The organism is Ureaplasma rhincodontis (assembly GCF_057537535.1).
On the sequence record NZ_BAAKAX010000002.1, the window covers coordinates 1 to 57,671 of the forward strand.

Annotated in this window: 46 protein-coding genes and 6 tRNA genes (1 of these 52 running past the window's edge); 36 read left to right on the forward strand and 16 right to left on the reverse strand. The window is 26.6% G+C overall.

Annotated elements, in window-relative coordinates; genetic code table 4:
• Positions 1 to 152: 152 nt before the first annotated feature.
• From AC27EK_RS01905 to AC27EK_RS01915, 3 genes are all read right to left on the reverse strand, one after another.
• Positions 153 to 1,721: a hypothetical protein gene (locus AC27EK_RS01905; RefSeq protein WP_487231670.1), complete on the reverse strand. Its 1,569-nt coding sequence runs from the start codon at positions 1,719 to 1,721 to the stop codon at positions 153 to 155.
• 53 nt (positions 1,722 to 1,774) lie between these two features.
• Positions 1,775 to 3,493, reverse strand: a complete 1,719-nt coding sequence (locus AC27EK_RS01910; protein WP_487231671.1) for a hypothetical protein — start codon at positions 3,491 to 3,493, stop codon at positions 1,775 to 1,777.
• Between the two features lie 67 nt (positions 3,494 to 3,560).
• The gene (locus tag AC27EK_RS01915) at positions 3,561 to 4,886 is read right to left on the reverse strand and encodes a DnaA ATPase domain-containing protein (protein WP_487231672.1); all 1,326 of its coding nucleotides are present in this window, start codon (positions 4,884 to 4,886) and stop codon (positions 3,561 to 3,563) included.
• A gap of 150 nt (positions 4,887 to 5,036) precedes the next feature.
• Here AC27EK_RS01915 and rpmH point away from each other — a divergent pair, with 150 nt between their 5' ends.
• From rpmH to AC27EK_RS01970, 11 genes are all read left to right on the forward strand, one after another.
• Positions 5,037 to 5,186: a 50S ribosomal protein L34 gene (gene rpmH, locus AC27EK_RS01920; protein ID WP_487231673.1), complete on the forward strand. Its 150-nt coding sequence runs from the start codon at positions 5,037 to 5,039 to the stop codon at positions 5,184 to 5,186.
• A gap of 5 nt (positions 5,187 to 5,191) precedes the next feature.
• A complete protein-coding gene (rnpA, locus tag AC27EK_RS01925; RefSeq protein ID WP_487231674.1) occupies positions 5,192 to 5,521 on the forward strand; it encodes a ribonuclease P protein component in 330 nt (109 codons plus the stop codon).
• A gap of 26 nt (positions 5,522 to 5,547) precedes the next feature.
• A complete protein-coding gene (gene yidC / locus AC27EK_RS01930; protein WP_487231675.1) occupies positions 5,548 to 6,678 on the forward strand; it encodes a membrane protein insertase YidC in 1,131 nt (376 codons plus the stop codon).
• Positions 6,679 to 6,682: 4 nt separating this feature from the next.
• Entirely contained in the window at positions 6,683 to 7,501 is an 819-nt protein-coding gene (gene rsmA / locus AC27EK_RS01935) for a 16S rRNA (adenine(1518)-N(6)/adenine(1519)-N(6))-dimethyltransferase RsmA (protein ID WP_487231676.1), read from the forward strand.
• A 758-nt stretch (positions 7,502 to 8,259) separates the two neighbouring features.
• Positions 8,260 to 9,747 (forward strand): glutamate--tRNA ligase, encoded by a 1,488-nt coding sequence (gltX, locus tag AC27EK_RS01940; RefSeq protein ID WP_487231846.1) that lies wholly within the window; start codon positions 8,260 to 8,262, stop codon positions 9,745 to 9,747.
• A 24-nt stretch (positions 9,748 to 9,771) separates the two neighbouring features.
• A complete protein-coding gene (gene rpoE, locus AC27EK_RS01945) occupies positions 9,772 to 10,227 on the forward strand; it encodes a DNA-directed RNA polymerase subunit delta (RefSeq protein WP_487231677.1) in 456 nt (151 codons plus the stop codon).
• Positions 10,227 to 11,105, forward strand: coding sequence for a ketose-bisphosphate aldolase (locus tag AC27EK_RS01950; RefSeq protein ID WP_487231678.1), 879 nt, complete (start codon positions 10,227 to 10,229; stop codon positions 11,103 to 11,105). Before rpoE ends, AC27EK_RS01950 begins: the two co-directional genes overlap by 1 nt.
• A 2-nt stretch (positions 11,106 to 11,107) precedes the next feature.
• A complete protein-coding gene (gene ychF / locus AC27EK_RS01955; protein ID WP_487231679.1) occupies positions 11,108 to 12,208 on the forward strand; it encodes a redox-regulated ATPase YchF in 1,101 nt (366 codons plus the stop codon).
• Positions 12,209 to 12,213: 5 nt separating this feature from the next.
• Positions 12,214 to 12,849: a thymidine kinase gene (locus AC27EK_RS01960; protein WP_487231680.1), complete on the forward strand. Its 636-nt coding sequence runs from the start codon at positions 12,214 to 12,216 to the stop codon at positions 12,847 to 12,849.
• 175 nt (positions 12,850 to 13,024) lie between these two features.
• Positions 13,025 to 13,666, forward strand: coding sequence for a uracil phosphoribosyltransferase (gene upp, locus AC27EK_RS01965; RefSeq protein WP_487231681.1), 642 nt, complete (start codon positions 13,025 to 13,027; stop codon positions 13,664 to 13,666).
• Positions 13,667 to 13,678: 12 nt separating this feature from the next.
• On the forward strand, positions 13,679 to 14,164 hold the full coding sequence (locus tag AC27EK_RS01970) for a hypothetical protein (RefSeq protein ID WP_487231682.1): 486 nt from the start codon (positions 13,679 to 13,681) through the stop codon (positions 14,162 to 14,164).
• Between the two features lie 726 nt (positions 14,165 to 14,890).
• Here AC27EK_RS01970 and AC27EK_RS01975 read toward each other — a convergent pair.
• The 12 genes from AC27EK_RS01975 to AC27EK_RS02030 form a co-directional block, all read right to left on the reverse strand.
• A complete protein-coding gene (locus AC27EK_RS01975) occupies positions 14,891 to 15,541 on the reverse strand; it encodes a uracil-DNA glycosylase (protein ID WP_487231683.1) in 651 nt (216 codons plus the stop codon).
• 14 nt (positions 15,542 to 15,555) lie between these two features.
• On the reverse strand, positions 15,556 to 17,634 hold the full coding sequence (locus AC27EK_RS01980) for an ABC transporter ATP-binding protein (protein WP_487231684.1): 2,079 nt from the start codon (positions 17,632 to 17,634) through the stop codon (positions 15,556 to 15,558).
• Positions 17,615 to 19,492, reverse strand: coding sequence for an ABC transporter ATP-binding protein (locus AC27EK_RS01985; protein WP_487231685.1), 1,878 nt, complete (start codon positions 19,490 to 19,492; stop codon positions 17,615 to 17,617). Before AC27EK_RS01985 ends, AC27EK_RS01980 begins: the two co-directional genes overlap by 20 nt.
• 18 nt (positions 19,493 to 19,510) lie before the next feature.
• On the reverse strand, positions 19,511 to 19,948 hold the full coding sequence (gene smpB / locus AC27EK_RS01990) for an SsrA-binding protein SmpB (RefSeq protein WP_487231686.1): 438 nt from the start codon (positions 19,946 to 19,948) through the stop codon (positions 19,511 to 19,513).
• 8 nt (positions 19,949 to 19,956) lie between these two features.
• Positions 19,957 to 22,125 (reverse strand): ribonuclease R, encoded by a 2,169-nt coding sequence (gene rnr, locus AC27EK_RS01995; protein ID WP_487231687.1) that lies wholly within the window; start codon positions 22,123 to 22,125, stop codon positions 19,957 to 19,959.
• 2 nt (positions 22,126 to 22,127) lie between these two features.
• On the reverse strand, positions 22,128 to 22,358 hold the full coding sequence (gene secG / locus AC27EK_RS02000; protein ID WP_487231688.1) for a preprotein translocase subunit SecG: 231 nt from the start codon (positions 22,356 to 22,358) through the stop codon (positions 22,128 to 22,130).
• A 116-nt stretch (positions 22,359 to 22,474) separates the two neighbouring features.
• Positions 22,475 to 22,559 (reverse strand) — tRNA-Leu (locus AC27EK_RS02005).
• Position 22,560: 1 nt separating this feature from the next.
• Positions 22,561 to 22,636, reverse strand: a tRNA-Lys gene (locus AC27EK_RS02010).
• Positions 22,637 to 22,668: 32 nt separating this feature from the next.
• Positions 22,669 to 22,744: transfer RNA gene (locus AC27EK_RS02015), tRNA-Thr, on the reverse strand.
• A 4-nt stretch (positions 22,745 to 22,748) separates the two neighbouring features.
• Positions 22,749 to 22,824: transfer RNA gene (locus tag AC27EK_RS02020), tRNA-Val, on the reverse strand.
• A 44-nt stretch (positions 22,825 to 22,868) separates the two neighbouring features.
• A tRNA-Glu gene (locus AC27EK_RS02025) sits at positions 22,869 to 22,944 on the reverse strand.
• A 3-nt stretch (positions 22,945 to 22,947) separates the two neighbouring features.
• Positions 22,948 to 23,022 (reverse strand) — tRNA-Asn (locus AC27EK_RS02030).
• Between the two features lie 318 nt (positions 23,023 to 23,340).
• Here AC27EK_RS02030 and AC27EK_RS02035 point away from each other — a divergent pair.
• The 24 genes from AC27EK_RS02035 (at position 23,341) to AC27EK_RS02150 (ending at position 55,540) form a co-directional block, all read left to right on the forward strand.
• On the forward strand, positions 23,341 to 24,939 hold the full coding sequence (locus AC27EK_RS02035) for a hypothetical protein (RefSeq protein ID WP_487231689.1): 1,599 nt from the start codon (positions 23,341 to 23,343) through the stop codon (positions 24,937 to 24,939).
• A 3-nt stretch (positions 24,940 to 24,942) separates the two neighbouring features.
• Positions 24,943 to 25,983, forward strand: coding sequence for an iron chelate uptake ABC transporter family permease subunit (locus tag AC27EK_RS02040; protein ID WP_487231690.1), 1,041 nt, complete (start codon positions 24,943 to 24,945; stop codon positions 25,981 to 25,983).
• Positions 25,976 to 27,028, forward strand: a complete 1,053-nt coding sequence (locus AC27EK_RS02045) for an iron ABC transporter permease (RefSeq protein WP_487231691.1) — start codon at positions 25,976 to 25,978, stop codon at positions 27,026 to 27,028. Before AC27EK_RS02040 ends, AC27EK_RS02045 begins: the two co-directional genes overlap by 8 nt.
• Before the next feature lie 16 nt (positions 27,029 to 27,044).
• Complete coding sequence (locus AC27EK_RS02050) at positions 27,045 to 27,878, forward strand: ABC transporter ATP-binding protein (RefSeq protein ID WP_487231692.1); 834 nt, start codon at positions 27,045 to 27,047, stop codon at positions 27,876 to 27,878.
• 109 nt (positions 27,879 to 27,987) lie between these two features.
• A complete protein-coding gene (locus AC27EK_RS02055) occupies positions 27,988 to 29,199 on the forward strand; it encodes a P-loop NTPase fold protein (protein ID WP_487231693.1) in 1,212 nt (403 codons plus the stop codon).
• Positions 29,200 to 29,294: 95 nt separating this feature from the next.
• Entirely contained in the window at positions 29,295 to 29,495 is a 201-nt protein-coding gene (locus AC27EK_RS02060; protein WP_487231694.1) for a hypothetical protein, read from the forward strand.
• Between the two features lie 126 nt (positions 29,496 to 29,621).
• Entirely contained in the window at positions 29,622 to 33,212 is a 3,591-nt protein-coding gene (locus AC27EK_RS02065) for a hypothetical protein (protein ID WP_487231695.1), read from the forward strand.
• 40 nt (positions 33,213 to 33,252) lie between these two features.
• Positions 33,253 to 34,608, forward strand: coding sequence for a hypothetical protein (locus AC27EK_RS02070; protein ID WP_487231696.1), 1,356 nt, complete (start codon positions 33,253 to 33,255; stop codon positions 34,606 to 34,608).
• 1 nt (position 34,609) lies between these two features.
• Positions 34,610 to 37,690, forward strand: coding sequence for a hypothetical protein (locus AC27EK_RS02075; protein ID WP_487231697.1), 3,081 nt, complete (start codon positions 34,610 to 34,612; stop codon positions 37,688 to 37,690).
• A 2-nt stretch (positions 37,691 to 37,692) separates the two neighbouring features.
• On the forward strand, positions 37,693 to 38,355 hold the full coding sequence (locus AC27EK_RS02080; protein ID WP_487231698.1) for a hypothetical protein: 663 nt from the start codon (positions 37,693 to 37,695) through the stop codon (positions 38,353 to 38,355).
• Positions 38,356 to 38,423: 68 nt separating this feature from the next.
• Positions 38,424 to 39,332 (forward strand): translation elongation factor Ts, encoded by a 909-nt coding sequence (gene tsf, locus AC27EK_RS02085; RefSeq protein WP_487231699.1) that lies wholly within the window; start codon positions 38,424 to 38,426, stop codon positions 39,330 to 39,332.
• A 12-nt stretch (positions 39,333 to 39,344) separates the two neighbouring features.
• Positions 39,345 to 40,055, forward strand: a complete 711-nt coding sequence (gene pyrH, locus AC27EK_RS02090; RefSeq protein ID WP_487231700.1) for a UMP kinase — start codon at positions 39,345 to 39,347, stop codon at positions 40,053 to 40,055.
• Between the two features lies 1 nt (position 40,056).
• On the forward strand, positions 40,057 to 40,611 hold the full coding sequence (locus tag AC27EK_RS02095) for a ribosome-recycling factor (protein WP_487231701.1): 555 nt from the start codon (positions 40,057 to 40,059) through the stop codon (positions 40,609 to 40,611).
• Between the two features lie 14 nt (positions 40,612 to 40,625).
• Positions 40,626 to 41,720: a phosphatidate cytidylyltransferase gene (locus tag AC27EK_RS02100; RefSeq protein WP_487231702.1), complete on the forward strand. Its 1,095-nt coding sequence runs from the start codon at positions 40,626 to 40,628 to the stop codon at positions 41,718 to 41,720.
• Between the two features lie 13 nt (positions 41,721 to 41,733).
• A complete protein-coding gene (locus tag AC27EK_RS02105; protein WP_487231703.1) occupies positions 41,734 to 45,963 on the forward strand; it encodes a PolC-type DNA polymerase III in 4,230 nt (1,409 codons plus the stop codon).
• 82 nt (positions 45,964 to 46,045) lie between these two features.
• The gene (locus tag AC27EK_RS02110) at positions 46,046 to 47,356 is read left to right on the forward strand and encodes a NusA N-terminal domain-containing protein (RefSeq protein WP_487231704.1); all 1,311 of its coding nucleotides are present in this window, start codon (positions 46,046 to 46,048) and stop codon (positions 47,354 to 47,356) included.
• A 33-nt stretch (positions 47,357 to 47,389) separates the two neighbouring features.
• Positions 47,390 to 49,267 (forward strand): translation initiation factor IF-2, encoded by a 1,878-nt coding sequence (gene infB / locus AC27EK_RS02115; protein WP_487231705.1) that lies wholly within the window; start codon positions 47,390 to 47,392, stop codon positions 49,265 to 49,267.
• Entirely contained in the window at positions 49,242 to 49,595 is a 354-nt protein-coding gene (gene rbfA / locus AC27EK_RS02120) for a 30S ribosome-binding factor RbfA (RefSeq protein WP_487231706.1), read from the forward strand. Before infB ends, rbfA begins: the two co-directional genes overlap by 26 nt.
• 1 nt (position 49,596) lies before the next feature.
• Positions 49,597 to 49,995 carry a hypothetical protein gene (locus AC27EK_RS02125; protein WP_487231707.1) on the forward strand — a complete coding sequence of 133 codons (399 nt, stop codon included), beginning with the start codon at positions 49,597 to 49,599 and terminating at the stop codon, positions 49,993 to 49,995.
• 23 nt (positions 49,996 to 50,018) lie between these two features.
• Positions 50,019 to 52,982, forward strand: a complete 2,964-nt coding sequence (locus tag AC27EK_RS02130) for an SMC hinge domain-related protein (protein ID WP_487231708.1) — start codon at positions 50,019 to 50,021, stop codon at positions 52,980 to 52,982.
• A gap of 11 nt (positions 52,983 to 52,993) precedes the next feature.
• Positions 52,994 to 54,028: a signal recognition particle-docking protein FtsY gene (ftsY, locus tag AC27EK_RS02135; RefSeq protein ID WP_487231709.1), complete on the forward strand. Its 1,035-nt coding sequence runs from the start codon at positions 52,994 to 52,996 to the stop codon at positions 54,026 to 54,028.
• On the forward strand, positions 54,000 to 54,326 hold the full coding sequence (locus AC27EK_RS02140) for a putative DNA-binding protein (protein ID WP_487231710.1): 327 nt from the start codon (positions 54,000 to 54,002) through the stop codon (positions 54,324 to 54,326). Before ftsY ends, AC27EK_RS02140 begins: the two co-directional genes overlap by 29 nt.
• A 20-nt stretch (positions 54,327 to 54,346) precedes the next feature.
• Complete coding sequence (locus AC27EK_RS02145; RefSeq protein ID WP_487231711.1) at positions 54,347 to 54,958, forward strand: trigger factor; 612 nt, start codon at positions 54,347 to 54,349, stop codon at positions 54,956 to 54,958.
• A gap of 6 nt (positions 54,959 to 54,964) precedes the next feature.
• The gene (locus tag AC27EK_RS02150; protein ID WP_487231712.1) at positions 54,965 to 55,540 is read left to right on the forward strand and encodes a GntR family transcriptional regulator; all 576 of its coding nucleotides are present in this window, start codon (positions 54,965 to 54,967) and stop codon (positions 55,538 to 55,540) included.
• A gap of 36 nt (positions 55,541 to 55,576) precedes the next feature.
• Here AC27EK_RS02150 and AC27EK_RS02155 read toward each other — a convergent pair whose 3' ends face one another.
• Positions 55,577 to 56,464: a DegV family protein gene (locus AC27EK_RS02155; RefSeq protein ID WP_487231713.1), complete on the reverse strand. Its 888-nt coding sequence runs from the start codon at positions 56,462 to 56,464 to the stop codon at positions 55,577 to 55,579.
• Positions 56,465 to 56,566: 102 nt separating this feature from the next.
• On the opposite strand from AC27EK_RS02155, the gene thrS reads away from it, so the two are divergent.
• A protein-coding gene (gene thrS, locus AC27EK_RS02160) for a threonine--tRNA ligase (protein ID WP_487231714.1) crosses the window boundary here: on the forward strand, positions 56,567 to 57,671 show its 5' portion. Its footprint extends 620 nt past the window's final position; only the first 1,105 of its 1,725 coding nucleotides appear in the window; the start codon lies at positions 56,567 to 56,569; the stop codon falls past the right edge of the window.

The window sequence follows — 57,671 nt, forward strand, 5'->3', positions numbered from 1 at the left end:
ATCCCGAACACAGAAGTTAAGCACAATGAGGCCGACGGTAGCGCAAGTGAGAATAGGAAATTGCCACGCAAAAAAAAGCACCATTATTGGTGTTTTTTTTATACATTAAATAATATAAAAAAATAAGTATTCTTTAAATAGAATGCTTATTTTTATTTTTTACCAAATGGAGATAACATAACAGATGCAAGTAATAATATCATAATTCCCATTATACAAGCAGAAACTAGAGTCATTATAAATCCCATCGACATTTTATCAGAAGTACTTAAATAGTTATCTTTTGTAGGATCTTTTGAGTTGTCTGTTGAAGGGTCATTTCCAGATTCTGGTTTTGTTGTATCACTAGGATTATCATTAGGAGCATTGGGATCTGGTTTATTACCTTCTTGTGGATCAGAAGGACTATCTGGATTTGGTTTATTATCATTAGGTATGTTTTCACCATCTGGTGGAGTAACAATTGGAGGATTATCTGGATTCGTAGTTGAATTATCTTGATTTGGTGGTAATGGATCGTTATTATCTGGTCTATTACTTTCTTCGTCAGGACTTGGCGCTCCGCCGTCAGGACCTAAACCGTTATCATCACCATTATTAGGCGGCGGTGTTCCATCTGGATTAAAATCAGGACTTGGTGGTGGATTTTGATCTGGATTTGTATTACCATCATCAGGTGCTGGTGTGTTATCATTCGGATTGCTGTCTGGATTCCCGTTAGGTGGAGTGATGTCTGGAGCATTAGGATCTGGAGTATCATTTGGATTGTTATTTGTATCTCCAGAGTTTCCGTTGTTATCTGTTGGTTTATCAGAAGGTTGTGAATTATCAGGAGTTATAGGTGGTTCTGGTTTTTCTACTATAGGCGGCATATCTCTTGGATCAAATACAACAGTAATATGAGCTATTTTTTCAGATGGAATTAATTGAAAAAAATTAATATTCAAATCTTTTAAATATGGAGCTTCGGTTAATCCCGCTTTTCCATCATATTCTCATGTTTCACCACGTCAATCAAAGTCAACAACAGTTTTCTTTGAATTAACTTTGAAATTAACTGCTCTTGTTCGAAGTCTATTGTTTGGTCTTCTAGTTTCTTGATAATTTCCAAAAACGACGTCTCTTGCAAAATATCTATAAGCGCTTTCTGCATATCACAAAGACGGATCAACGTAGCCATCGATATTATTAATCATGCTATCGCCAGGTTGTATTGCTAAATTTCAAACAACATCTTTTCTTGTGGGAACACCAATTGCGCCTTTGGTTGGTTTAAGATTTTTAAATCTAAAAGTATTTAAAGAGTCAGATCCAACAAATGGATCGTCGTTTAATTTTAATTCAAAACTAATAGAACTAAAAGTGGAACTATCACTATATCAAATACTAGTTTCATAAATGCTTATTTTTCTTTTAATTTTGAATTCAAAGTGATTAAAAATTGGAGTGTCTATTGAATTAATTAATGTTGGTGTCGGTTCTTTATTTTTTATATATACAAATTCTTTCGATATTTGTCTCATAATAGTTGCAGCAGTATATGCTTGATTAGCATCTATAGTTGTTTGAACATTATAGCTTGCATATTTACCATCTCTTATAGGACCTCTATAGATTTCTTTGTTATTTTTTGTATTTAAGTTTATAAGAAAAAAAGTAGTTCCGATAACAGAACTAAATGTCAATAATAAAAATATTTTTTTAATAATTTTCTTTTTCATTTTCAGTTTTTAATTCTTGTATATTATACATAATAAAAAAATAAGCACGTTGCTTATTTTTTACCAAATGGAGATAACATAACAGATGCAAGTAATAATATCATAATTCCCATTATACAAGCAGAAACTAGAGTCATTATAAATCCCATCGACATTTTATCAGAAGTACTTAAATAATTTTCTTCAGTAGGGTCTTTTGAATTGTCTATTGAAGGGTCATTTCCAGATTCTGGTTTTGTTGTATCACTAGGGTTATCATTAGGAACATTAGGATCTGGTTTATTACCTTCTTGTGGATCAGAAGGACTATCTGGATTTGGTTTATTGTCATTGGGAAGATTGTCACTTGGTGGCGGATTAACTATAGGAGGATCTTCTGGACTCGAACCATTGTTATCTTGATTAGGAGGTTTGTTTTCATTGTTCTCAGGTTTATTATTAGGATTATTAGGATCAGTAGCACCACCATCAGGACCAACACCATTATTATCTCCATTATCAGGATTTGGATCTCCAGGGTTTGGATTATATTCTGGTTCTAATGGAGCATCTGGATTTGGTTTTTGATTACCACTGTCATCAGGTGCTGGAGCGTTATCGTTCGGATTGCTATCTGGATTTCCGTTTGGTGGAGTCGTGTCAGGAGCATTGGGGTCTGGACTTTCACCTGGGTTGTTGTTTGTATCTCCAGAGTTTCCGTTGTTATCTGTTGGTTTATCAGAAGGTTGTGAATTATCAGTATTTGGAGGAATTGGTGGAGGTGGAATGTCTTCTGGAGGAAGACCTCTTGGATTGAAAATAATTGTAACTTTTGCAATCGGTGAAGTTTTTTCAAAGTGGATACCATCAATATGTAAATTCATAGTTTCAGGAACTGTATATAAAGGATAATTTAATGCAGCATAATAATCAGCAGAATAATAAAATGTAACAGCCGATCTATCTTTGTTTGGTCGTCATGAACTTTTATCTATAGTTGTAAATAATTTATTTTTTCCTCTATATGAACCAAGTGCTGGTGTGTTATCAGCGTTGTATCCTCATCTTGGAATATAATCTGGGAATATGTAATCTTCAACAAGTTCTTTATAACGAGAAGCAGTTAAATAATCATCATTAATGTCTATATAACCAATTTGATTATTTATATATTGAGTTCCTGGACTCAGACTAAGATCATAGGTTGCGTGAGGACGAGTTTCAATAGGTTTTAGATTTGGAGGTTTTTTAAGATTAACAAATCTAAAAGTACCAGTTGCATTAGGTTCACCGGCTGCACCATTTGGATCATTCATTGGAGGACCTGGATGATAAAAATATGGATTAACAACTAATGATGTAAATTCATTAGGATCATTTATTCAAATATATGTTTTGAAATGAGTAAAAATAGAACTTGGTCTAAGTGTCCCATTGTATTCTTTGATTTGGAAAGTAAACTTAAAATCAAAATATTTCATCAGTGGTAACTGATTATTAGCAATTTGACGATCATTTTCTGCTGTTGATTTTCCAACAGTAAGACCTATTTCTTTATTAATTTGTTTAAGAGCATCTACTATTGTATATTGTCCTTTAGCATCAATAATTTTATCTCTATTGTATCTAACATAGCTATTCTGTGTCATTGGGTCTGCATGACCATAAGTAACTTTCTGTTTTGTTTCTTTAAACGCAGTAGAAATAGCAACAACACTACCAACAAATGCTAGGGATGTTATTGCAGTTAATATTTTTAATATTTTGTTTTTCTTGAATATATTTTTGATCATGGTTTTTGTAATCTCTTATTGTTATAGTATTATAAACAATATTGTTAATAATATATCCAAAATACCATTAGATTTTTTTGATAATAGAGTTTATCATATTCTTTAAATCTTCGTCTCTTTCGCATCTAGATTTTACATTCTCTACAGCGCTTATCATTGTTGAATGATTTCTGTTAGACATGAATGAACCAATGTCTCCAAAACTCATTCCGACATGAGTTCTTAAAATGTATGCAGCAACATGTCTTGCATTTACAACTTCTTTTTTTCTTGATTTTCCAATTACGTCTTGAGACTTGATTCCATATATTTTAGAAACAGTATTTATTATTGTTTGAGGATTAATGTGTAATTCGAATTGATTATTCTTTTTAGCTATATGTTGCAAATCAAGAATTTCCATAACATCTTCTTCACTAACTATGGTTTTTCCTGAATGAAGAACATATATCATTATGTTATTAATGATTCCTAAAAGCTTTCTAATATCTTTGTAAAAGAAATTAGTAATTTTATTAATTGCTCCAGAACTTAATTCAATATTAGATTTTTTTAATTTATTTTCTAAAATATTTTTTAATATTTCAGTTTCAGGATCTGAAATCTTAACAATGATTCCAGAAGAAAATCTTGAAATCATTCTATCTTGAAAACCATCTAATTTTTCAGGTGTTCTATCTGAAGTCATAATTATAATTTTGTTTTGAACGATTAAGTTGTTATATATTGTGAAAAATATTTCATTCATTTTTGTTTTATCTGATAAAAATTGAATATCTTCTATAATTAATATATCAACATTTGAAAATGTATTTTTGAATATTTCTAAAAAATTACTGGGTTTTTTCTTGGAGAAAATTTCTGATAGTTTTTTTATGAATTGTTGAGAATCAATATACATGATTGATTTGTTTTCATATTTTTCAACATATTTTCTAGCGAATGCAGATAATAAGTGTGTTTTTCCAAGTCCTGTATGACTATAAAGAAAAATCGGATTAAATTGAGCAGTGTCGGTATCTAATATAGTTTTAAATAAAGTAAAAGCAACTTTGTTAAATTCGCCAACTTGATAATCTTCAAAATCAAGATTTTGAATCCTTCCAATAAGTCCATTTTCTTTTTTTTGTTTTGGGATCTTATCAACATTAGATCTTTTAACAAATTCAACACTTATTTTCTTTTCATAAATTTCTTCTAATATTTCTTTAGAAGTAATTGAAAAATTATTTTTGTAAAAATCTAAATATTCTTCATCCTCAACTATTATGTAAAAAGTATCATTGACTAATTCAAAAAAACTAGTTTTTTCCTTGAAGGCATTGACAACTTGATCGTTATTAATTCTCTTTTCAAATCTGTCTAAAAATATTGTTCATTTGTTATCAATCATTTTCTTATTTGCCTCTTTAATATTAGTAGTAAAAAATTCTCGAATATGTTATACTTTATTAGTATAATATTATTTATATCAATATTTAAATCATATTGAAAATTATAAATAATTACATTCTTAAAAAAATCAATCAAGGAAGTCAAATTTATGAAAAGAACTTTTCAACCAAATAAAAGAAAAAGAGTTAAAGTTCATGGTTTTCGTGCAAAAATGCAAACACCCGAAGGCCGTAATCAATTAGCTCGTAGACGTTTAAAAGGACGTCACAAATTAACTGTTTCAGACGAACACAGATAAAATTTATGCAGAACAACATTTCTACAATCAAAAAAAATGAAGAAATTCTTAGAGTATTAAAGTCAAAAAACAGAATATATTCAAAAGAATTTACAATTTTTTATAAAAAAAATGAGAACAAGAAAAGAGTAGCTTTTATTGTTTCAAAAAAAATATCTAAGAAAGCCGTTGTTAGAAATAAAATAAAAAGACAATTAAGAAATATTGTTTATAAAAATTTAAAGAATTCGACATTAACTGTTGATATTGTAATTATGGTAAAACCCGAATACCTAAATAAGGATTTCAATTTTATTGAAAACTCATTTAGTTATTTAATTAGAAAAATAAAATAATAGGAGCGGAAATGTTTTTTGATTTCATGAAAAATAATAATTCTTCCAATTCAAAAAACTTGATAATTCCAAGTTTTATTTCTAATACACCAAAAGATAAGAAGAAAATAACTCAGAAAAAATATATTAAGATCGCATTAAGAGTAATAAAGGTCTTAGTCTATTTATTTTTCTTTGTTATGGGTCTTTATGGTTGTTTTCAATCATATAGTGAATGATGAACAATATCAGCGCCTACACCAGGTAATGGATTAGAAATTGGTTTCTCACCATTTCTGGGAATTGACGACCCAAGATTTGTTTTAACTTATTCTGGAACGGGTTCTTATTTTCCATTTAGTGATTTCACAATGGCTTATGGTCCATTTTATGGATTGTTTGTTTGACCTTTTGCTCAAATTTTATTAAACTTCATGTGAGCAACTAGAGATTGACCCGTTGGTATTAATGCCTTAGTAGGAATATTTATTGTTTTATTATTAATTAGAATAATAACCATAGCTGTTTCTGCCAGATCTATGATTCATTCCGAGCGGATGACGGAAGTACAAGGAAAAGTTGCTGAAATTAATGCAAAATATAAAGATGCAAAAGATCAGCAATCAAGGCAAAAAAAACAATCTGAAATTCAAGAAATTTATAGAAAACACAATATTAAGGCATTTGCCCCATTTGAGCAGATATTTGTAACACTTCCCATCTTCTTAATTATTTATAGAGTCGTTACAGTTTTAAGACCATTGAAATTTATAGTTATTTTCAATGCTTGGAATATGACTATGACTCCAATGAACGAAATATTTAATCACTTTACAACCACGGGATGACCATACATATTCTTCTTAATGTTGGTTATACCTACTCAATTCTTATCTCAATGAATTCCAAGAAACCTTGCCAAGAAAAGATCAAGAGGAGCAGTAACTATTGGAGATAAAAATAATAAAGCAATGAAGAGAACAAAACAAATAAATCTTGTCATGACCATTGTTTTAGCTGTTGTCTCATTTGTATCTGCGGCTGGTATTGGTACTTACTGATTCTTTAATGCTTTATTCACCATTGCTCAATCCTATATTCTTCATAAATTGATTCTGCGCAATAGAGAGAAAAATATAACCATAGAATCTAAATTATCAAAACTAGGAATTTCTTAATTTCATGAATTCAAAAGAAACCAAAAGTTATTTGATTAAAGAAAATTTTGTTCCTTCCAAAAAAATGGGGCAAAATTTTTTAATTGATAACAATATCAAAAACAAAATAGTAGATGTTTCTGATGTGAAAGATAATGATTTGGTTTTAGAAATTGGACCAGGACTTGGAGCAATTACTAAAATCATATTAGATAGGGGTTTTAATCTCCTATGTATTGAATTAGATAAAAGGTTAGCAGAACACTTAATTAACAACTTTTCAACAAACAAGAACTTTGAACTTATTAATGATGATGTTTTGAAATTTGATATTAATAAAAAATTAAACAAAAAAGAAACTCATGTAATAGCGAATTTGCCTTATTCAATATCTTCGAAAATCATTTTTAATTTAATAAAAATTAAAAATATTAAAAGTATTGTAATAATGGTGCAAAAAGAGCTAGCTTTAAGAGTTATAGCTAAAGTTGGAAGCAAAGATTATGGTTCATTAGCCGTTGTGTCTTCGTTGTTCTTTGAATCATCATTAGAATTTGATGTTTCTCCAAAGAACTTTATACCAGAACCTGCTGTCAATTCTTCGATATTAAAATTGAAAAGAAAAAATGTTGATTTCAATATAGAATATGAAGATTTTTATAAATTTTTAAAAATATTATTTGCCAAAAAAAGAAAAACTTTAGTTAACAATCTTATTTCTAATTATAAAAAAGAAACTATTTTAGAAAATCTTGATAAATTAGATATAAACAATAATATTAGAGCAGAAAAATTAAGTCCAAAAACCATATACAATTTATTCTTATTATTTAAGGAGTCATAATGTTTCATAAAGCGTACGGAAAAGTAGATTTATCTTTTGAAATTAAATCTGTTGATGAAAGAAAGAATTTTCAATTTAAAGCAATTTCATTATTAACAAAAGATTATTTTAATGAAGTTGAAATTACAAAAAACAATTCTAATAAAATAGAATTACGTTTTTTGGAAATAGATCAATCAGGAAAAAAATCTTATAATCTTAGCAAAGATAAATATGAAGATAAAATTTTCTCATACTTAAAAAAAGAGCACAATATTAATAATGGTTATCTTATAAAAATAAAAACCGACAATAACGGCTCTAAAAATTTCTATTGTTTATCTTCTACAATTGCTTTAATAATAAGAGAGATATTTAAAATTGAAAACTTAGATATTAATGATTTAGATCTTAGAACAATAGCTGAAGATTATTTTAGATTTATCCCTTTCTTCTTATCAGAGTATGAATGTGCTTATTTAACTAATTATGGTGAAGAAGTTGAAGAAATAAACATTGATATTAACAACTATAAAATGAGAATAATTGATTCTAAAATTTCATTTAATGCTAAGCAATTGTATAATGCTATTTATAAAATGAATTTCAAGAAAACAAATAATCTCGAATTTTCTAAAATAATAGAAAGTTTAGAAAGTGGAAATTTTGATTTTTCAATTCATAACAATCTAACAAATGTATTATTTAATCTTAATGATGATTTTAGAAAACTATTTTATGAAGAACTTCATAAAACAAGATTTGCTGTCATTAGTGGTATGAGCAGCATAATAATTGCTTTTGATAAATTAAATAAAATAGATGAAACAAAAATCAGAACTAGATATGCTCCTTCTCCAACAGGTTATTTACATATGGGAGGAGCAAGAACTGCTTTGTTTAATTATCTATTTGCAAAACATCATAATGGTGATTTTGTTATAAGAATAGAGGACACAGATACAGAAAGAAATGTTGAAAACGGTATAGAGTCTCAAATCAACAATCTTAATTTATTAAAAATAATAGAAGATGAATCAATATTCAAAAATAATTTATTAGGTCCGTATGTTCAAACAGAAAAATTAAACAGATATAATTTATTAGCAGACATGCTAATATTTCAGAAGAAGGCATATTTTTGCTTTTGTACTAAAGAAGAATTAGAAGCCGATAGAGAAAAGGCAATTAAAAATCATAAAACACCTAGATACAACAAGAAATGTCTAAAATTAACAAAAGAACAAATAAGAAGAAATTTAATTAAAGAAATACCATTTGTTTATAGATTAATTATTGAGGATGATGAAACTTTTGAATGAAAAGATTTAATTAGAGACAAAATTTCAATTCCAGGCAGTGCATTAACAGATCCTGTTATTATGAAATCCAATGGAATACCAACTTACAATTTTGCTGTAGTAATTGATGACAATGATATGAGAATAACTCATATATTGAGAGGTGAAGAACACATATCTAATACTCCATATCAATTAGCTATTAAAAAAGCATTGAATTTCAAGAGCGAATTTGTTTATGGTCATTTATCAATTATTGTTGATGAAACTGGTAAAAAGCTTTCAAAAAGAAATTTATCGATAAAACAATTTGTTTCTGAATATATAGAAGATGGATATGTTCCGAATGCAATCTCTAATTTCTTATTATTATTGGGTTGAAGTTCAGATAGTAATCAAGAAATATTTTCAATAGAAGAAATGGCAAAAGAGTTCAATACCAAAAATATTTCTAAATCTCCAGCTTCATTCGATATAAATAAACTTAAATGAATATCAAATGAATATTTCAAAAAAATATCAAATGAGGATTATTTATTACTTGCCAAGAAATGTATTCAAAAAGAAATAAGTGTCTTTATACAAGGAAATAATTTAGATGATATATTATTATTGTTCAAAAAACAAATACATTCAGCTCTCGAACTTAATAATTTAATAACAACTACATTCATTGATCAAAACAAAAAATTAACAGTTGAACAATGAAGAATAGTGGATGACAATATTGATGTTATTAGAACTTTTTATGATCTTATTCTAAAATCTGAAACTTTTGATGAAGATACAATTAAAAAGATAATTAAAGAAGTGCAAAAAATCACAAACAAAAAATCAAAAGATTTATATATGCCAATAAGAATTTCTACCACAAAATTAGAACACGGACCAGAACTTGCAAAGAATATATATCTTTTAGGAAAACAACAAATAATTTTAAACTTAAAAAATTGTTTAAAATTATAAAGTAAAACTCATAAGGAAAAATAAATGAAGAATATAGATATTATTGATACAGCTTATACTTTAGCTAATACCAATTTCAAAAACAAAGAATTTACATTTGATAAACTTACAAGTTTATTATTAAAAGAATTAGAAATAAAAAAAGAAGAATTTACAGAACAATTAGGTTCTCTGTATGTTGATTTAATGCAAGATTCTAGATTTATATTAATGGGAGAAAATAAGTGAAATTTAAAAGAAAACTTATCTTCTTCAGAATATAAAAAACAATTAAATGCTCTTTATGATTTTTCAACAGAAATTCATGAAGATCATATAGATGTTGAAGAATTTGGAAAACCAGAATCTCATGAAGAAGTTCATGATGTTGAACATGCTTTTGGACATGACATTGATGACAAAAAATTAAGCAACGATAGCCTAACTTACTCTTCAGATTCTGATAATCTTGATGAAATATTAGACGAAGATAAAAAATAATGTTTTCTAATAAATTAGTTTCAATGCATAAAATGATAGAAGATGCATATAAAAATAAATACGCTATTGCTCAAATAAATATAAACAATCTTGAATGAATACAATCTGTTTTATTAGCTTCTCAAAAAAACAATACACCAATTATATTGGGCGTTTCTATGGGGGCTGCTAAATATATGGGTTCATACAAATTAATACACGATATGGTGATTAATTTAATTGGCGATTTAAATATTACAATTCCTGTATGTTTACATTTAGATCATGGTAATTATGATGCTGTTTATGAGGCGATTGAAGCTGGCTTTAGCTCAATAATGTTTGATGGGTCTTCATTAGATATTGAAACAAATTACAAGCAAAGTTTAGAAATTTCTAAGATTTGTTCTGAAAAGAAAATAAGTCTTGAGTTAGAAGTGGGATCTATTGGTGGTGTTGAAGATGACATTGTTAATGAAGGTTCAAAATCTTCAGTTGAAGATTGTTTAAAATTCACTAATAATATTGAGATGACTATTTTTGCATCTTCATTTGGAAATATACATGGCGTTTATCCCAAAAACTGAAAAGGTCTAGATTTTGAACACTTAGAAAATATTTCAAATCTTACTAATCATCCATTAACTTTACATGGTGGTAGTGGAATAGATGATGAACAAATCAAAAAAGCTATTTCATTAGGCGTTTGTAAAATTAATGTGAACACTGAATGTCAAATGGCGTTTAGTTCTGCTATCATTGATTATTTATCAAAAAACAATGATATTAATTCAAAAGAAGTTTATGATCCAAGAAAATATTTAAAATTAGCTAAAGAAGCAATAGAACAAACTTGCAAAACTAAATTTCAATTATTTAATTCTATAAATAAGGCTTAATTATGAGTATGAACACAGGAATAGTCGGTTTACCTAATGTCGGTAAATCAACTTTATTTAATACATTAACAAATTCAAATGTATTAGCTGCAAATTATAGATTTGCAACATTAGAACCAAATGTGGGAATTGTCAATTTACCAGACACTCGTTTGAAAAAATTAAAAGACATTTACAATTCTAATAAAATAATTCCAGCAACTTTCAAATTTGTTGATATTGCTGGTTTAATTGAAGGCGCATCTAAGGGCGAGGGCTTAGGGAATCAATTTTTGCAAAATATTAGAGAAGTAGATTCTATTTGTCATGTTGTAAGATGCTTTGAAAATAAAGAAGTTACACATGAGTATAATACTATCGATCCAATTAGAGATATGCAAATCATTAATTTAGAATTGATAATTTCTGATTTAGATATTGTTTCTAAGAGAATAGACAGAATCAAGAAAAAAGCTAAATCTGGAGACAAGGAACTTGCTAAAGAACTTTCTGTTCTTGAAGTTGTGCATAAACAACTTGAGAATTATAAATCAGCAAGAGAATTAAATCTAGATGAAGATTCATTAATGATTATTAAATCATTGAATTTAATAACTCTTAAACCTTGTTTATATATTGCAAACATATCTGAAGAAGATATTAGAAAACCACTAAACAACAATCACTATAAAGCTTTGCATGAAAAACTATCTGAAACTAATGAAAAATTAATTGCTATTTCAATAAAGATTGAAAATGAAATCAATTCATTAGATGAAGAAACTAAAAATGAATTCATGCTTGATTTGGGTCTTGAATATACTGGTCTTGAATCAATGATTAAAACTTCTTTTGATATGCTTGGTCTTTCAACATTCTTTACTTGCGGAGTGCAAGAGATTCATTCTTGAATCTTTAAAAAAGGAATGACCGCTCCTGAATGTGCCGGAATAATTCATACCGACTTCCAAAGAGGATTTATAAAAGCAGATGTTGTTTCTTATGATGATTTAATTGAATCATCAAATGAAACAATTGCTAGAGAAAAAGGTAAAATAAGATTAGAAGGAAAAACCTATAAATTACAAGATGGAGACATTTGTAATTTCAAGTTTAATGTTTAATATTTATGGCTAAAAAATTAACTTATTCGACTGGTGGAATAGAAGTAATATGTGGTCCTATGTTTGCTGGTAAAACAGAAGAACTTATTAGAAGACTTAATAGATTCAAATTTGCAAATATTGATTTTGTTACTTTCAAACCAGAAATTGACACAAGAGACACTGAAAAGATTCGTTCTAGAAATGGAACAGAAGCAAATGTTGTTACTGTATCTAGCGAAAATGAAATCTTAGAATATCTTAAAAATAATCAAAAAATAAAAGTAATAGCAATAGATGAAGCACAATTTTTCAGTTTAGATTTGATTCCAATTGTAACGTTTTTAGCTCAAGAGAAATATCACATAATAATATCAGGTCTTGACAAAGATTTTAGAGCCAAATCATTTGAAACTATATCTGCTTTAATGGCTATAGCTGATGAAGTCGAAAAACTTCATTCTATATGTGCGAGCTGTGGAAACTTTGCTGTCTTTAGTCAGAGACTTGTAAATAAAAAACCAGCAGCTTTTAACTCTCCAACTATTCTTATTGGTGATACTGAACATTATGAACCAAGATGTAGAGAACACTTCATTCTTGGGGATGAAAAGCAAGATGTTGAATTTAACAATTTTAAAAAAATTCTTTATTCAAAATAAATTAATCAAAAAATCTCATTTCATAGTGAGATTTTTTAATATATAAGAATCTTTTTTACAAATTATTTAAATATTTCTATAAATTCTATAAAAAAAGACAAAATTACATAATCTACTTTAAACTATATTTTATTATTTAGTAAAATTAAATGTAAAGAATAGGAGCAACATCATTATGATACATATAATTAATCACCCACTAGTTAAGGATAAATTAACAAGAATGAGAAAGATTTCAACAAACACAATGATTTTTAGACAATCATTAAAAGAACTTACTCAATTAATGATGTATGAAGCCACTAAAGAGCTTGAAACAGTTTCAGTTAAAATTAATACTCCTGTAATTAAAAATTATGTTGCCCAAAAAATAAATAGACCGATAAATTTAGTTGCTATTTTAAGAGCGGGATTAGGAATGGTAGATGCTGCTAAAGAATTGTTGCCAAACGCATCTATTGGTCATATAGGTTTATATAGAAACGAAGAAACCCTAAAGCCTGTTAAATATTATTACAAAATGCCTGCTAATTTTACAGAAGCTACTATATTTGTTTTAGATCCTATGCTTGCAACTGGTAACAGCGCTATTGATGCAATATCTTATATAAAAGAAGAACTTAAAAAAGAAGGTTCTTCAAAACACAAAATTGTGTTTGTTGGAATTGTTGCTTCACCAGAGGGTGTAGAGGCACTTCAAAAAGAACATCCTGATGTAGATATTTATATATCTTCATTAGATGAAAAATTAGATGAAAAGGGATATATAGTTCCTGGACTTGGAGATGCCGGAGATAGAATCTTCGGTACAAAATAGTGAGATAAAATTATGAATAACGAAACTAACAAATTAAATCAAATTAAACATATTATAAAAGATCAAACAATAAGAATAAAAGAAAGCGAAATTTCAAAATTAAAAATAATTAGTATTTTATCTAAGGTTGCTATTATATTAATAATGACCTTTATATTGTTTATTATATTTACTGTAATTATTTATTTTTTATCTGAAATATTAATTAATCAAAGTTCTTCTGGGGCATTTGAAAATCCTAATAATATTAATGGCATATTAGTAACAGAAGGACAAAAAGCTTCTTATTGAATAGCTGCAAAATTCTTTATTGTTCTTCTTGTTTTTGGTTATATTTTTAATATTATTTCAAGTTTGTTAATGATATTGATAATTAAAAAAGATAAAAAAAGAAGTAAACAATTGAAATTTGCAATAATCAATTTATTCGCAATTCTGCCCATTCCTGCATTATTGTTTTCAAAAAAAGAAATTAAATTACTTGAAAACAAAAAATAAAAACAACTTATTTTTTATTTCAAGCGAAATAAAAACCCAATCAATGATTGGGTTTTGTTCTCGGTAATTTAGAAAATGAAAAGAATGAGTATTGTTAAAATTACTATTAACACTATTTTATTTGTTCTGTCCATTTTTGTTCCTTTCCGGAAGAACCGAAAAGTAAAAATTAATATAGTTTGAGTGTTTTTGGGTTCCTCCATTTTAAATGTTGTGGAATAATCCACTTAATAATTATAAATGTCATATTTAAAAATATAGAAATTTAATAATTTATTATTTTTTTATGTATAATAAGTGTAGAGAAAGTGAAATTATCTCCCTTTAATTGTGTTCTCGGAAAATATAGTTTGAGTGTTAATTTCATGACCTAGCAATTACTCTGGGTTTCTCTATTTGATATTTAAAATATCAAAAAACCCAAAAATAAGAATCAGCTTTTGTTGGTTCTTTTTTTAATGTAAATAATTCTAAAAATTTCATAGTATTTGTTTAAAAGTGCTTATAATAGGCATTAAATTTAAAAAAACATTGTTATTTATTTTATTTAATTTGCTCTTTATGTGTATAATTAGATAGAGAAAAATGTTTATTTCGATTAATAATTGAAATGAATATTAGATATGAAGATATCTTATCTCACTTAAAGGCGTATGACCCACCGCTCAATAGTCATACGTTTTTCTTTTGTAATAAAATAAAAAAACAAGTTAACAACTTGTTTTTTTAAAATCATTTTATTGGTTCTTCTAGTAATTTATTTATTTTTTTAAACAAATTTGAATTAATAAAAGATTTGTAAGCACTGAAAGGAGATGGATGAGAGAAACACAAAATTGTGTTCTTTTTGTTTATTTTGTTTTTGTAAGATAATGCTTTATTGCCCAAAAGAACAAACACTATTTCCTGTTCATATATATAATCAAGAAAATTATTAATAAATATTTCTCATCCTCAATCTTTGCAAGACATTGCAATTCCTTGTTTTACAGTTAATAATGTATTTATCAAGAAAACTCCTTGTTCAACTCAAGAAGCTAAATCTGTATCTGTTTTTTCTGTTTTGTATTCTAATTCAAGTTCTTTGAATATATTTTTTAAGCTTGGTGGACATTTTTTGTTTTTTGTACTAAAAGCAATTCCATCAGCAACTCCAGGAGTATGATATGGATCCTGTCCAAAGATTAAAACCTTAATGTTTTCTAATGAACATAATTTAAAGACTCTAAAAACATTTTTATATTCAGGAAATAAAGTATCTTTAGAGTTTGTATAAAGACTATTCAAGTTAATGAAATAATCTTTATTTATCTCCTCTTTAAAGAAATCCCATCAAGAACTATTTTGAAAGTTTTCTTTTATATTTTTAATTAACATAATTTATTAAGATCTTATTCTTCTTCCATTACGCCTTTTGTAAATTGAGAATTATATAAATTAGCATAGAAACCTTTTATTTCTAATAATTTATTATGACTTCCTTGTTCAATAATTTCACCATCTTTAAGTACTAGTATAACATCCGCTTTTTCGATTGTAGATAATCTATGAGCAATAACAAAAGAAGTTTTTTCCTTTGTAAGATTCATCATGGCTTTTTGAATTTTGGCTTCTGTTTTTGTATCCACAGAACTTGTTGCCTCATCAAGTATTAAAATTTCAGATCTTGATAAGACAGCTCTAGCAATTGCTAACAATTGTTTTTGACCTAATGAAAGACCATCTCCATTATCATCAAGAACTGTATCATAACCATTAGGCATTTTCATAATGAAATCATCTGCTTCTGCTATTTTAGCTGCTTCTATAACTTCTTCATCACTTGCATTAAGATTTGCCATTTTAATGTTATCTTTGATACTTTCATTAAATAAGAAAGTATCTTGTAAAACAATAGAAACGTTATTTCTCATTGATTCTTTTGTGATTTCCTTAATAGAATATTTATTACCCAATAAAATGTCTCCATGTTCTATGTCATAGAATTTAGTTAATAGGTTGATAATTGTCGATTTACCAGAACCAGTAGGACCAACTATGGCTATAGTTTGTCCTTTTTTAACTTTTAAGTTGATGTTTTTAAGTATTTGTTTTTCAGGTAAATATGAGAAATCAAGATTTTTAATAGTTAAGTTCGACTCTGTTATTACAACATTTTCTTCATTGTTATTGTTTTCTAGATTTTGTTTTCTTGTTGATTGTATTGAATCAACAAGTTTTAATATTAGTTTTTCATTTTCATTGAATTCATCACTTACTTCGAATACTTCAAAAGATCTTGAGGCGCCAGCAAACGCAGCTTGAATAGAAGCCAATGTATTTGAAAGTTGAGTAAATGGCTGTAAAAAGTTTCTTAAAAATAATGAGAAAGTGGTTAGCATTGTTATAGTTGTCGTTAGATTCGCCATAAAATTGGGATCTTGTTGTGGTGTATTAATATGTAAATCAGGATGTAAGATTGGACTTATTAATCCTGAATCTGTAATTATTAAAATGATTCCCATAAATGTAACAAAATATACGATAAAGTTTTGAAAGAAAATAACTCATGGGAATATATATGAGTTTAAATTATTAGTTTTATATGCAACATCTGTTGTTTCATCAGAAAGTTTTTTGAATTCTTTCTTAATTTTTTCTTGATGATTAAATAAATTGATAACGTTTTGTCCAGAAATCATTTCTTCTGAAAAACCATTTATTTTTCCTATTAATGTTTGTTGTCTTTTATAAAGAGGTTGAGCTCTTTTTGTAATTTTCAACATAACAAATAACATGATAGGAACCATTGCGAAAGCAATTAAAGCAAGTATAGGAGACATAATGAACATACCAATAGTCATTCCTATTCCCATGCTTAATGCAGTTAATAATTGACCAAAGTTTTCACTTAGTGATTTAGTAACGTTATTGACATCATTAGTAAATCTAGACATAAGATCACCACTAGAATTTCTATCAAAGAAACTTACAGGCAGTCTTTGTATTTTTTCAAATAATGCAGATCTAATTTTTTCACCCGTTTGTTGTGAAATTTTAACCAGTCCTCATGTTTGAATAGAACCAAATATAAGAGTTAATATATAAACAGCAAATAATACACCAACACCAATTGATAACGTCATTCAAGTGTCTGGTTGTCCTTTTGTTTGTAAAAGTTGTTGGAATTCTTGTAATAAGAATATTCCACCAATCGTTAAACCAGTAGCTAATAAGTTTATTATTATCATTCATATTATTGAATACTTATAAGATTTCATAAATATGAAAACGCCCTTAAGGGTTTCTTTAGCAACTTTTGCAGCGCGCTTTTTCTTTGCTTTGTTTAGTCATTTATAAATATCATCCGAAATAAATTCAAGATTCAATTCTTCAGAAACATACATTTCTAATAAATCTTCAGGAGCGGCGTTAAAAAGTTTTTCATAACAATCTTTTGAATGCACAAAATTATCCATTTTTGATTTCATTTTTAACTCCTTTCTCACCTAGTTGTGAAATAGCAATTTCTTTATATGTTTTACATGATTGCAATAATTCGGTATGCTTACCAATACCCACAATATGTCCTTTATCAAGCACAACAATTTTATCAGCCAGTTTAACTGATGAAATTCTTTGAGCAACCATTATTTTTGTTGTTTTGTTTTTTTCTTTTTTAATTTGTTCTTGAACTTCTTTTTCTGTAATCATATCAAGAGCAGAAGTACTATCATCTAATATTAATATTTTTGAATCTTTGATTAAAGCACGAGCTATAGAAATTCTTTGTTTTTGACCTCCAGAGAAATTTTTTCCTCTTTGTTCAACAACGCTATCAAACATTGCTTCTTTTTTAAGAATAAATTCATAAGCTGAAGCTATTTTAGTAGCCTTAGTCATTTCTTTATTTAAGATTTTTTGAGCTTCTTTTTCTGAAACTCCTTCTTTTTGCATAATTTCTGATAATGATTTTCCATATTCAAGATTAGATTGAATAGTTCCACTGAATAGAGTAACAAGTTGTGGACTAATAGAAATCGAATCTCTTAAAGAATCTCTAGTAATTGTTTTAACGTTTTTATTAGATATTAATAATTCTCCGCTGGTTACATCATAACCTCTTGTAATTAAATTAACAAGAGTTGATTTACCAGAGCCAGTTCCGCCAATGATACCTACTGTTTCGTTTTCTTTAATTGTTAGATTAATATTACTTAAGACATTTTCACTATCTTCAGTATATTTAAAATCAACATTTTTAAATACGATTTGACCATTTTTGATTTCTTCAGTTGTCTTTGAGAAATCAATTTTTGGTTCATAAATAGTAACTTCTTTAATTCTCTTAGAAGAAGCATTAGCAGAAGCAACTTGTCCAACAACAACAATAAATAAGATTAGACCAATCATCATTATTGAAATCAATTGAATAAGAGCCATAACATTTCCAACTAATAATGTTCCTTTTGCTTTACCAATGGCAATAACTGCTACCATTGCAGCATTCATAACAAAAGTAACTGCTGGAAAACCAAGTTGAGAAACTAATCAAGCTTTAGTTGAACTTCTTGTTAAGTCTTTATTTGTTTTTTCAAATCTTTCAATTTGTTCGTCTTGAAGATTAAATGATTTAACAACTCTAACACCAAGAATGTTTTCTCTCATGACGCTATTTGCTTTATCTGTTTTTAAGATGCTTTTACCATATAGTGTAGAACCACGGATAATTAATATTCCAGCAATTGTTAACATAAGGATGCTAAACAAGAAAACTGTTACAGGAATTATTCAAAGATTTTGAACAGCTTCTGGTGGCATTGGTCCTCTAAGTTCTGGACTAACGACACAAGCAACAACTCCTATTATTCCACCAAGATATAACATCAATGATCTTAATCCTATAGAAAACACTAAATTAAAAGCGGTTTCAAGAGAATATAAATCAGTAGTTATTCTTGTAATTAAAGTAGATGTTTTAAAATTATCAAAATCAGAATTGCTGAAGTATTGAATTTTGTTATATAAATTCATTCTGATTTTTCTAATTATATTTGCATTAAGTTTTGCTCCTAAGACGTTTCCAAAACTACCAGTGGCAAAACTAGCAATACCTACGAAGAACAATATCACTATTAAGATTGTTGCGGCTATAACTCCATTTTGAGTAGTTAAATGGCCTTCAACATTTACACCAGAATAAACTTGTTCAATAATTTTATTCATGTAAATAAGAATAATCGGCATAGCAATATCTGCTATAGTTCTTATTAAAAATAATGCTAGAGCACCTAACAATAGAAAAATATTTTTCTTATTGTTAAGTTCTCTTTTTACTAAGAATCACATAATATCTCCTTTTGAAAATTAATAAATGTTTTTCTTCATTTCTTTTGAAAGAGTTTTCTTTTTCAAGTCTTCTCTTTTGTCATGAAGTTTTTTACCCTTTGCTAAAGCTATAGTCATCTTTATTTTATTATTCTTTCAGTATACATTAACAGGAATTAATGTATATCCTTCTTTTTGCATTAAAAAATCAATTTTTATTATTTCTTTTTTATGAAGTAAAAGTTTTCTTTTTCTGTAAGGATCTTGATTTTCTCTATTTCCTTCAAAGAAAGGATGAACATGCATGTTCATAATAAATAATTCATTGTTTTTAGAACTAATATAAGCTTCATTAATAGAAGCGTCTGATTTAGAAATTGATTTAACTTCTGTCCCTTTAAGTTCTATACCTGCTTCATAAGTTTTTTCTAAAAAATAATTTCTTTTAGCATTTTTATTACTTAATAAGTTTTTCATAACTTTTCCTAATCGACTATCTCTAAATCGATTTTTCTTTCTAACTTATTAGCATTAACAACTTTAACTTTAACTTTTGTACCTAATGAATATTTTTTGTTTGTTTTCTTGCCAATTAGGATTAGGTTTTCTTCATCGTATTGATAAAAATCATCTTTAAGACTTCTTATTAATACTAATCCCTCAATGGTATTTTCTAATTCGATAAACATACCAAATGAAGTAACTGTAGAAACTTGTCCTTCGAATGTTTCATTAATATGTTTAGTCATATACTCAGCATATTTCATTGAATTAACATCGCGCTCTGTTTTAACAGCAGCAATTTCTGTTTTGTTACATTGATCACAAATATCAGAAAGTTCATTTGATAATTTATTTCTTTGTTCATCAGTATATGATTTTTTATCAAATAAATACATTCAGAATAATCTATGAACAATTAAATCTGAATATCTTCTAATAGGAGAAGTGAAATGAGTATAATTTTCCAAGGCCAAACCAAAGTGTCCAAGATTATCTGTTGAATAATTGGCTTTTTGCATTGATCTTAATAATAGTTTATTAAGAAGTTTAAAATTAATATGATTCTTATTATCATTTATTCATTTAGAGATTTGTCTTGATGTAACTTCTTCATTCTTATCAAATATTATCTTAAATAATAATTTAGAAGTTTCGATTAAAAAATTTTTTATTTTCTTTTCTTCTGGTTGAGTATGAGTTCTATAAATAAATGGCATATTTAATTGAGATGATTTTATAGTAACTGCTTCATTGGCAGCAACCATAAAGTCTTCAACTATTTTTTGAGCTGTTCCGCTTTTTTTAATTCTTATATCTATAGGGAAGTTGTTATCATCAAGAACAATTTCTGGTTCTTGTATTTTAAATTCCACATATCCCTTTTCATTCTTTTTCTTTCTAAGAATGTTATGTAATTCTAATGAATCATTTAAAATTTCTTTATATTCATTTTCGATATTCAATGAATTATTGTCTTTTAAATAATCATTAACTTCATCATAACTTAATCTTTTATGATTCATCATAATACTTGGATATAGATCGATAGATTTATAATTTCCATTATTATCAATTATCAAATCACAAGTGATTGCAAACCTTTTTTTGTTTTCGTTTAATGAACATAAATCATTTGATAATTTATGTGGCAGCATTGGTATTACTCTATCTACCAAATATACAGAAGTTCCTTTATTAAAAGCATCTTCATTAATGGGATTATCAACTCTTACATAATGCGAAACATCTGCGATATTAACACTTAAAAAGAAAGTTCCATCTTTTTGCTTTTTAACATAAACAGCATCATCAAGATCTTTCGAAGTACTAGGATCGATAGATAGTATTTTTCTGTCTGTAATATCTCTTCTTAATTTAAGATCTTTGTCAGTTATATTGAAGTTTAAACTATTAGCATAATCTTTAACTTCTTCTGGCGTTTCATATAATATTCCATTGTCATCAACAACAGACATAATATCAACACCAACATCATTAACATGACCTATTATTTTTTTAATAGTTGTTTTTATTGTTTTTTTGTTAATCTCATATGCTTGAACAAGAACTTTATAACCCTCAACAAGAGTTTCAATATCATCAACAATTATTTCTTGATATATTTTTTTATTATCAGTAACAGCCACTAGTTCTTCATCATCATTTTTTATTATTTCAGCAACAAAGTAAGTTTTGTTTCTTTCATAAATATTAACAATAGCAGCATCATATAAACCGTTTCTAGGTTCTTTTATTAATTTAACAAATTCTATTTGATCTCTGTCCATTGCGCCATTTAGGTGCTTTTGATGAACAAAATAAGAACAAATAGAATTATCTGCTAATGTTTCTCTAATAATTCCGCTACCATGTGAGTTCAAATATAATGTACCCATCTTGATAGTGGACATGTCTTTAGGCGCGTCTATATAATCTATTAAAAGATATCCTTTAAAAGATTTCTTTAAGTAGAATTCTTTTAATAAAAAATCAATAGATTTAAAGATATCTTTCTTAGGCAATAATGAATTATCGTTTTGTAATTTTTTTAAAACAATTCCAACCGGAATTGGTTTGCCTCTTTCTTTTTTTATTAAGCTTACTATCTTTTTTTCTAAACTTGATAGTTGTTTGTCTTGTTCTTGATACATTTTTAAATTACAAAATGAACCACTACAGAAACAATAATAAGAATTATAGAAATAATAAATAATATTATTTGAAGTATTTTAACAATACCTCTATCTTTAGTTTTTTTAAAAATCTCTAAATCTTGTCCAGCAAGTGAAGCCAATCCACCACTAGAACCAGATTTAGACAATAGCAATCCAATGATAGCTGCTAGCACACCTAAAACAGCGCAAACAATTGTTATTACTTCCATTATGGTTTTCTCCCGTTTTTAATTATGTTTATATTATATTTTAATTGATATACTTTTAACAATAAATAAAATAAAAGACAAGAGTCTTTTATTTTATTTATTACTAATTATTATAATGGTGCACCCGAAGAGAATCGAACTCCCACTCCGTTAAGAACTAGATCCTAAGTCTAGCGCGTCTGCCTGTTCCGCCACGGGTGCGTGGTGCTCTGTAAGGGGTTCGAACCCCTGACCCACTGATTAAGAGTCAGTTGCTCTACCAACTGAGCTAACAGAGCACAAACGCATCAATTAAGATGCGTTTTTTATATGGTGCCGACAAAAGGAATTGAACCCTCAACCTACTGATTACAAGTCAGTTGCTCTACCGATTGAGCTATGTCGGCTTAATGGTGGAGCTTGAGGGACTCGAACCCCCGACCCTCTGCTTGTAAGGCAGATGCTCTCCCAGCTGAGCTAAAACTCCAGAAATACCTATATATTAATATATAGGTATGTTTTAATGTTATATGGTGACTCGTACGGGATTCAAACCCGTGAATGCACGCGTGAAAGGCGTGTGTGTTGATCGCTTCACCAACGAGCCATATGGCGGCCACAGCAAGGATCGAACTTGCGACCAACCGGTTAACAGCCGGTTGCTCTACCGCTGAGCTATGTGGCCACGGTAAAAATTAACACTATATAAGTATAACAAAAATATTTTTTAAATTACATATTAATTTAAATAGTTATTTAATATAGTACATATAGATAATATTCTATTTATTAGAAAAAGAAAAATTAATAAATTGATATCAATTTTTACACTCTTATTTATTTTCTTATATACTTTTTTTATTAGAACTATTTAACATAAATAATTCATTCCAAACAATCAACTTTTTACAATTTAAAATAGATGGTTCTATACATTTAATTTTCAAAAGAATTCTCGCACACGAGAACTAAATTTTTAAAATAATGAGAGCATAAAATTAAAATGAAATTAAAAACTATTTTAATCCCATTAGGTTTGATATCAATAGTTGCTGTTACTATTGGTTTGTCAGTGGGTTTAAGTCAAAACAAAACCATAACTAAAGATAAATATTTAACATCTGTCTTTAATACTATTGATTCAACAGCAGCCATGGGAATTCAGGCAGACTATATTGAAAGATACAAAGATACTACATATAATGCAAAAGGAACTGATCATGTAGTTAAATATATGTTAGAACACACTAACTTAACAAATAATCCAGAAATTTATTCCTTTAAAGAGCAACCATCAAAATATGAAAAATTAGGTATTAATACAATTGCAACATCTGCTGATAATTTACCTACTACTTTAACTGAATCTGTTATTAATAAAATAGCAAATTTAAATAATAATAGTACTGTTTCAGATAAAACAACTCTGTTTAATGAAGCTAATATTGGAGATTTAAAAAAACTTATTCAAAATAAGGTTATTTTGAACGGTGTTTTTTCTGATAGAAATGATATAGATCAGCTAAGAAATAAAACTTTTAAACCTACAGTTATTAATTCAAAAACTGGTGTTGTTTTAAATGATGAACAAAAAACAAGATTAGGAGATCCCAATTTCAATACAGAAATGGGATTAAGTGAAACTACAAATCAAGAAGATCTTGGTCAATTTTATAATTGATTTAACGATCCATATAAAGTATTTGAGGCTTTTGCAGAATCTTTTGAACAAACAAATTATTCTTTTGATTCATTCACTTGATTAAAAAATAAAATCACTAATAAACCAAATCCAACATCTTTCTTAGATTATGCAACTGGGGTTAATAAATCTATTGCGGATTATGTAAGTAAATTAACTAATTTATTTAAAACAAACATTAAAGATAAAAATTTAACCGCTTTATTTATAAAAAATGAATTTACGTTAAATTCAATTAATAAATTAGATGAAAAAGGTCAAGAATTTATAATGGAGCAACCTGCGCTTCATCCTGTTTATTATAGTGATCCAGAAAATACTAACTTACCAGGATTTGGTTTTAGATTTCCTGAACCAAATAAAGATAAAAATGATAAATATTATGTTCCATTTGATAATTGATATGAAATAGGTTCAGCTAAAACTGATGGCAAAGGAAATGCTGTAATTTCTAACAAACTATCTGCTGCCTTTGAAGGAACTGCTGATTTTATTTTCTATTTTTATGATTCTAATTTATTTAGTGAAAAAGATGAAAAAGCACTTAGAAAAACTATTTACGAATGAACTGATAAACCAAATTCAACAAATAAAATTGTTAAGATGTTAAAATCAACTAATAAAACTCCTGGAATACAATCTAGAGTTATTCCGTTAGATATGAATATGATGTATAAATCTTCATGAGGCCCAATAGGAACAATTACACAAGCAAGAAGAATGTCTTATGTAATGGATCATGTATTAAATACAAACAAATCTTCTAACATAAAAACGATATCTGATGGTATGAATTGAAAACCATTTACTAAATCAGAACTTAATAAAATAAGACCAAATAACATAGAAACGGTTAATGCTTTTTTAATCAAAGCGCCTATTCAGAAAAAAATAATTTAAACAATGTATAAAAATCAAGCAACAGTTTCAATTAACAAAATAGTTAATAATCAATTTATAAGCAATAAGACAATAACAAAAAGACAAATATCTTTAATGGTTTTTTTGATTGTCTTGATTATTTTGACAATTACTCTTAACTTTTTTTATGATGGAATTGAATTTTTAACGTTATCTGAATTAACAAAAAGAATAAATGAAAAAGATGTTCTGCAATTATTTTTGCCGGTTTCATCTATATTTGTAGGACTATCATTACCATTAGTTGGTTTATCATTACAAACGACTACAAGAAATAATTTTGCTGAGCCAACAACATTGGGTTTTTATCCTCTTATAACAACGGGATTTATGATAACTCAATTTTTAGATACTATGTTTCAATCAGATATGTTTTATTTAAATTTCATATTTGGATTTGCATTTAGTTTCATAATAATAGGAATTAATTTTTTGATGGTTAGAAAAAATATCAAAAAAAATGCATTTAAATCTGTTTTAATTGGTTTTGCAATTGGAGCATTCTTCACCGGCATAAACGCAATACTAGCTGAAAAGTTAAATGGCGTTTCTATTGGTGCTGTTGATTACATCACAGGAAGCATTACAAACAATCCAACAGCCTTACTAAGCGGTTGTTTAATTATTACAATTGCTTCAATAATACTTTTCTTATTAGCGACAAGATTAAGTATTATTGCAAAGGACTATTTATTAGCAAAATCGTTAGGTATTAAAGTAGATTTAATATTTTGAATAGTTGCTATTTGTTCTGTCTTAATAGCTGTAAGTTCGGCTGTGTTATTTTCTGGGGTGATGTTAATAGGTTTAATAATTCCATATTTAATTAGATTTTTATCGGGTTCTAATAATCTTAATTATTTATTACCAGCATCTTCAATGTCTGGAATAGTTTTATTAAGTTCTGCTACTTTGGTGGAGAAAAGAGCAAATTTAAATATTAATTTCTTTATTTCAATTTTTACATTATTCGTTTTTATATTAATAATAGTTTTTAAAAAAATAAGGAATAAATATGCTTAATAAATTAACTCCTTTAAACAAAAATAAAATATTAATGAGAGAATTAAAATCAAGATTTTTTATAAAAGAAAATCAAACTTCAATATTTGCAATTTTGATTTCTTTATTTTTTGTTTTTATTCTTGCTGCGTTAGTCATTTTTGTAAATTTAAATGCTGTTGGATTGCCGGCTAATTCGAAAATAAAATTAGATATATATAGAGTATTACAAATGATATTAACTGGATTCTCATTAGGGGTTGCTAGTTATCTATTACAAAGGTTGTGTAATAATAGATTAGCAGATACTTCTATTATGGGTCTTGGTAATGCTAATTTATTATTATTAATAGTAATGTTATTACCTTTAAATTTAGAAGACCAAAATGCTACAAGCACTATTGTGTTTTATGCTTTGAAACCATGAATATTTATAATATTTAGTACTTTGATTACTTTAGTATTTAATTTATTCTCTAAAGAAAAAATAAAACACAATATCACAAAACTTATAATAGCTGGTATTTTAATGAATTTTATTTCAATGGGAATAGCATTTAGTGTTAAAACTAAATTAAATATACCTGAGAATAATTTAATAAATGATTATTTAATGGGAAGTATATCTTCAAGATTAGATGATTGAAACTTATTTGTTCCAATGACTATGATATTTATAGCTACTGTTTGACTTATGATTAATTCATATAAGATTAAATTATTAATAATGAATCCTGATATTTCACATCAATTGGGAGTTAATAATAAATCTATAACAATGCAAACATTAATTTGTATTGGAATATTTGTAGGATCTTCTTACAGCATGAGTGGAGATTTCGTTTTTGTTGGTTTATTTGCTGGAAATATTGCGTTTGGTTTTTCAAGAAATAAAATATCAAACGGAATATTAACAAGCGGATTTATAGGTTCTTGCTTAATATTAGTAGTTTATTTTATATTTGAAAACTTAATCAATTTAAATCCAATAAGCATTGTTCCAAAACTTATACCTGTAATAATAATTCCATATTTTTTATATATACTTTTAAAGAAAAAAAAATAATTTACTAAGGAAAAAAATGAAAAAAATTTTATTTGAAATAAAAAATATTAGTGTTGAATTCGGTAAAAAAACTATTCTTGATGATATTTCTATGAATATAAACGATGGAGATTTTTTAGTTATTTTAGGTGAAAATGGATGTGGAAAATCTACATTAATAAAAACACTTAATAAAATTAATAGTCCTTCAAAAGGAAATATTCTTTTTAAAAATAAACCACTTTTTAGTGAAGAGAAAAACATCATTAAAAAGATGAGTTCTTATTTTGATAAAAAAATAGTTAGTCAAAAAGAATTAAGTTTAGAAATATCTTATGTGCCACAAATATCAGATTTTCCAGAAGAAACAACAGTTTATGAATTTGTAAAAATGGGCAGATTTCCATATGCCAATTTTTTAGGTATAAATTTAGATTTTCAAAAAGAAGAAAAAATTATAGACGAATCTTTAGAAAGAATGGGAATTTTAAATCTTAAAAATAAATTTCTTGTTGATTTGTCTGGTGGTCAAAGACAAAAAGCTTTAATTGCATTATCAATAGCACAAGACACAGAAACAATAATTCTTGATGAACCCACTAATCATTTAGATATTCATTCACAACTTGAAATTTATGATCTTTTAACAACTTTAAATAAAGAATACAAAAAGAATATTATTCTAGTTACACATGATCTTTCTCATGGTATTAAATATGCAAACAAAGTTTGTTTCATTAAAGAAGGAAAAATAGAAGCATTCGGAACGCCAAAAGAAGTGTTTACAAAGAAAAATGTACTTAATGTTTTCGGTGTTAATGCTGTTTTTTCAGATAATGAAATATTGAATCTTGAATTACCAAAAAAATAAAAAGAAGCTGTTGCTTCTTTTTTTTCAATTTGATTGATATATTTTTAATAGCTTAAATTAAAAATATAATTATTTATAGTAAACAATTCTATCAACTTAAGGAACTTCAATGAAAAATAAACAAAAAAAAATAATTGGAAAAGAGGAATTCGATCGTTTTATCAAATTTTATAAGAATGATGTTAAAAATATGGTAACGAAAAAATACGATTTTAAATCTAAAAGCGTTATGGTTTCTTCTGGTTTTGGAAACGGAAAAACAACATTAAAAAATAATTTTAATGAATATTTAAATGAAAACAATGATGAAAATACTTGAATATTTGACATTAACATTTGACTTAACCAATACAAAAGACCAGCACACATATTTTTCATGGAAATGGTTTCTGAAAATTTATATCTAAAAACCGAAATTTGAAAAAATTTAAAAACCGAAATTTCAAATTATTTCAAAGAAAAAATTCCTGGCTTAAAAAATATAGCTGATATTTTTTTTAAAAATTCCACAAAAGATACTTATGAGGAAATAAAAGATCTTTATCAATTTGAAAATGTATTTAAAATTTTCTTGGATTTTATTGAAAAAAAGAATATAAAGGTAATATTTCTTTTTGATGAATTAGAAAGATGTTCTAAAGAATTTATTAATTTGTTCTTTTCAGATTTTCAATTAATATTAAATAATGAAAATATAACTATTTTTACATTTACAAAAAAAGAATATCTAAATGAATTATTTAATCAAAGTGCCTTTTCAGAACCTTATATTTCTAAATTTTTCAATCTCGATTATTGATTAACTCCTTCTGTTAAAGAATATTTTTCTAATCTTTTTGAAAAAACAATATTATTTGAAAATACTCATTCTTCATTTGGAAATGCTTATTCTTCTTCATTTCCGTTTTCAACTACAAGCGCAAACAATTATTCACTTATAGAAGAAGAAAACATATTGACTAAAGAATATATCAGTTTTAGAGAAATAGTTAGAGCGGAAAAATCAACTATTTTAATTTTTAAATATTTTTCAAAAGAATTGAAATATTCAGACCCGAGAATTACAAAATATTTCACATTTTTAATTTTTTTAAACATTAAATCAAAAGGAATGCTTTATGATTGCGATTGAATTGAAGAAACATTACTTGAATATTTCTCAGAAGAAACAATTGATAATTTGCAACCAATTCAAAATTTTCAAGAATTTGATGAAACCTTAAAAAAAAATAATGGAAATAAAGTTTCAAACGAATTTTCTGTATGAAAATTAATAGAAGAATTTAATAAATTTTTAACCTCTTGAAGGGAAAGAAAATAAATTAAATGAACAATATAAAAAATAAATAATATAAAAATGATTTATGTATTATAATTTTGCTTATATAAAAATTATAAAATTTAGGATATAAAAAAATGAGTAATCAAAATTCAAATAGATTAATATTTTTAATATTAATGATATTTACATGATTCGTTGGAGCTATATTATACTTAGTATTTATCAAACCTAAAGGTATTGAATTTATATTAGTTATTGCCGCAATATTTATTCCAGTTATTCCAGCTGTTGTTTTATTGTTAAATGCTCTTGATGTTATCAAATTAGAAAAATAATTATTATTAAATAAAATTATATTAATTAACTTAAAAAAAGCAGAAATTTCCCTTTTCTGTTTTTTTATTGTAAAATACATTTTACATAGTATGTTTGGTTTTAAATTTCAATATTAGGAATATAATATGAGAAAAATAAAACTTAACAAAAAGAAAACATTAATTACATCTACTTTAGCAGCATTAACACTTATACCTGTTGTTGCTGTAACTTCAGTTGCTTGTGCTGACCAAAATACAAAGCCCAAAACAACACCTGAACAACTATTGAACTCTGCTCTTGGCGCAGAAAACATAAAAGCGATTAATCAAAATACAGTTTCAGTTGAAACTATCAACGGAACTAGTCTTAAAAAAATTATAGAAAAATTGAACTTCCAAAACTTAAAGAACATTAATTGAAAAAATGTTATTTTCAAAATAGTTTCTTTTGACAAAAAGCTTGGAACAATTGTCTATAAAATTTTATACAACAATAAACCAATTGAAAATAATAAAAGTTATTTAATTGGAGGTTTTCAAAAAGAAACAAATACTGAAAACAATCCAAACACAAACCCTCCTATTGTTAATCAATTAAAAATTACAGTTAGTTCATCAACATTATTAAATGATGGAACTGACACTATTACAGCGTCTATTAACACTGATCAATCAACTAATATCAAATGATTTTATGGAGATAATAACACTTCAACTGTCACAACAAATTTAGAACAAATAAAAAATAAAACATCTAACAACATTTTATTGAATTCTAACTTATTTGGTAACAAGACCTTAGTATATTTATATGCTGAAATCAATAATAAACTTATATGTCTAAACAAACCAATTACTATAGTTTCGGTTCCAAAAGAATCTGAAATTAATTTAACACTAAATAAAACTACATCTCCTGATACAACACCGATAATTGCTACAGTTAGTGAAAATCCTGTTCCTAATGGAACTTGAACTTATCAATGATTTTTAGGAACTTCTTCTACTAATAAAAAAGCAGTAATAGGAGAAAATTCTAGAACTTTAAGTATTAGCAAAACGTTAGCAAAAAATGCTAACAAGGTTTGAGTTGAAGCAACTTTAACAATTGATAATAAAACTGTTAAATATTCACCACAACCAAAAGAATTTACTTTTACACAAAATATTTCATCTGTTATTAATACTTTACAAAATCAATATACAGAAATTAATAACACTACAATTAAACCACTACCTGCAGAAAAAGCTTCTGCTTCATCATTTACAGATAGTACTGGAAAGATAATTCCAGTATCTAATATTGATCTTTCAAAATCCACATCTTTATTAAATTTTTTAAAAACAAAATTAACACAACCTATTACATTAGAAATTATTAGAGCTCAAGAAAAAGAAATACTAGCTGATGCTATTAAACAATTGGGTGAAAATAATGTTCTTATTCATAATAAATTAACAATAGATCCATCCTTATTAACAGTTTCTGGAAGTATTTTCTTAAGATTAAAAAATACTAAAAACTCTGTTGTTAACATACAAAATTTTGCTAACACTCAAAAACCAACATTTACTATTCAACCAAATTCAACACTTTATTTGGAATTTGAATTCGAAAATTCTGAACTTGTACCACAAGTAAAAGAAAAAATTGCAACCCCATCAACTCCTGTCGCTTTTGCAACTCCATCGACAGGCGGAACTCAAACACCTCCTTCAAAACCTATTAAAACTTTTGAACTAGGTTTATCAGTTAAAAATGTTTTAATTAAAGAACAACTTAACAATGAACATATTGTTCAAAATAACATTAATGAATTTAATTTAGATACTTCATTTACTGCCTTAAATGCAGAAGTTACTAATGTTTCAGATAACTCTAATCCTGATTTTTATAATCCGGGAACACTTATTACTAATTTTGAAAACAAAATTACTAATAAAGATATAGAAACTTCTATAACCGCTCATTTAGACAGTGAACAACAAAGATTTATTAACTTAAAACAAACAGTGGTTTCTTCATTAAAAATAGTTGAATTAATCACAGGAGAATACAGACCTGCAAATGCTACATGAGCAAAAGGAGAAAGCCCTGCTTTATTTCAAATTCTTCAAAACTTAGGAGCAATTCTTGGGCCTATGCTTAAAAATACTAATCCTGATTTAGGTAACTTCTTACAAGAGATATTAAGTAATAAATCGGGTGGAGAAATAGGAAAATCAGCAGCATATCAAAATTATATAAAGAAATTAGGTTCTGCTGGAACTGCTCTTGGATATATTTTTTCTGGAGATAAAAACCCTTGATCTTGATTTGCAAGTCTTGGCACACTTGGATTCATAATACCTAATACAACAATAAATGGAATAATTAATTCTTTACCTAATTCAGCAAAAACTCCAGAAATGAAATTGATTTTAACGACTCTTTCAAATTTTTTAACAAAAGATTTCGAAAAAGGCTTAGTTTCAACTTCAGGAACATCATCTAATTGATTTAATGGAAATGTGTTTAAAACAATAACATCTCCAAGCATTATAAATAAACTACTTTCTTACTTTGAACCAAAAGGTCAATTAAGAAAAATACTTCCACCTACATATACTAAATATATTGATATTATAATTTCTATAATTAAAACAAAAACAGCACAAGCTAATTTCCAACCAGAATTAGAAGCAGCTATAAAATCATTATTAAATGTTACTGTTGATGGTTCAACATCTCCTATTTTATTAAGTGATTATTTAGAAAACAATTTGACAATTACAAATTCTGGTTCTATAAGTCTTGCAACAAAAGATGGAATAACATATAACAAAAATATTGAATTTGAATTTGTTAAAGGAGCTTCGCTTGATTTAACTGCAATTAAAAATTTAATTGGACCTCTTACAATTAAACAACTATCAGATATTTTGTCAACTGAATTAAATATTAATATATCTGACATTATTGCTAAAGCAAGCAAGTGATTAAACATAAATATAAACGGAATAAATTTAACTGAATTAATACCTAATTCATTTTCAATTTTTGCTGGTGAATCAATTACTTATAATTTAAGTTCGAATAATCAAAAACCAATTATTGAATTTAATCCAACTACAAAAGAATTAGAATATAAAATTCCAGTAATAAACAATGTATACTTTAATTTAAATCAAGCTACTAACAATCTGTTGAATGGAATATTAACAAACTTATTAAAAGTAATTCCAAAAAATTTAAAAGACACTGTTGAAGGTTTATCTCAAGTTGTAAAAAACTTTTTAAATAATTATGTTGGAAGCACCGAAAATAAAAATAATGGACTTATAAGTTCTGTAGTAAGTTGAGTAGCATTAAATGCAAAAAACAACTCGTCTATAGAAAATTTCGATTATGATTCAATAAATATTAATTCTGTAGTTGATGTTAAAACTCCAAATACAACTATTCAAAATTTAGTTAAAAAAGATCTTATTGATTCTATGACAAACAATAGTTCATTAACTCTTTCACAACAAACAAAAGAAACAATAATTAACAACTACTTAACTTATGACAAAGCAGAATTAGGAACTCCAGAAATTATAACAACTGCTTATTACAAACCTATTGTTGATATTTCATCATTACTTACAAAAAATGAACCAAGTTTTCAAATAAACATTTATTTTGCAAAACCAATTGTCAAAAATACTGCAACAGGTCAAGAGATATCAAATTTTATTAAAATAAATATTTAATAAAAAGATTTATAATTTATATATTAAAGGTCACAAAATTATGAAATTTACTAAGAAAACAAAATTGATTTTAGCTACTAGTTCTTTAATCACTTTAGCAGTGGTTGTTACTCCGCTCATGACTAGTTGTTTTAACAATGTAGCTAACAATAATTTGAATATAGAAAATATTCAATATAATGTTGTTTCTAAAAAAGCTAAAGGATACTTTAAAGATAATATAGGATCATATTTAAAAACAGTATCTCCACAGGTTTTATTACAAAAAATAAACGAGAATTATCCTGAATTAAAAATTAATCCGAATGATAATTCGATAATTTCTGTTAATTTTGAAACAAATTTTGTAATTGGAAATAATCAATCAAAAGATGGCATTCTTGAATTTAAAATAAGAAAACAAAATTCTCAAGAAGGCACATTATTAAAAATTACTGAAGTTGATTCTTTACCTTCAGTAATTAATAATGCGAAACCTCCAAATTCTTATAATTATACATTCACGCAAAACCAAATATTCGGTGATCTTAATACTCAAACTATAGAAGAAATTAAAGCTTTAACCATTTCAAATTGAACTAATTTATTATCAAATTATAAAGATCCTACAAATCCTGACATTGTGCCCTTGCCCACTGGTTATTCTTTAAAACAAGAACAATCAAATATTTTTAATCAATTGAAATTCATAGCTACTGGTATTTCATCAACCGGGATAGTATATAATATAAATATCATTATTAACTTAAATTCTTCTTTTGAATTTAATGTTAATGCAAATCAATTATTAACACCAATCGCACCTGAAACGAAAATAGTTTTTGATGAAATGTTTGGGCTAATAAACAATCCAAAATCATTAATTGAGAAATTAAATATGTTGCCCGAAATTTCTAAGACACCTATTGATTTAAATGTCTTAGATGTTGCCACTAATCAATTAAAAAACTTTAAAATGAAATCAACTCAAAATTCTATAATTTTGAGTTTTGCTGATCAAACAAATAAATACATTGTAAATATTAATGATCTATGACAAAAACCAATTGTTAATTTCGGCTTCAAAAAAACATTTGGAATTGTAAAAAAACTTACAGAGAGTGAACTAAAAAATCTTCAAACTTTATCAACATTAACATCAAACGAAGCAAAAATCGAATTTATAAATAATTATTTAATTCTAAATGCTCCAATTACTTCAATAATAAAAACTATTGATTTAAATGTTAATTACATTCCGCCAACTCCAGTACAGCCCCAAAATCCAACTCCTGGTCCGGTTGTTTTCGCTAAAAAACCTCAAATCAAAGCGACTTTAACTTTAACAATCACTTTTAATGAAACAACGAATTATTTACCTTTCACAATGACTATTAAACAAAACGGAGGAGCATAGAATGTTTAAAATTAATAAAAAACTTATTAAAATTTCTTCTGCTATTTTTTTAACAACAATAATAAGTGCAACGGTTTTAATTTCTACTACAGCATGTGCAAATAAAAAAGAAGACATCTTTGCAAATGCAGAAACAAGAAATTACGATTCAACTCAGTATTTTCCATCGGTTTCTCAAGACGAATTCTATAATTATTTAATTGCTAAAGCTCCAAATTCTAATGAAGAAGTTTTAGCTAATGAATCATTAATCATTAATGAACTTGGTTTGCCTTTAAAAACCAAAATTGTTTTGAATAGCATTGTTGACAACAAAAAAACAAAAGAAATAACTTTTAATGTATTAAAACCGAATTCAGAAGGAGTTGCTGAATTCCCAGCTAAAGTTATTATTAATTTTAATAACGATACTTCAAAAGAAATTCCAAAATTAGATATTTTGAAAGATGAAACTGGAATTAATTATTGAAATCAAGAAATAAATACAAACACCAAATTAAACACGATAAACGCTTCTAACTATTTAACATCGGCGCCTAATAATGTTTATATACCAGTTGAAGAAAGTATTGCTGTTGAACAACCACTTGTTATTAATGCCTTTAATACTTTTAAAAACAATAAATCTAAATTAAAGAAAAATCTAGAAATTGATTTAAATTATAATCTTTCAAATCTTGTTAGATCAATAGCTAATGATTGAGGAACATTAACTTTATTATTAAAACCTTTAATTAATATTAATATTAATGTAAATCAAACAAATAAAATTAGCGGTAATGTTGGTTTTCAAGTATTAAATAGTACTCAAAAAGATCAAAACTTAAATTTATTTGGAGAAAATATTACTATTAAGCCAAATGATAATTTTGCTTTTTTAATTAAATTTAATAATTCAGATATTACTCCTTCTCTTTCTTCTGGTCTTGTTGAAAATGACAATTATTTAGGTTATACATATAGCAATACTATTATTGAATATCAAACAACCGGCTCAAATATTAAGAAAACAACTGAAAATAATTATGAATTAGATAGATCTATAATATTAAACACTGTCGTTACTAATTCATCAACAAATTCTGCATTTAATAATTATCAAACAATTTATGATGAGAATTTTAAAAAAACATTCGGGAATAATCCAGAGGTTGTTTTAGAAAAAAAACTTTCTACTCAAGTTTATTCAGATTTTAATAAATGATCTAGTGTGGTTGCTAACTTTCAACCTATTCTTGATGTATTGGCTAAAAACGGAACTATTGGAGAATTATTAAAATGTTCTGGTGAAAGTGTTGGATATTTAATTTCAACATTAACTAATAACAAAAATTTAGGAATTATTATTTCTAATTTATTATCTGATAAAACAATATCAGGATTTTTATATAATTCAGCGCCCGCCATTGTTTCTTATCTTTCAACCTTAAAAAGAACTCCAATTATTGATGCTATTTTAACCATGACTGATGAAAACATAATTGGAAAAACACAAAGTGAAGTAGTATCTCTTGTGAATTCTATAAGTTCTTTAAAATCAATGATAGAAACAATGTTAGACAATAGTGGCGCTTTTGACACAGCACAAACTACGTTTATTTTGAGTTTATTGGACGAAGTTGCTAAAGACCCAAACTTATTTGATTTCATTGCAAGTAAAATGAATATTATTTTAAATATTCTTGGAACACCATTAGTTGGTTCTGAAATGTATTATATTAAGAATATGATTGAAGGATTAATTGATTTATCAACAAATACCAATAATCCAAATGAACCAAAGAATATATTAAACACAAAAGTCTTAGACATATTAGCAAAACCAACAACAACTACTACAACCCCTGGAGCTCCTGTTGTTTTTGCGACTACAGGAACTACTCCTCCTGTTCAACCAACAACACCAACTGGAAATAAATTTATAGTTAATCTTGTTGCTTTATTAAGAAAAGTTTTATCTCCTCAACTTACTAATGGAATATTAGGTAAAGTTTTAACATTACTTGAAAACCCTCCTGCTAATTTTTCTGTTGTTAATTTAAAATCATTATTTAATTCACTTGCTTATCCAACAGTTAAATCTAATGGAAAACCGGTTCCTGGAATAGATACTCTTGCAGAAGCAATAAACAATTCTATTCAAGTAATCCCAGAAAATACTAACTCTGTTACATATAATGCTCTAACAAAAGAATTTAATATTAATTTAAAATATTATGTATCTTTCAGATATGACGTTAGTTTCTCAGTAACACCAGAAATAAAAAGCTTATTATCAACGATAATTGATCAATTTGCTCCTTCTGTTGGTTCTATTGCCACAAGCTTAATTGGTAACAACATAGTTTTAAAAGCTAATGATGGATTTGAATTTGGTTTTAGTGCCACAAATACAAAACTTATTAGTAATTTTGTAGGAAATCAAATTGATTGAAAAGTTGCTGGTATTGGTTCTACATCATTTAATTTATTAAATAGTGTAAAAGCTTCACTAACTTCTCTTGGTTCAACTATTGCTGGGTCATTTTTAAAACCATTTTTCGAATCTGTTAATAATTTTTATAGAGAAATTGATTTAAAAACTTCTAATCTCTTAAATCACTCATATAATGAAAATGTGATCTCAAAGGTTGATGGAAAAATATATGAAGTTAACATCGATGATGCCTTAACTCCAACAGAAAAAAATGAATTAAGAGCATTTTTACAAACTAAAACAATTTATAAATCTTATAAATATGAAAGACCAGAATTTGATGTTGATTTAACAAATGCCGAATTAAGTGGATTAAAAAAACGCTTCTTGCAATCATTTAATTTTCCAGAAAGTTTCCAACCATCATTGAGTGTTATCGCTTCAACTCCTGTTGGGACACTTCCTATAATGGATTCACAAGCAACACCAACCCCGGGAACTACAGTTGCTCTTGCAAAACCAACAACACCACCAGCAACACCAAAACCAGTTGTTCCAAATATCACTTATAAATTAGTATTTACTTTCCCGTTGCCTGTTTTACAAAAAATAAATAATACATATTTATTGTCAAATACATTTGTATTTACTTCAGCTTGAAAATAATTATGAATACAATTTATATAGATATAGGCAATTCAAAAGTAAAAATTTTAGAAAACAAAAAAATATTTTCATTAAATTTTAACGAAATTAAAAAATATATAAACAACAATCTTAAAACAAACAAGATTGTTGTTTCTTGCTCTAACAAAAGTATTTATAAAAAAATAAAAACTGTAAAGTCTAAAAATTTCATTATCTTAAATTCAGAATTAATAGTTTCTAAAATTAATATGAAGTTAAATATTGATTCAAAAGAATTAGGGACTGACATTGCATTAATATTGTTTTATTTTTGAAAATCTGAAATAAAAAATTATATATATATTTCTTTTGGAACTGCTATATTTTTAATTAATGTTTTTAACAATAAATTAATAGATTTATCAATTGGTTTTAATGAAGAAGTAAATAAGAAAACAATAATTTCTTATTTCAAATTAAGCGACAAACCCAATGAATATGAATTTAATAATAATTCATCTATTGATAGCTCATTTAAGATTTATATGAGAGGTTTGTGTAGTTATATAAATTTAGAATCAAAACCCACTTATATATCTTGCAATATTGAACAAAACCTCAAATTTTTCAATCCAATTTCTAATTTTAAAAAACTTGATAATTTAGTTTTAAAAAGTTTAGAAATATTTGTTAATTTTATATAAATTAACATTTATAATTAAATATAAGAATTTTGAAAAAAATAAAATCATTACAATAATAAGGAATAAAGATGACTAAAGCACAATTAGTTAAAGAATTAAGAGCAAGAACAAACGCGGGAATGAACGATTGTATTAAAGCTCTTGATGCTTCAAACAATGATATTGAATTATCAATCGAATGACTAAGAAAACAAGGGACTATTAAAGCTGCTAAAAAAGCAGATGCAGTTGCAACAGAAGGAGCGGTTGTTGCTGCTTCAAATTCTGATGGATCAAAAGTAGTAGTTTTTGAAATTAATAGTCAAACTGACTTTGTAGCTACAAACGAAAAATTTGTAGAATTCACAGAAGAAGTTTCTAAATCTCTATTAGAACAAGCTAAAAAAGATTCAGATATTGAAAAAGTAAAAGTTAATGGAAAAAGTATATTAACTGCAGGTGAAGATTTAACAGCAATTATTGGTGAAAAAATCTCATTTAGAAGAGCAACTATTTTAAATAAAGAAAAAAATCAAACTATCGGTTCATATACACACATGAATAAAAAAATTGCAACAGCTTTAGTTTTTGATAACGAATTAGATTCAGAATCAGCAAAACAAGTTGCTATGCATGTTGCTGCTATGAAACCTAAATATATTTCAAAAGATCATGTTGATACAGCTTGATTAGAAAAAGAAACTGAAATAATCAAAACTCAAACTCAAGAAGAAATCATGAAAATTGAAGATTCTAAAGTAAGAGAAGGCAAATTAAACAATATGGATAAAGTTATTGTTGGAAGAGTAAACAAAACTATTAAAGAAATTTGTTTATTAAATCAAAGCTTTATTATTGACCCTTCAGTAACTGTTGAAGAATTCTTGAAAAGAAAAAATGTAAAGATTTTAACTATGATTAACTACATTCTTGGTGAAGGTATTGAAAAAAAAGAATGTGATTTTGCAAGTGAAGTTGCAGAACAAATGAAAAAATAATTAGTGAAATTTATGGCTAGAAAAGAAACTATATTAATTAAAATATCTGGTGCTTCTTTAAAAGATAAAGAAAATACATTTGATATTTCTAAAATAAAAAATATTACTTCACAAATTAAAAAAATACAAGAAAAATATAATGTAGCTATAGTAGTTGGTGGTGGAAACATATTTAGAGGCAATTTGGCAGAAGATTTCAATCTTGCTGCTACTGATGCTGATTATATGGGGATGCTTGCTACTATTATGAATGGAATTATTCTTCAAAATAATTTTGAATTAGAAGGCGTTAAATGTAAATTATTTAGTGCCTTGGAAATTAATTCTGTTTGTAGTCCATATATAATAAGAAAGGCTGCAAAATCATTAGAAGATGGTTTTGTAAGTATTTTCGTAGCTGGAACTGGTTCTCCATTTGTTACTACTGATACAGGAGCAACATTGAGAGCTTGTCAAATGGGAGCTAAAACAATTTTAATGGGAAAACATGGTGTTGATGGTGTTTATGACAAAGATCCTAGACAACACTCAGACGCTAAGAAATTTGACAAATTAACTTATAGAGAAATATTTGACAAAGATTTAAAAGTTATGGATTTAACTTCTCTGTCTTTATGTCAAGATCATAATATCAAATTAGTTGTTTTCAATATAGATGAAAAAAACTCTATAATCAATGTAATGGATAAAAAAACACCTTTTACACTAATAACAAAGGAATAAAATGTTCGATTGAAAAAAATATGAAGAAGAATTTGATATTGAATTCGAATCAATCAAAGAATGATTCATTAAAGAAACAACAAAGTTACATGTTGGAAGAGCTACTCCTGCTCTTGTAGAAAATTTAAAAGTTGAAGCATATGACGAATTAATGCCTATCAATCAACTTGCAAATTTTTCAATACCTGATGCTAGAACTTTAGTAATTAAACCTTATGACAAGACTACTGTTAAAGCTATAGTAGCAGCTATTCATACAGCAGATATTGGAATAAACCCAATCGCTGATGCTGATCTTGTAAGATTAACATTCCCTGCACCTACAGAAGATAGCAGAAAAGCTTCTGCTAAAAAAGCTAAAGCGCTAGGTGAAGATTCAAGAATCAAAGTTAGAAAAATACGTCAAAAATTAGTCGATTCTTTTAAAAGAGAAGAAAACTTAGTTGAAGACGATAAAAAAGATTTCCAAAATAAAATTGATGCACATACCAAAAAGCTGAATGCATCAATTGAAGAAACACTAGCTTCTGTTATTAAAGATTTAATGACTATCTAAAAGAAGGCTCTGTTTTGAAAACTGGAATACATATTAAAAAAAATGATTTATCATTAAACGCAAAAAAATCAATGTTTCAAAGAATGTTCTCAGCAGCATTCATTTTAATATACATTTTAGGTATATTTATCATTGGTTCACTTTCTGATGTTATAAATCAATGAAGTCCATTATCTCACAACACAAAAATTGGGTTAGGTATTACTTATCTAGCTTATGTTTTTATTTTGCTTCCAATAACTGTTAAAGAAATATGTAATATATTTTTTAAATTTAGTAAAAGAGCACATGTGATGATATTCTTGACTATGTTTCTTTTAATATATGCTCCAACATTAATATATTTTGTTTATTACTATTTTGAATTGAATGTAAGTACTAATCTTTTAAAAACCATATTTTCTTCCACAATTGGTTTTTGTATTGTTCTTATGGTGCTAGTTAATTTAGTATTATTAACTATATATAAAAAATTAAGTTTTAAAAACTTATTAATATTGACCTTATTAGTTGGTTTTGTTTGTGGTATGTTTTTAGGTTTATATTACTTCATATTCCTTAGAGGATGAACAACTTTATTATTTTTGATGCTTATTGTCTTCTTTATGGATACATTTGCATACTTTGGTGGAATATTCTTCGGTAAACATAAAATGTCTCCAAAAATAAGTCCTAAAAAAACATGAGAAGGATTATTTATAGGAATGTTCATTACGACGTCCTTAATATTGTTATTATTATTTGCCTTCTCATTTATTCATAAAGGAAATATATTAGAAAACATTTTTGGAATGGTCTTTAAAAATCCAGCGCATCAAAATTATATAACTAACTCACCAAATAATAAGTTTATAAAAAACCCAATATGATGATTCTGAATAGTTATCATTTTAATAGGGTTATCAGTTGTTAGTGTTGTTGGTGATTTATTCTTCTCATGATTTAAGAGAACATATAAAATAAAGGACTATGGAAGAACACTTCCAGGTCATGGTGGTATTATTGACAGAATAGATTCACACTCATTCGTTTTAAGTTTCTATTTCGTTATAAGTTTTCTAATTTCAATTTCATCTGCAACAATTCAATTATTTCCAAATATTAAATAATGAAAGAGTAAAAATGAAATTAAAATTAAAAAATGCTCTTATAAGATTGGGCTTTTCAGAAACAGAAGTTTCCATTATTATTGATTCTTGTTCTGATTATGAAACAAGAAATGAAGAAAAATTAACAATCATTTTAAAATTATCTAAAATGATTGATTTTTTCATTTTAAAGAAAATAAACCAGATCAATAAAGAGCAAGACAATATAGTTCTTATGGTTAAATATATTAATCAATATTCAATTAATGATATTAAAGAATTGTTGGCTCATTTTTTTAATGTGAATGATAATAAATTATTATTATCATGTGTTAATCATGAAAAAATTGAAATACAAAACAAAGATTTAATCATTCATTATTCATCAAACAAAACACAAATTGAATGAAATAGAAATAAACCTAAAATAATGAGTTTTTTTAATAATTTCTGTTTTTTGGAAATTACTGATTTATTATTTTTAGAAAGTAATGAATGTAAAGAATTTAATTCTAAAAAAGAAGAAATCATTTTTTCTAATAGATTTAGTTCAAGTAAATCAGAACTTAATTCTAATAAGGTAAGTAATATATCTGATTTGATTGTTGAAATGAAAATGGCAACAATTGAGGTTGATGTTTTAAAGATAGATTTTAAACTTTTAAAAAATGATGTAAAACTATACACTATTTTAGTTGAAGATAAGACTTCTTGTTTATATTTAAAAGCGTTTGCTAAAAGCGAAAATGATTATTTAGCTAATATGCATGAAAATATGCATATTAGAGCAAAGATAAGTTTAGAAATTGATAAATATGAAAATAACAATCAATTGGTTGGAAGTATCAAAAATTGAATTGAATTTAAAATAAGCAAGAAAATAGATGAAGTCGAAAAACCAAGAATAGAAGTTGCAGCACATACTAAAATGTCTGCTTTTGACGGTTTGATTACGCCTAAAAAAATGAAAGAAACTTTAGATTCTTATAATCAAAAAGTAATTGCCTTTACTGATAGATATAATGTTCAAGCATATCCAGAGATTTCAAAAGCTTTTTCGGATTCTGACATTAAAGTTATTTATGGATTAGAAACAGAAGTATTAGAAGATAAGTACTTCTCTGTTTTGAATCCAACTAATGAATCTATACTGGATTCAGAATATGTTGTATTTGATTTAGAAACAACAGGTTTATTTCCAGCCTTTCACGACATTATTGAATTTGGTGCTGTTAGATATAAGAACGGAATGATATTAGATAGAAAACAATTTTTTATTAAACCTAATGTTCCCATTTCACAAAAAACAAAAGAAATTACTAACATAACAGAAAAAGATGTTGTTAATGCTATGTCTCAAAAAGAAGGTCTTCAAGCAATTCTTGATTATGTTAAAAATTCAATTTTAATAGCACATAACGGTATAAATTTTGACTTTAATTTTTTAAATGTTAAATTAGAACAATACGGATTTGAAAAATTAAATAATTGTATGATTGATACTTTGATTATTTCAAGAGGCATAAACCAATTCAGATCTAATACTCTTGAGAGATTAGCAAAAAATTATAAGATTGAATATTCTACTGAAGACGCTCATAGAGCTGATTATGATGCCGATGTTTTAGCAAAGGTGTGAGGAGCATTCATGCCTTTCTTTACTGAAAGAAGGGTTTATACTATTGATAAAATAGATTCAGCAACAGATGATGATAGACTTAAAAATTCTTCAAGAGGACACTTTGTTAATATATATGCAAAGAATCAAGAAGGACTTAAAAATATTTATGAAATAGTTTCTAAAACTCATACTGATTTTTATCATGGTAGACCTACTATTACTAAATTAGAATTAAATAAATTTAGAAAAAATTTAATAATAACTAATTCTCCAATAGAGTCTGATGTGGTTAATGGTGCTTTATCTTTTTCTGAATCTGAACTTGAAAAAGTCATAGAATATTATGACTATGTTTTATTAACTCCCCCGTTAGGTTTGGATCATGAAATAATATTAGATAATATTTCAATTGATGAATCTAAAAAAGCTATTTTAAGAATTGTTGAGATATCAAATAAAACTAAGAAAAAAATGATTGGAACTTCAGGAGTTTATTATATTGATAAGGCTCATAGAAAATTCCATGACATTTTTGTTAATATACCAATTCTTAATAGAAGAAGACATAGATTTTGAAGAAGTCATACTGCTCCTTTAAGTTATTATAGAACTACCAAAGAAATGACTAAAGAGTTTGAATTCATTAATGATTCAAAAATAATTGAAGATATAGTAGTAAATAATTCTTATCATTTTAATGATAATTTTAAAACTAATGTAGAACCACTTAAGAAAAAATTATATCCTCCAAAGATTGAAGGTGTTAATGAAAAAGTTAGAGAAGAAGTAAACAAAACTGCTCATTCAATATATGGTGATAATTTACCAGATATTGTAGTTAAAAGAATAAAGAAAGAACTTGATTCTATTATCGGTAATGGTTATGCAGTTGTTTATTGAATTTCTCATTTATTAGTTACTCAATCATTAAATGATGGTTATGTAGTTGGTTCAAGAGGTTCTGTTGGTTCTTCTTTAGTTGCTACTTTGTTATCAATAACTGATGTTAATCCGCTTAAGCCACACTATATATGCAAAAAATGTAAATTTAGTGATTTTAGTGATTTTAATGTAGATGATGGTTATGATCTTAAAAATAAACCATGTACAAAGTGTGATGGAACATTAATAGGTGAAGGACACAATATTCCTTTTGAGACTTTCTTAGGTTTCAATGGTGATAAAGTTCCAGATATTGATTTAAATTTTTCTGGTGTTTACCAACCCAAAGCCCATAATTTTATTAAAGAAATGTTTGGAGAAGAACACTCTTTTAGAGCTGGTACTATAAGTACTATTGCTGAAAAAACTTCTTTTGCAAATGCAAGAGAATATTTTGAAAACATAGAGAAAAAAGCAACTAACGCTCAAATACATGGATATGCTCTTAAATGTCAAGATGTTAAAAGAACAACGGGACAACACCCTGGTGGTATTATTGTTGTTCCTGAAGATATGTCGATTTTTGATTTCACTCCTTATAATTTCCCAGCAGACGATACAAAACAGAGTTGAAAAACTACGCATTTTGCTTTTGAATATATTCATGACAATTTATTAAAATTTGATATTCTTGGACATGATAATCCTACCGCACTAAGAATGCTTAAAGATTTAACTGGAATTGATGAGAAGCAAGTTCCTATGAACGACGAGAAAACTTTAAGTTTATTTAGCAGCAATAAGATTTTAAATATTGATTTAGAAAAATATTTAAAAGAATCAACCGGTGCAATCTCTATTCCTGAATTTGGAACTAAATTTGTTAGAGAAATGTTAAAAGAAGCTCAACCAAAATCATTTGCAGATCTTATAAGAATATCAGGACTTAGTCACGGTACTGATGTTTGATCTGGAAATGCTAGAGATCTTATCAAAGATAACGGACTTACACTAAAAGATGTTATAGGATGTAGAGACGATATTATGGTTTATTTAATCAACAAGGGTGTTGATGCTTCTTTATCTTTTCAAATAATGGAAGATGTTAGAAAAGGTAAAACTATTAAACAAGAACATGAAAAAGTATTAATAGAAAAAGATATCCCAAGATGATATATTGATTCTGCAAATAAAATTAAATACATGTTTCCTAAAGCACATGCTACTGCTTATGTATTTCACGCTTGAAAATTTGCTTGATATAAAATCAATTATCCTCTTGAATACTATGCAACTTATTTTTCAGTTAGATCATCAATATTTGATGTTCAAACATTAACCTCAAGTGTTGATAAAATTGTTGAACAACTTCTTGATATAAGAAAAAGAATGACTAATAAAAATTTAATGAGCACAGTAACAACTAAAGAAAAAGATCTTATTCCTTTATTTGAGGTTGCTATTGAAATGAAATTAAGAGGTTTAGAAATCAAATTAATTGATTTTGAAAAATCACATGCAAACGATTTTATTCTTGATAAAGAAACAAATTCAATAATATGTCCATTTTCTTCTTTAGATGGATTGGGAGAGGCAGTTGCTATAAGTATTGTTGAAGCCAGAAAAGATGGACCTTTTATGTCAATTGAAGATCTTAAAAAAAGAACTAAGATAACAAGTCAATCAATTAAAAAACTTAAAGAACTTGGTGTTTTAAACAATCTTTCTGAATCAAACCAAATAAGTTTATTCGACCTTTAATGTGCTATAATAATTTTGCAATTTGTTTTGTAATTTATAAAAGAGAGCTTGTTGCTCTCTTTTTATTTTTTTAAGGAGTATTATGAAAAACAATAATCAAGTTCAATTATTGTTGATGGAAGCAATTAAAGAAATTGCTAAAGAAAAAGAAATAGAACAATCATCAATTGAAGAATTCTTTAAACTTGCTATTAAAAGAGTTTATGAAAAACACTTTTACCAAGACAACATTAAAGTAGAAATCGACAGTACTAAGAACGAATTAAAAGCTTGAACATTATTGAATGTTGTTGAAGCTAATTATGTTAATAATGAAGAATATGATGATCTTTTAGAAATCCCAGTTGATAGTGAAGAATTAAAAAATAAACTATCAGTTGGAGATGTTTATGAAAGACCATTTGATTTAGTAAAAGAATTTAAACGTCAACATATTCAACAAATATTACAAAATTTCAAACAAGACATTATAGAAACAACTAACAAAAAGGTTTATGATTCATGAAATTCAATGGTTGGCGAAATAATCATTGCAACGCTTGGGCAAGACGAAGATCCAAAAGGTTCACATTATATCGATCTTAAATATGATGGATTAGTAGAAACAAAGGGCTTCTTGTCTAAAAGAGATCAAAACCCCAATGAAGATTTAAAATCAAATCAACAATATCCATTTTTAGTTAAAGAAGTTACAGAATTAACTAAATTTTGACCAGTTCTTTTATCAAGAACTGATGTTAAATTGGTTAAATATTATTTTAATTTGGAAATTCCTGAAATAGAAGATGGAAGCATCGATATAGTTGGAATGTCAAGATTTATTGGATTTAAAACTGTAGCTATAGTTAAATCTAATACTCAATCTATTAAATTCCCAGCTGCTATTTGTGTTGGAACTAAAGGGTATAGAGTTAAAGCTTTATCAAACAACATTGGTGGAGAAAAAATTGAAATTTTTAATCATTATGATGACATAACAGCGCAATTAGTTTGTGTTTTTGGAAAAAATTTAGAAGGAATTAACAGAGTAAGAGCCGTTAAGTTCGACTATGAAGATGAAACAGATCCTACAAAAGTTACTAAAGCAACAATAGGTATTCATGAAGATGATCTATCGTTTGTAATTGGGGCAAAAGGTAAAAATATTAAATTAATAATTCAATTACTTGGTTACTTTATTGAAGCTATCGATATTGAAGATATTGATGAAGATTTTAAAACAATTGATAAAAATATTTTAGATACTCAATCTGTAGAAAATACATCTAAAGAATCTGAAAAAAATAATTTAGATGATTTAAGTGTTGAATATGGAATTGATAGTTCTTCACTTGATACGTTTGAAGATGAATTTAAAGAAGATTTAGAAGATTTCTTTAAAGACGAAGAATAATTAAAATTAAATAATTCATGCAAAGGAGCTAATATGGCAAAAAAAACAAAGAAAAATGTTGTAGTTGATAAAAGAGAAACTATTGACATTAATAAAAAACTTAAAAAAGTTGATGTGGGTGTTAAAGATGGAGTTTTCATTTTTACTTCTCCATTAACTATTGAAGAATTTGCTCCTAAAATTAATAAATCTTCAGGAGAAATTATTAAAAACTATTTCATGAAAGGTCAAATGAAAAATATAAACACTCTTCTTAATGAAGAAGAAATTGCAGAATTATGTTTAGAACACGGATTTGACTTTAAGATTGAAAAAGAAATTAATCTTGAAAATATTTTAGAAAATATTGATTTTGATGATGATAAAAAAAGTTTGAAACAAAGAACTCCAATAGTAACTATTATGGGTCATGTTGACCATGGTAAAACAACTTTATTAGATACTATAAGACATTCTAGTGTAACAAATTCAGAAGCAGGTGGAATTACTCAACATATTGGTGCTTATCAAATTACTAATAAAGATAATAAAGAAATCACTTTTATTGATACTCCGGGTCATGAGGCTTTTAGTGAAATAAGAGCTAGAGGTGCAAACGTTACTGATATTGTTATATTAGTAGTTGCTGCAGATGATGGAATGAGCGTTCAAACTCATGAAGCTCTTGATCATGCTTTAAGTGCCAATGTTGAAATTATAATATTTATTAATAAAATGGACAAACCAGAAGCCAATCCAGAAAAAGTAATGTCTCAATTAGCTGAAAGAGATATTATGCCTGAAGAATGAGGTGGTAAATATGTTTTTGTTAAAGGTTCAGCTAAGAACCATGAAGGTATAGACGAACTTCTTGAATCTATAATAGTTCTATCTGAAATTAAAGAATACAAAGCAAACCCTAATAGATTAGCTTTTGGTACAATTCTTGAAGCAAATCTTGATAAAGGATTTGGTCCAGTTGCCACTTTATTAATTCAAAATGGTACTTTAAGAAAAAATGATCATTTGGTTGCGGGTTTTACTTTTGGTAAGGTAAGAATGATGTTTGATGATTTGGGAAATGAAATTGATGAAGCACTTCCTTCTAAACCAGTTAAGATTGCAGGTTTAGAAGAAGTTCCGAAAGCCGGAGACAGATTCTTAGTTTTAGATGATGAAAAACAAATAAAAACCATTGCTTTACAAATTAAAGAAAAACAAAACAACATTAATAGAAGTAATACTATGTCTGAAGAAAAAAGACAACTTATTAATGAGGGTGGTTTAAAAAACTTAAATATTATTTTAAGAGCTGATGTTCATGGTTCATTAGAAGCTATTAAACAAATGTTATTAAAAATTGAAATTGAAGGTACTAATGTTAATTTAATTAGAAGCGCTATTGGTGGAATAACTGAAACCGACATTAGATTAGCACAAGCTTCAAATGCCTTAATAATAGGTTTCAATGTTAGAGCAAATAGAATAATTAAAGATTTAGCAACACAAGTTGGTGTTGAAATTCAAAATCATAATATTATTTATAAATTAAAAGAAGATATTCAAGGAATATTAAAAGGAACTCTTGATCCAATTATTGTTGAAGAGGTTCTTGGAGAAGCAGAAGTTCAAAAAACTTGAAAACATAGTGACATAGGAACAATTGCCGGTTGCAAGGTTTTATCTGGGAAAATCGTTCGTAATGGTAAAATAAGATTAATTAGAGATCAAGTTGTTATTTATGAAAGCGAAACAAAATCATTGCAACACGGAACAAAAACTGTTAATGAAGTATTAGCTGGTAATGAATGTGGAATAACAATTAAGAATTTCAATGACATTAAAGAAAAAGACATCATTGAATCTTATACTCTAATTAGTAAAACTTATGACGAGGTTAATGAAGATGGCAAATCAAATAAAAATAGCTAGATTTGAAATAACCATAAAAGAAGTAATTTCAAAAGCCATAATAACCGAAGTTGAAAATAAAATTGCTAAAAAAGCAACTATATTAGAAGTTAAATTAGCAAAAGATTTATCAGTTGTTAAAGTATATGTTGATTGTTTAGACAGAACTAAGATTAATGACGTTATTCTTAATCTAAACAAACTTAAGGGATTTTTTAGATCAAAAATTGCTAGTGCATTAAATATCTATAAAACACCAAATATTGTATTTTGCAACGATGAAACTATTGATAGATCTTCTAGAATTGAAGAACTTTTGAGACAAATAAAAGACGACGAAAAGAGATAAAATGAAAACATATTTCGAAAATTTATTAAATAATCTTGGTGATAATTTACAAGGTTATAAATATTATCAAAAAACCTGAATAGTTATTCTTGTATCTACAATTATCTTATTCGGATTAGGTGCTATTTCATTAGGTTACCTATTTAGTTCTCATGGAAATGCAACTGATACTATTATTAATTTAAATTCAGCATTTTCTAGCGCTTCAAAAATACTTGTATATATATCATATGGAATTATAGGATCTGTTTATGTGTTCTTAGCTGGTGTATGAATCACAGGTATCAATAATATTACTAAATCAAAATATTTTCACTTATTTTTATGAGTGTCTTATGCAATAGCAGCTACGCTATTAATAATTGCAATTATTTTGTGTTTTAGATCGATAATTGTTTAAAAAAATAAGAGGTATTTATATAGATGGTATTTTTAAAAGAATTTTATGCTGAAGGTTTTAAATCTTTTGCTGACAAAGTTACATTAAACTTTGAAAACGGAATGATAGGGATTATTGGACCAAATGGATCTGGTAAATCAAATATTGTTGATGCTCTTAAATGAACAATTGGTGAACAGTCAGTTAAAGCGCTTCGTGGTAGCGAAAAGAGCAATTTAATTTTTATGGGTGCAGAAGGTAGGCCAGAGGCAGAATTTGCTATGGTTACTTTAACTTTTGACAACTCTACAAAAATATTACACCATGATGCTAAAACCGTATCTGTTACTCGTAAATTAATTAGAAAAACTGGTGAAAGTCAATTCTTTATTAATAATGAACCTGTAAGATTGAAAGATATTCAAGATACATTCTTAGACACGGGTTTATCTAAAGGTTCTTTGGGGATTATTTCTCAAGGTACAGTTAATTGATTTGCAGAAGCTAAAAAAGATGAACGTAGAAAAATGTTTGAAGAAGCTGCTGGTATTGGTAGATATACTAAAAAGAAACTTGAAACTAAATCATTACTTGAAAAATCAGAAATTAATCTTTCTAGATTAAGCGACGTTATTTATAACTTTGAAAAAGATATAAGAAAACTTGAAAGTCAAGCTGAAAAAGCGAAAATCTATAAAGAGAAAAAAGATGCTTTAGAACAACTTGATGTTACTTTAATGGTTCAAGATTTATTAAAATGAAATGATGAGGTAAAACACGATTCAGAAACTGTTAAGACTTTATCTAAAAAAGTCGAAGAATTAAGATTTGAAAGAAATGAACTTCAAGCGATATCAGAAGAAGCTGAATTAAAATTCAGAGAAGCTGATGTTAAACTTTCTGATCTTACTAAACAAAGAGAAGAACTTAATTCTAAAATTAATTATTTAAAACAAAAAGAAATTTTATATACAAGTAATTTAAATAATGAAATTTCTTCAAATGACAAGATAGTTAGAGCTAACGCTTATAAAAAACTTATTAGTGATAATGAAGTTAGTTTAAGGAATTTAAATAGCGAAATCGTTAAAGTTAGAGAAGAGGCTGAAAAAGCACAAGTTGATTATGATTCATCAAATGAATTAAAATCTAAACTTAATTCTGAAATGAGCGAAATTAGTCAAAACATTAGTTCTAAAAATGCTAGATTTGAAGCTTTACAAGACCAAATAGAAAGAATGACAGCATCTCAGAGAGGTGTTCAAACTATTATTAAAAATAAAGCTGCACTTCCTGGTATTATTGGTACAGTTTCATCTATGATTGAAGTCGCTAATGAATATGAAGTTGCTATTTCAACTGCATTAGGTAGAACAGTATCTAATATTATTACTCAAAACAAAGATAATGCTACAAATGCCGTTAATTTCTTAAAAAGAAACAAAACCGGTAGAGCAACTTTCTTGCCTTTAGACATTATTAAACCAAGATATATTAAACCAGATAGTTTAGAGATTGCATCTAAACTTGAAGGATTTGTTAATGTTGCTTCTAAATTAGTTAAGTACGATGAAAAAATCAAATCAGTAATTGATAATTTATTAGGTCAAGTTTTGATTGCTGATAATATTGAAAATGCGACAAGAATAGCTGATATGACTTTTAATGCTTACAAAGTTATATCTCTTGATGGTGATGTTAACTTTGTTGGTGGTGCTATCGAAGGTGGTAGTTCTAAATCTAATAAAACTTCAATGTTAAATATTGAAGAAAGAATGGAAACACTTAAAAAAGAATTAGAAGAGTTAAATGAAGAAAAATCAAAACTGAATATTCATTTAGAAAAAGCTAATATTGAATACAATATTGCTAATAAGAAAATGCAATCTTCAAGCATTAGTCTTAATGATATGGAAAGAAACATTGATCACTTCGAAACAAAGATTAGAGAAAACAAATTAGAATTCGAAGGACTTACTGGAACATCATATGATGACATTACAGAAGCTTTTGATGAGAATGAACTTAAGAAAGAAATTTTATCTCTTGAAAATGAATTAAGAGATCTTTCAACATTGATTTCTGATGCAACTGAAGAAAAAGTTGTATATCAAGATAAAAATGGAGATTCTAATCATAAATTAAACGATGTTAATGTTAATCTTGATAATCTTTCAGTTAGATTAAATCAAAAACAAAATAATTTAACTCAAATGAGAAATGGTATTGAAAATGCAGAAAGCAGAATAGTTGGTGTTTATAACATGACTGTTGAGACCGCTATTGAAAAATTTGACAAACCATTAGACATTCCAACAGATATTGCCAAATCAGAAGTTATGAGATTAAAGGCTGATATTGATGCCTTAGGTAATGTTAATTTAGCTGCTTTTGAAGAACTTGAAGTTAAACAAGCTGAATATGACACTATTAAAGTAGAATATGATAATGCTAAACAAGCTGTTGATGAATTAGAAAGTACTTTAAAAGAACTTGATAAGAAAGCTAGAAAAGATTTTGAAGATATTATTAATAAAGTAAATGAAATTTTACCTTCTATATTTAGAAATCTATTTGGTGGTGGAAATTGTAGAATTGAATGTACTGAACCAGCTGATGTATTAACTTCAGGTATTGATGTTATTGTTCAACCTCCTGGTAAGAAAATTAGCAACTTGATTTTATTATCTGGTGGTGAAAAAACATTAGTTGCATTAGCGGTTCTATTTGCTATTCTTAAATCATCATCTTTCCCTATGGTTGTATTAGATGAAGCAGAAGCTGCGCTTGATCAGGCTAATGTTGATATCTTTGCAAAAATTATTAAAGATTATAGTGATAATACCCAATTCTTAATTATTACTCATAGACCAGGTACTATGAAAACTTGTGATGTTCTTTATGGCGCAACAATGCAAAGAAAAGGTATTACAAGAGTACTTAAAACTGATATTTCAGAAATCAAGAATAAATACGAATCTGCTTCAGTTTCTGCTGATGAAGAATAAAAGGTGAAATAATGGCTGGATTTTTTAAAAAATTATTTAAAAAAAATAATGACGATTCTATTGTTAAAAAAATTTCTGAAAAGAACGTTGAAAATAGAGTAATTAAAGAATCTAAAGAACAATCTCTTTTTAACAATAGTTTAAAAAAATCATCTAGTGCTTTTTCCAAAGCTATAGATGAAATCATTAAGAAAGAAATAAACATTGATGATGAATTATTTGATTCAATAGAAGATATGCTTATTTCATATGATGTTGGTTACAATGCGACGTCTGTTATTGTTGAAGATTTAAGAGATGAAATTATTAATTCGAACATTAAAGACTTTGAATTAATAAAAGAGTTGTTAATAGATAAAATATTTACTTATTATATTAGTGGCGCATCCACAACAACAAATTTAAACTTATTGAATGATAGAACAAATGTAATTGTTGTGTGTGGTGTTAATGGAGTTGGTAAAACGACTTCAATTGCTAAAATTGCTAAATATTTTATAGACCAAAATAAAAAAGTTTTATTAGTTGCTGGTGATACATTTAGAGCTGGTGCTGTTGAACAATTAAAGGTTTGATCTAAAAAACTAAATACAGACATTGTGGTTCCTCACAAAGAGGGATTAGAAACAGCGACTGTTATTTATGAAGGTGTTAAAAAAGGTTATGAAGAAAAGTATGATCTTGTTATTTGTGACACCTCTGGTAGATTACAAAATAAAACTAATTTAATGAACGAACTAAAGAAAATTTTCAGTGTTATTAAAAAATTCGATAAAGACGCTCCTCATGAAACTTTATTGGTCTTAGATGCAACTACTGGTCAAAGTGGATTAAATCAAGCAAAAGCATTTAATGAGGTTTCAGAACTAAGTGGAATAGTGCTAGCTAAAATGGATTCGACTTCAAGAGGTGGAATAGTATTAGCTATTAAAGATTCATTTAACATTCCCGTTAAATTTATAGGTCTTGGAGAATCATTAGATGATTTATCTGTCTTTGATTTAGAAAAATTTGTTGATGGAATGGTTTCTGAATTTGGAAAATAAAGAAAAAAATAGATTTGAAATCATAAAGTTATTTGATATATATCAGGATCTATTGACTGATAAGAGAAAAGAATATTTTATTTCTTATTATTTTGAAGATCAATCTTATTCTGAATTGTCTCTTGTTTATAATGTAACTAGACAAGCAATTCAAGATAATATTAATAACACTATTAAAGATCTTTATGCATTTGAGAGTAAACTAAAAATATATAGTAAAATTAATGAAATTAATGATTTGATTGATAGTATAACAGATGAAGATATTATTAATAAACTCAAAAAAATAAATCAATAAGATTTATGAAAGGACAACTTATGAAATCAACATTAAAAGTTAAAAAAGAAATAGATTGAACTAGAACTATAGTTATAGAAGAACTAGTTATGGACCAAAGTATTGCAGAAATGCACAAGGAAAGAATTGATAATATTTTCAAACATCTTTCTGAACAAGAAAGAGCAATGCAATTAAATAACATTGTTATGAGAGATAATATTTTCAATGCAGCAATGAATTTCTTGTTTGAAGACTTTGAATTTACTTATGATGAATCAGAAGTTGAAGAATTTGAAAAAAATATAATTCAAAATTTTGGTGAAGATAGAAAAGATATAGCAAAAGAATTTGCTAAAAAAATTATTTCTAAATTCTTAATTTTTGAACACTTACAAAAACTACATGATATTAAAATAACAGATGAAGAATTAACTTCAGTTTTACAAAATTATTATGAACAAACTAATCAACCGATTAGAGATTTCATGAAAAATGAAGAAAGCTTTCAATCTGCTAAAAACACATTATTAGAAGAAAAAACAATTGGTTTTATTGTTGATAAATTTCCTAAAAATTTATCAAAATATGAAGCCAAATTATATGAAAATTTAAATAAAGCTCAAAACAAAGAAGAAAAAAAAGATAAATAATATCTAATGACTACTAAAGAATATATTATTAGATATATATTACTTAAAATATTTTCAAAAAATATTAAAGTTTCAGAACAGCTTCCGAGTGAAAATAAACTATCTGAAATCTTCTCTTGCTCAAGAGAAACCGTTAGAAAAGTTTATGAAAAACTAGAATCGCTTGATATTGTTATTTCTAAAAAAGGATCAGGGCATATCGTTTCTGAAAATTACTTGAATAATTATTTTAAAGTTCCTAAAAATTTAATATTTGATGAATATGAACTTCTTGAACATTCTAAGAATGAAACAAACTACAAACTAAAATTAAATTCATCAGAAGATTCATTTCTTAAAATAAGAACAAAAATAAAGTTTAAACAAGAAAACAAAACCACTCTAGATGATTTATTTGCTCAACTTGTTTTTCAAACTAATCTAAGTTGAGATTCAATAGAAGAACACAAAGTAATTAAAAACAACTTCATAATTTACAGCATTAAGTTTATAAATATAGAAGACAAAATTAAGGATCTTGAAATCGAATTTAATATTCCAATAAAAAGTTTTAAAGATTCTAAAACAAGAGCGTTTATTTAAAAAAAAACATCGCCTGAAGAGACGGTGTTTTTTTTATTAAATCTTTTTCTTAACTTTGTTAGTTACGACTTGTAAACCAATTGCTTCATTTCATACAACAGTGTGAAGAACAATAGGAGCGTTAACAATTTTTATTTTGTTTTCAGCTATTGAGTATTCTTTAATCAATTTGTTTTTAACATTGTTGATTTCTTCTTTAGTGTTATTAGAAATTAATATTGCTAAATTTTTAATATCTTTTGAAGGATCAAAATCATCAAATATTTTATTAAAAGCGTTCATTGATTTAGATAAGAATTGATCTCATTTTTTCATTACTGTCTCTAAATGATTTATTTTGTCATATCTTAATAAAGGATATATTTTTGTTAATTTAACTAATTTAGTTACTATTTTAGGAACACGCCCACTTGCTATTATTCCATCAACATTTTTAATGCCTATGTATGAAACTGAATGATTGTGATAATTTTCTACATATTTTTTCAATTCATTAATATCAATTTTTGGATCTTTGTTTACTTTTGCTCTAACTTCTTTTGCAATTAGTTCTAATTCATAGCCATAAGTATTTGTATCTGCTACTATAAATTTATCATCAAACATGTTTTCTAATGATTTTAAATGTGAATATTGTGAAGATCATCCTGAACTTATTGGAATTGCTAATATATATTCATATTCTTTTAATTTGTTTGAAATTAATGTTTCCATATATCCAATAGGAGTACAACTTGTTTTAAAAGTGTATCCTTTATCAAGCATTTCAATAATATCAGATGGTTTTAAATGAAGTATTTCTTCAATATATTCCTTGCCATCATTTCTAGTTATTGTTAACGGTAAAATTTCAACATCATATTTTTTAGCTTGTTCTAAACTCATGCTTGTTGAAGAATCAGTTAATATTAATAATTTTTTCATTTGTAATCCTCAAAGCTGTCTTGTTGTCTTAATTATATATTAAGAAACATTTTTGTTTATAATAAACATAATTCTATAATTTTTTTCATAAGGTATAAGAAAATGAATAATAAAAAATTAAATTTAAGTGCTGGTTTTATATTAGCCAATGCTTTAATTAAAAGATACAAAGATATAAAAATAGTAGACATAAGAGAACAAGAAGAAGGTTACTATGTTGAATTCAATTCAGAAGAAACAATTTCATCAAAAGATTTACTAAGAATTGAAAAGGATTGTCAGAAAGTTGTTTCATCAGCATCAGAAATAAAAGTAGAAACCTTAAGTTCTTCTGACTTCAAAAAAGAGTTCAAAAATAACAAATTTATTTTTGAAGATAACAAAGAAAAAAAAGTTCATAATGTTATTAATATTAACAATAACATTGTTTATACCAACGACACGGATTTATTAGAAAACACAAAATTGGTAAAAGTAAACAAATTATTAAGTATTGGTGGAAGTAATTGACACAATGATGTTAAGAAAGACCAATTAACAAGAATATTTGGAATTGCTTTTGAGACTCAAAATCAATTAAATGATTATCTTGAACTTGTTAAGGAAAGAAAAGAAAGAGATCATAGAAAAATTGGTAAAGAATTAAAATTATTTACTTTTGATAGTTTAATAGGCGCGGGACTTCCCATATTATTACCAAATGGTAATTTAATTAGAAATGAAATTAGAAATTATATTGAGACACTTGAAAAAAAATATAATTTCTCTTCTATCTCTACACCAGTGTTGGCTTCTATTGACCTATATAAGACTAGTGGACATTGAGACCATTATAAAGAAAACATCTTTCCGCCAATAAAAGTTGACAATGAAGAATTAGTTTTAAGACCAATGACTTGTCCTCATCACGTAATTGTTTATAAAAATGAACAATATTCTTATAAACAATTACCTATTAGATATTGTGAACCATCTATATTACATAGATATGAATCATCAGGCGGTTTAACTGGACTTGAAAGAGTTAGAGCGATGGTTCTTGAAGATACTCATATATTTGCAAGAGAAGATCAAATAAAACAAGAAGTTAAAAATTGTTTTGAAATGATTAAACAAGCTCATAAAGATTTAGGTTCTAAAGTCTTTAGAGTTGACTTGTCATTAAACGATCCAAATGATAAAGAAAAATATCACGGCAACAAGGAAA